The sequence below is a fragment of the Seleniivibrio sp. genome (assembly GCF_021209385.1).
Taxonomy (GTDB): domain Bacteria; phylum Chrysiogenota; class Deferribacteres; order Deferribacterales; family Geovibrionaceae; genus Seleniivibrio.
The window spans coordinates 1-57,034 of the sequence record NZ_JAJOIL010000026.1; the positions used below are offsets into that span (position 1 = coordinate 1).

Consider the following 57,034-nt stretch of genomic DNA (forward strand, 5'->3'; position numbering starts at 1 on the left):
AACAGGCATCAAAGAAGTGGACTATGCCGCTGAGGGACTGGCTGCCTGCCATGAACCGTTTCATCATGGAATACGGCGAAAGGGCTAATGCGTAAAACGGCACTTACACAAAACTATTTACAGGGTCAATTTTCAGTTTCCAGCATGTTATGCATGAAGAGTACATCCTGATAAAAAGTGTCTCCGTTGCCGAAAGAAAGATCTATCCTGTTTTTGCGGCAGAACTTTTCATACCCTTCAGCGTAAGCGCGTCTTCTATTCTCCTTTCCGGGAATTAATGAAAAGAAAGTTTTAGTATGAACACCTGAATCAATGAGATCTGAATTACATCTTGCACTATAAAGATAAACATCATGACCAGACTGTCTGAAAACGCGCATCTGTTCAGCAATAATGCGGGATGCCCCGTTGCGACCAAGTATCTTTCTTTGTGCAAAAGCTATTCTCATATACGCTCCCCGCAAATCAGCCTACTCATAATCTAGCATAAAATAATTTTACACTAAACATCTTTTCCCACTAAACATTGATAAAAATGAACCGATACATTAGTATATAAAAACAGAGGTGAGTAATGAGACCTTCGATGGAATTCATGAGTAATGTTTGTTCTGTGCTGGGACACATTAACAAGAATATTGAAGAAACAAAAATTGCCCTGCTGTTGGAAAAAAAGATGGAATCCGGCGGCGAGACATATAATCTTGTGCTGAAAGGTCAGAACGAAGCGGATGTTTTCACACTCGCAAGCGACCTTACGGATGAACAGCTTAAATGGTATGTTTTCGGTCTTGGTGACGGAATGGGGCTTAAACCAGAAAAGCTTGAAATAGCCTGAAGTCCCCCGACTGCATAACCTTTTCACTTCATATTTTTCTATTCATCTGATATTCTCCTCTTCATCGGAGGCGGAATGAAATTTCTTTTGATACAGCTATATCAGACTGGCGATGTTGCTCTCACCACACATATTCCCAGAGAACTGAAAAAATATTATCCCGACGCAGAGATAGATTTCCTGACGTTTAAGGCGAACAGACCTGTTGTGGAAAACAATCCGAACATAAGAAACATACTGACCACTGAGCGTAAAGGCGGAATAAGAGAGATGGCGCGGATCATTAAAGAGGTGCGCGGCAACAGATACGACGCGATTCTGGACTTTCACAATAACCCCAGAACGGCTTATATTACCTTTTTGAGCGGAGCAAAATATAAGGTATGCTACGGCAATTCGCCCCGCAAATTTTTCTATAACACTCCGGTGAAAGTTTATGACGGATGCCCTGGAGTTATAAAACTCTCCCTTACAGCACCCTTCATAAAAAACTTCGACCCTTCAAAGCTCAATGCAAAACCGGAAGTTTTTCCATCTGCATCGGCTTCGGCAAGTGCGGAAGAGATACTGAAATCTTTCGGCATATCACATTCCGACTTTCTGGTGACAATGTCGCCAACACATAAAAGGGACACAAGACGCTGGAAGTTTGAGCATTTCATGGATACTGCCGAATATCTTGTAAAAGAGCACAGCGCAAAGGTTCTCATCACATACGGTCCCGGCGAAAAAGAATACATCACAGACAGAATTACTCAAATGCCTAAAAACGTTTTTCTTATGCCCCAGACAAATCTTTCGGAATTTATAGCAGTGATAGGCAAAGCGAAACTGCACATCGGCAACGATTCCGCACCGCATCATATCGCCACCGGACAGAATGTCCCCACGTTCATAGTGATAGGTTCCACATCCCCGCACTGGGTATTCCCGTCACCGGAACACACATACGCCAACGCGGGACTGGAATGTCAGCCATGTCTGAAAAGCACATGCAGAATATCGCCGGAAATCCCATGTATGTCTCAATTCGGTTTTAAAGATATCAAAGAAAAGCTGAACACATTCATAAAGAAACAAAAAAGCCGGTCATAAGACCGGCTTTGCCATTTGCAATTACATCAAGCTTCCGTCACTTCGCATGTGAGAATTTCGCAGAAGCGTGAAACGAACGTCACGCCCGTATGCTGTGTTTATCTTTGCAACCAACGGTTTAACAGCCTCTTTGAAAGCCGTTCTTTGTGATTTTGGCAATTTCAGGTTGGGCGATGTAAACGTCAGAGGATTGAGGAACTTGCCATATTGCTTGATACGGTAGTCAAGGTGCGGTCCGGTTGATATACCAGTGGAACCGACATAACCGATAACAGAGCCTTGTGAAACCTTGGATCCTTTTCTTATCTTTGCAAATTTTGAAAGATGCAGATAAAGAGTCTCATACCCGTTCAGGTGGCGTATCTTCACATAGTTGCCGTTGAACTGGTTGTATTCTCTGTTCAGAACAACGCCGTCTGATGTTGCATGTATGGGAGTGCCAACAGGAGCTGCGTAATCAACGCCGTGGTGCGGGATGTATCTGTTAAGAACCGGGTGGAGTCTTTTTCCGGTGTATGTTGATGATATTCTTGTGAATTTGAGAGGTGCCTTAAGGAAGCCTTTTTTGAGTGATTTACCATCAACGTCATAGTAGCCTTTTACTCCGTTATACTCATAATAGAGTGCGCGAAGGAAACGTCCCTGATTCACAAAATCTGCCGCAAGAATCTTTCCGTAACCGATGAATCTGTCCTTGGCAAACTTTTTTTCTACCAGAACAGAGAAGGAATCACCCTTACGAAGAGCATGGAAGAAGTCAATCTCCCACTCGTAAATATCTGCAAGCATAAAAGCCAGCTCTATACCCTCGCCGGCTTTCACCATGGCATCGGTAAGGCTGGATTCAACCACTCCGTGGGCAATAGTTGTCACAGTATGCACAGGGTGATTAGTCACCTCAAGATTGAAATCATCATCAAGGAGATTAACTGAAATATCTGTCAGACTGTCGGGGGAGATTGTAACGGAAGCGGGGCTAATTTTGACAATAGTACCTATTCTGAGTGTAAAATCGGGAACAACCCTTTTGATCTCTTTTTCAAGGTTTAAAATTGTTGCGGCTGACAGTTTATCTGAAAATATTGAAAAAAGACTTTCGCCTGTTTGAATCTTATGTATTTTATCTGAAGCATTTGCTGAAAAAACCGTGAACAATAGCATTAAAAAGACAAGTAAAACCCTACGCTGCTGCATTTTTCCTCCTTTTTTTGTGCCAGATAACATAAAGGATAACAATAACCGTTAAGACACATAATGTAATTATAGTAATCGGATGCAAATTTGATTTGATTAGCTCAATATTGTTTCCGACGAAATATCCGAGGATGGCAAGGATAACAACCCATATTCCGGCACCGAGAGAGGTAAAGAAGATGAACTTAGGCATATTCATGCTGGCAAGCCCTGCGGGAAAGGAGATATACTGTCTTACACCAGGAATGAGACGACCGACAAAAGTGGTTATCTCCCCATGCACTTTAAAATAATTCTCCATCTTATCAAGACGTTCAACCGGCATAAAAAGATATCTGCCGTATTTGACCAGAAGCGCTCTGCCCATAAACACCGCAAGATAGTAGTTCACAAGCGCCCCGATGATGGAGCCTGTGACACCGCTTATGACAACAAGATAGATATTCATTTTTCCCTGCGCGGCAAGGTAGCCCGCAGGCGGAACAACGACTTCGCTGGGAAAAGGGACAAAGGAGCTTTCAAGAGCCATCATGATTACTATTCCGGCATAACCCATGTTATGCACTGCGTTCAGAACAAACTGTACGAAAGTGTCAAGCATCCTTCATATCCTCTATCATCTCCCTTGCCTGCTGCACAGCGGACGGTGTGTCGTTTCCGGCTATCATCTGCGCCAGTACTGCAAGGCGTGTATTCCCGTCTATCTCGTTTATCTCTGTTCTGGCAAGTCCGGTGTCGGCTGCCTTGGTGATATGCAGATGTTTTCTCCCCGCACATGCTACAACAGGCAGGTGTGTAATAACAATCACCTGTCTGGCGTTTGCCACTTTTTTCAGCTTAACAGCGACCTGCTTGGCAGTTTTCCCGCTTATTCCGGTGTCGATCTCGTCAAAAACAAGGGTCTGCACCCTGTCTTTTTCGGCAAAAACCTCTTTCATAGCGAGCATCACGCGGGAAATTTCACCGCCTGACGCAACCTTCTGAATAGGTCCCGGTTCAAAACCTCTGTTGGTGCTGATATGGAATTCCGCCTTCAGCCCTGCGGACGCATCCATATCCTCAGTATTTTCAAATACTACTTTAAAGACAGAGTTTTTCAGTTCCAGTTCATTTAAATTTTCAACTATTGATATTTCAATCATGTCTGCCGCTTTGCGGCGCGCTTTGTTCAATATTTCAGCTTTTGCCTCAAGCGTTTTTCTCAAAGCTCCAAGCTCTTTTTCAAGCTTGCCCAGACTGTCTTCGGAAAATTCCATCTCCGTAAGTCTGCTTCTGACCTTATCAGCAAACGCGCATACATCCGAAAGCTCAGGACCGTACTTTTTCATAAGGTTCTGGAGCTTGTATTTTCTGTCCACAAGCCTGTCCAGTTCGTCGGGGTCAGTGTCGGAAGCGTCCGCAACTGATTCGATATTCGCCATGATATCATTGAGCAGATATGTCATCTCTGACAACTGATCAGCCGCCTTACTAATTGTTTCGCTGTATTTGGAGATGCCGTTCAAAGCCGCCGCCGCCGAGGTAACAAGCTCGTAAGCGTTCACCTCACCGTCGCGGAGAAGCTGTAAAGACTTCGTTGAGTTCTCAAGTATTTTTGAAAGGTTTGAAAGAACGTTTATCCTGTCGTCTATTCTGGAATCATCGTCCGGGTTTATCTTAAGTTCGTCTATTTCGCCTATCTGAAACTCAAGCATATCCTTTTCGCGGAGGAAAAGCTGTCTGTCCGCCTTTATCTTCGCTATTCGGGAAACAAGTTCCCTGTAGCCGCCGTAACACTCGGCATATGCATCTTTCGGCTCCTGCGGAACAAGGCTGTCGATGAAGCCCATATGAGTTGCGCTGTCCAGAAGCTGCTGATGTTCGTGCTGTCCGTGTATATCGCAGAAGGAAGCTGTAATCTCCCTCAGCTGTTCAACGGTTGCCATGCGCCCGTTGATGAATATTCTGTTCTTGCCTGCTTTGTCTATCTCGCGGCGGATTATTATGCCGTCCTCTGTTTCAAACTGTTCAGCAAGCTCCTGCGGAACATCCTGAGCACCTAAGAATTCCGCCTCGACGGTTATCTTCTTTTCGGGGTCGCGGAAGAGCGTCCTGCTGAATCTCGCTCCCAGAACAAGGCTCAAAGCGCCTATGAATACAGATTTGCCTGCTCCGGTCTCACCTGTGATGATATTCAGCCCGTCGGTGAACTCCACTGAAACGGATTCTATCACTGAAAGGTTTTCAACCCGAAGCATACTCAGCACTGAACACCGCCCCAGCCGAGCTTTTCGCGGATAAGAGCGTAATAGTTCTTATCCTTCGGCACTATAAGCTGTGTGCATGTGCTGGCTTTCTTCACGGTTATGGTCTTTTCCGTATCAAGCTGGCGGTATATCTGACCGTCAAAAGTAATTGAAACCTTTTCGTTTCCGGTTTTTATGCGGATCTCGACTTCGCTGTCGTCTGAAATCACGATCGGTCTGTTTGAAAGCCCCTGCGGACAGATGGGTGTTATCACCATGGTCTCAAGACTGGGATGAACAATGGGACCGCCCGCGGCAAGGCTGTATGCAGTGGAACCTGTCGGGGTCGCCACTATAAGCCCGTCGGCTCTGTATTCGTTAACAAGAACTTTATTGATGTATAAAGACATTTCAATGATACGCGCCACGTCTGACTTGTTTATCACAAGGTCATTCAGCACGTCTATCTCAAGGACTTTTTCGTCCTCTTCCAGAAGGTGTGAATGGAGCTTCATCCGTCTTTCCAGCCTGTAATCGCCGTCCAGAACGGATTTCAGAGTGGCAAGAGCATCCGATGCCCTAGTTTCGGTAAGGAAACCGAGCCTGCCGAGGTTTACACCGAGTATGGGCGTTTCTTTCATACCGAGTATGCGGACTGCTGAGATGAGCGTTCCGTCACCGCCAAGCACCACAACAAGGTCGGATTTTTCCCTTATCTCATTGTCGGTGTTATATACTTTCTCGCCCAGCACTTCCGCTGTGCGTTTCTCTTTCAAAATCGTAACGCCGCGCTCTGTCAGAAAGGAGATCATCTCCTCCAGAAGCGGGCGAACCCTGTCACCGTGGGGTTTGGCGACTATAGCTATGGTTTTCATACACCACCCTGCTGACGATGCTTTGGATATCCGGTTCATCTAATTGAACATTGTACCGAAAATATACGAGATATTCAATATTTCCTTTGGCACCTTTTATGGGCGAAGTGCAAAGCCCGAAAAACGTGAATCCGCTCTCCGCGCCCCATGTGATTACCTGACTAATCACTCTTTCATGCACAGACCTGTCAAATACTATACCGCCTCTGCCGACCTCGTTCCTCTCCGCCTCAAACTGCGGTTTGATGAGAAACACCGCCTCGGAATCTTCTTTGCAGAACTGTACGCAGGCGGGAATTATCATTGAAAGCGAAATGAATGAAACGTCGCATACGAAAATATCCGCCTTTGCGCCTATGGTCTCATATGGAATTATTCTGAAGTTTGTGGCGTCAAGAACCGTCACTCGTTCGTCGCGTGCCAGACGCGGGTCAAGCTGTCCTTTTCCGGTATCCACGGCAAATATTTTCGCCGCTCCCGCATTAAGAGCCACGTCGGTGAAACCGCCTGTGGATGCGCCTATATCTATTACTGTTTTGTCTTTGAAATCTATCAGGAATTCGTCCGCCGCCTTCTCAAGCTTGAGCCCGCCGCGGCTGGCGAATTTATTGTGAGCTTTCAGTCTTACAACGCTGTCGACAGGAAACATCTGTCCCGGTTTATCTGCCCTGTGGTCGTCAACAACCACAAGACCTGCCATAACAAATCTCGCCGCCTCGTCCGTTGTCTCCGCCAGATCAAGCTGAATCAGAAGATTGTCAATGCGATCCTTTTTGGGTTTCTGCATTGTCAGATATGTTTAACGATATTGTCCAGAATGCTTTCAGCATCAAGCTGTATAAGCTTTCTGAGGCTGTTGTGATCGCCGTGTTCGACAAACAGATCGGGGATTCCGTGTTTGAGTATTTTAACGAGTACGCCCTTTTCCATCAGTATGTCGGCTATCTCGTCACCCGCTCCGCCTTTAACGCTTCCTTCCTCAACAGTGACAACCAATTTGGCACCGAGTGCAGCATCGGCTATTTTGTCCTTATTGAGAGGTTTCAGGAAACGGATGTTTACCAGAGTTGCCGAAATACCTTTTTCGGCAAGCGAGTTATAGACTTTATAAGCTTCGTCGAAGATATGCCCCGCCGAATAGATCACAACGTCTTTGCCGCTGCCGATTATTTCCGGCTCGCCGAGTTCAACAGGCGTAACGGGTATTTCGTCATAACTGCCAGCCTCGCCCCTTGCATAGCGGATGGACACGGGCGTATCCGTTTTTTCCGCCATTCTGAGCATGGCTTCAAGTTCATGACCGTCTTTGGGAAGCATAACTGTGAAATTAGGCACCGTACGCAGGTATGAAATATCATACGCGCCGTGGTGTGTGGGTCCGTCTGCACCCACAAGTCCGCCCCTGTCCAGACAAAGGACAACGGGAAGGTTTTGCAGTGCGACATCGTGTATTATCTGGTCGTAAGCCCTCTGGGCAAACGTGGAGTATATTGCGACAAAAGGCTTTATGCCTGAGATAGCCATTCCCGCGGCAAACGTCACAGCATGCTGTTCCGCGATACCGACATCAAAGACCCTGTCGGGGAATTTTGCCTCCATGAGGTTAAGCCCCGTTCCGTCCTTCATAGCGGCACTTACGGCAACAATCCGCGGGTTCTTTTCCGCCAGTTCCAGAAGTGTTTCGCCGAAAATATCAGTGAAAGATTTCTTTCCGCCGAGTTTTACGGATTTGCCTGTGGAGATGTCAAACGAAGCGACGCCATGGAATTTTGACGGGTTCGCCTCCGCCGGAGCATAGCCGTTTCCCTTGCGGGTCATGACATGCACAAGTACAGGTCCGTCAACGTTCTGCGCGTTTTCCAGAGCGCGCACGACCTCTTTTATCTTATGTCCCTGAACGGGACCGACATAGCGAAGTCCGAGTTCTTCAAACAGTATCCCGGGGGTGAAGAAGCCCACCATCCCCTCTTCCATCTTTTTGGCAAGATGGAGAATTCTGTTTCCGAGGGGTTTTGTGGCAAGGTATTCCTGAACGTCCTTGCGCACCCTTGTATAGAATTTACCCGTCATCATGTTCGACAGATAATGTGAAAATCCGCCTACGTTGGGGCTGATGGACATCTCGTTGTCGTTCAGCACCACTATCATGTTCTTATCCAGATGTCCGAGGTTGTTCAGCGCCTCGAAAGCCATCCCTGCGGTCATAGCACCGTCGCCTATAACTGAGACGACCTTGCGTTTTCTGCCTGTCAGCTCGTCGGCAACGTGCATACCCAGTCCGGCAGATATGGATGTACTGGTGTGTCCCACTCCGAACGCGTCATATTTGGATTCGGATGGTTTTATGAAGCCTGATATGCCTTTATACTGCCGAAGAGAACAGAATCTGTCTTTTCTGTCGGTAAGTATTTTGTAGGCATAGGACTGGTGTCCCACATCCCACACTATGCGGTCGTTTTCCGGATCAAACACTTTCATAAGCCCGATTGTGAGTTCCACAACACCGAGGCTCGGCGCAAGGTGCCCGCCGGAAACCGAGCAGGTTTTTATTATTTTGTCCCGCACATCCTGAGCAAGTTCGTCAAGCTGTTCATAGCTCAACGTTTTAAGCTCAGACGGGAGATTCAGTCTGTCAAGCAGTGCCATATATTAATTTTTTCTCTCAATTATAAATTTGGCAATCTCACGGCATGGGTCTGCCGTGCTTCCATAAACGGAGATTATCTGCAAAGCCTCTTCAATGAGCAGTTCTGCTTTGCGGTGGGAATCCTCGATACCGTGAACAGCTGGGTATGTCGCCTTTCCGTTCTCAACGTCGCTTCCTGCGTCCTTTCCAAGTTCCTCCGTTGTGGAGGTAATGTCAAGGATATCGTCAACTATCTGAAACGCCAGTCCGATACGCATTCCATATTCATAGAGACGCTTTTTATCGTCTTCGGTGCCGAAACCGAGTATAGCACCCAGTTCACAGCAGTATGCAAGCAGTCTGGACGTTTTGTGGCTATGAATGAAATCCACCGCCGCTCCGTCAAATATGCCGTTTTCCGCTTCCATATCGGCTATCTGTCCGCCGACCATCCCCTTGTCGCCTGTTGCGTCGGCAAGCTTAAAAGCCGCCTCAAGCATCTGTTCTGGCGTAACGTCCGGGTTCAGCTTTTTGTCGCACATAACCTCAAAAGCCTTCGTAAGCAGTCCGTCACCAGCGAGGATAGCGGTGGCTTCGCCGAACACTTTATGGTTAGTTGGTTTCCCCCTGCGGAAATCGTCGTCGTCCATGGCGGGAAGGTCGTCGTGTATCAGCGAATAAGTATGGAGCATCTCAACCGCCGACGCAAACGGGGTTACTTTATCAAAATACCCCTCGAATATGCCGTATGCCGAATAAACCAGAGCCGGACGGATCCGCTTTCCGCCTGCGAAAAGGCTGTAGCGCATTGCCTGCATAAGATTTTTCGTATGTGGGTCGTGCGGCTGCATATAGCTTTCAAAGAATTCCTCAACTTTGCCGCCCCAGAAACCGAGGTAGCCTTTCATATCAAAGCGGCTCATCAAACTGCTCCGTTTTAACTTCGTCGCCCTCTGCCGAAAGCACCCTGCTGACCTTGGACTCGATATCGTCAAGCATTTTGCGGCATTCCTTGCCCAGCCTCATGCCCTCCTGAAAGAGTTTAAGGTTCTCTTCAATCTCGACTTCGCCGCTTTCCAGCCGCTCAACTATCTCTTCCAGTTTTTTCAGTTTATCTTCAAATTTTTCGTTACTCATCAAAGTACACACATCACTTTTTCCGCGTGTCCGTCAACTTTTACATTGCGGAACGCTTTTTCCAGTTTACCGTTTTCGCCAATCACAAACGTAGAACGTATTATACCCATAACGGCTTTACCGTACATCTTCTTCTCGCCGTATGCGCCGTATGCCGCGGCAACGGAGCGATCGGGGTCGCTTAAAAGAAGGAAGTTCAGAGAATGTTTCGTTTTGAAATTCTGGTGACTCTTTATGCTGTCGGGGCTGACGCCTACGATAACGGCATTTTTACCGCCGAATTCATCCTTAACCTGAGTAAAGGCTATCGCTTCCTTCGTACAGCCGGAGGTGTTGTCTTTCGGATAGAAATACAGAACCAGCTTTTTACCTTTGAATGATGCAAGGCTGTATGTGTTCCCGTCGTCGCCTTCAAGGCTGAAATCGGGAGCGGTCATACCCTCTTCAAGGAGTTTTTCCGCCATCTTTCCCACCTTTTTTCGTGTAGTTCGCCCGCAGCTGACCGCAGGCTCCGTCAATATCACTTCCGAGGCTCTTCCTGATGAAAACGCCTATCCTGTTATTTATCAGATATTGCTGAAACTTTAAAGCATCTTTTTGGTCAGGCGCTTTAAACTCTTTATCAGCACCGGCGTTGTACAATATAAGATTTACCTTGAGCCTATCAAGACCTTTGAGGAGTTTCGCAAGGTTTTGCGCGTCCTCAATACTGTCGTTGACGCCTTTAAGAAGCACATATTCGATGGTCACGCTTTTGCGTTTCTGAATAGGCAGTTCTTTCAGTGTCTTCACAAGCTCGGCAAGTGGGAATTTATTGGATATGGGCATGATGCCCTTTCTTTTTTCCTGTGTGGATGCGTTGATGGAAACAGCAAGGTTCACCGGCGTGTCTATGGAAAACAGTTTTTTTATGCTGTCGGTCACTCCGCAGGTGGAAACTGTTATCTTTCTGTGTGAAAATCCGTATCCATTGTCGTCAAGAAGCACAGTGAGCGCTTCCAGAACGTTATCTGTATTATCCAGCGGCTCGCCCATCCCCATAAAAACAAGATTGGTAAGCTTTTCATCCTGCTCCGCCAGTATCTCGTTAAGGCGTTTAACCTGTTTCAGAATCTCACCAACTGTCAGGTTGCGCTTAAGTCCCATTGAGGCGGTTGAACAGAATGCACACCCCATCCGGCAGCCTACCTGTGACGAAATACACGCGGTATAGCGTTTTCCGTCGTTAAGGATCACCGATTCGATGTGTTCGCCGTCTTCCAGTCTGAAAAGCACTTTTACTGAGCCGTCCTGCTCCGAACGCTGTGCCGCCACTACTTCCATAACGGTAAACACGGCAATGTCCGCAAGTTTCTGTCGGATAGCAGCGGAAAGGTCTGTCATTTCAGCGATATTCTCACTGCCGCGGTTATGCGCCCATTTATATATCTGTTCGCCGCGGAATTTTTCAAAGCCCATGGACACGGCGAAATCTTTAAGTCCTTGAAGACAGTGGGAATCGATATAGAATTTTTCGGTCAAGATACACTCTGTAATTTTTTAGATGATATAACGCATAGCGTCGTCGTTGTTTTCGTGTATGTTGAAAAGTCTGTTCAGGTTAGTGCTTTTAAAAACCTTCATGATCTCTTCATTCACGGCAGTAAGATAGAGCGGTTTGTTCAGCTCTCTCATATTTTTAAGTATCTGGATAAGCTCGCGCAGACCGCTGCTGTTCAGATATGTCACCCGGGAACAGTTTATGATAACGGCGTCTGACCCGTCCATATTGGAACGGATATGGGTTTTCATCTCATCCCCGTTGTATGAGTCTATTTCGTGCATGGGGTAGAGAACTTCAACATTCTTTTCGCCGAAAATTATCATTTCGCTGTTAAATGCCATAAAACCCCCTCCTAACCTAGCAGCTTTCGCTGCTCCACCTGACGTTTGAAGACGTATTTTATTATTCTGTCTCTGTCCGTCTGGTGCAGATCCACAAACTTAACGCCTATTTCAAATTTGCCTTCAACAGAGCGGCAGCGCATCACCTGCGCCTTGACCTGATCCAGCTTCTCTATGTGTCCCATAAAAAATATTTCTATTGTAGCATCTTTTGCAACGGGAATGTCGGTAAACATCTTAAGCCCGCCGCCGGACATATCTGTAACCTTTGCCTCAACAAGCTTCTCCAGCCATATATCGTCCTTTTTCACAGGAACCGTAGCCTTAATACTTAAACGGGTGTCAACACGGAAAAAAGCTCTGAGTTCCTCTCGGAACACGGCATCAGGATATGCAATTTTCAAAAGCATCATGGTGCCGCTTTTCAGTCTGTCAAGCACTATGCTTTTAAAGGTGAACCTGCCCATGTCCATAACATATGACACATGCAGACGGGTGTTGGGAGCCAAAGGTACCGTTCTGCCCTTGCTTGTGGGCATAGACACCATGATATGCTCCTTGTGAGAGACATCTTCAATACGGGAATCGAATATCCCCGGGTAGTCCCCCACTTTCACCTCGATCAGCAGCTTCTGATTGACAGATATAAATTTATCAAACTTTACAAGTTTTTCCAAAGCCAAAATCCCCGGTGGTTGTGTTTAAACATATACAATCTTACTTAAAAGAGAAAGATTGTATCACAAAATTACGTTCGTAAAAATAAAAAAAAACTTAATAACAGTTATTTTATGTTTCTGCTGCCGGGTTTATAAGCTGGTGTTCCCTCTTTGCACATAGGACACACAGAAGGGTCAAACGTCTGAACGTCAAGTTGCACAAGGGGGATAAAAGGCTGATCAAATTCTGCTTTCCCGCCGCTTCTGTCTATAAGGCAGGTTACAGCTACGACATCTCCGCCGGCGTTTATGCAGGCGTCGATACATTCTTTAGTTGATTTTCCGGTGGTTATAACATCCTCAGCCAGAAGCACCTTTTCGCCTTTTGCTATAGAAAAGCCCCTGCGCAGTGTCATTGTTCCGTCGACTCTCTCTGTAAACAATGTACGTTTTTTCATCTGGCGCGCAAGCTCATATCCGAAACGGATTCCGCCTATGGCGGGGCTTACGACAACGTCGAACTCAACACCGTCCAGCTTTTTTACAAGTTCGGCTATGACAGCTTCAACTTCGTAGGGATGCTGCATGATGAGTTCCGACTGAAGAAATTTATCGGAATGGAGACCGGAGGAAAGAAGAAAATGTCCCTCCAGAAGTGCGTTGTGTTTTCTGTAAAGTTCCAGTACCTGCTCTGCGTTCAATTCATTTCCTCCAATATTTTTAGCGCAGCCTGTGCGGGGTCTTTCGCCTGTGTCACAGGTCTGCCAATAACTATATAATCAGTACCCATATTTTTTGCGTCTTTCGGGGTGACAACCCTTTTCTGGTCGTCAACGGATACATCGGCGGGTCTTATGCCGGGGGTAACAGTGATGAAATTTTTGCCAAGCGCATCTTTTATGAAAGTTGTCTCCTTTGCGGACGACACAACACCGTCAAGCCCGCTCTGTTTCGCAAGAGATGCGAGATGCAGTACATAATCCTTAGGCTGCTGAAAGCCTATTTTCATGGACTGAAGGTATTTTTCGTCGAGACTTGTCAGAAGTGTGACACCTATCAGAAGAGGTTTTTTCACATTAGTTTTTGCGCAATGCTCGGAAACACGCTCCACAACGGACGCCATCATATCTCTGCCGCCCTGTGTGTGCATGTTAACCATCTCCGTTTCATATTGCAGAGAAGCAAACACCGCAGACACAACAGTGTTTTGAATATCGTGAAATTTCAGATCGAGAAATATCTTTTTGTCTTGTTTCTTAAGGTATTCGATAATGTTCTTACCGTCGGCAACGAACAATTCAAGCCCTACCTTATACCATGTGACGGCATCGCCCGTCATATCGACTATCTTTTTCGCAGCATCCGCTCTGTCAAAATCCAGAGCTACTATCATTTCAGGTTTCATGCTATTTTATCCTCTTGAAGACTGTAGCATATTTCTGGTATTTTTCAAGCACCTGTTGACACTTTTATTTGTTTATATAAAATTAGTTAACAGGTTTTTATCAAACGGAGAAAAGCTTAATTGAGAAACGGTTACACCACAGGAGCAACAGCCTGTGCCGCGGCGTGGGCATCATGTGTCTTTAAATTGTCAAACCGCATTATAGAAACCGCCGATATATTTCTGCCCGACGGCACCCTTGTGCATATACCTGTGCATCGGGACATAGGCTTTTTCTATGCTGTAAAGGACGGAGGCGACGATATTGACGTCACTCACGGGATGCGGATATATGCCGACTGCGAACTTAACGACACCGGAACGGTTGAGGTTACAGGCGGAAAAGGTATAGGTCTCGTAACAAAAAAAGGTCTGCAGGTACCTGTTGGCAGATACGCAATTAACCCAGCTCCTGAAAAGATGATAAAAGAGAATCTTGCAAAACTCCTCGGCGGAAAAGGTGCAAAAGTAACCATATGGGCGCCGACGGCGAGCGCATAGCAAAGGAAACTTTTAACGAAAAAGTCGGCGTTGTTGGTGGCATCTCAATAATAGGTACCACAGGAATAGTCACTCCTATGAGCGTCGAGGCGATAATCGAAACGATAAAATGTGAACTGGACGTTGCCTCAGGCGAAAAGAAAGAGGTCATATGCCTCACCCCGGGCAAGATAGGTGAAAAACATTTTCTGAAAAAATATCCGTCCATCCCAGTGATACTGATGAGCAATTTTGCACACGAAGCCTTTGACCATGCGAAACGGAAGGGCTTTGACAGGATATACGTTGCGGGACACCCAGCAAAACTCTGCAAGATTCTGATGGGATATTACAACACTCACTCAAAGAATTCACCAATGGCAACGGACTGGCTGGCGGACAGGCTTGAACTGACAGATAAATTCAATACTGTGGAAGAGATACTGACATCGGTCGATATCGACCTTTCTTTCATAGCAGAGGAACTTGCGCAGAAGATAGAAAAAGACTACGGTTTTGCGCATGTTTCTGTTATCTTCTATGACATGAACGGGAGGATGAAAGGTGAAAGACTCTGAAATAACCGTCATTTCCGTGGGACCCGGCGACCACGACATGATAACCCTGCGCGGGCTTAAAGCCATCGAAGCACAGGAAATGATAATCGGCATGACGGATTCCGTGGAAACCTTCGCCAAACACAAACCGCACTATATACCTAAAAACATGCGAGCCGACAGCATAGAGTTCATAAAGAACTGTCCGGCAAAGAAAATTGGTGTTCTGGTATCCGGCGACGCAGGTTTTTTCAGCCTTTCGCGGTTCATCACCAAAGAGTTTGAAAACGTAAAGATTATCGCCGGAGTAAGCTCCATGTGCGCCGGATTTGCGCTGATTAAAAAGATGTGGTTCTCATACAGATTTATATCTGTACACGGCAGGGAACTTTTAGATGAATGTCCTTCGGAATCAACTGTAATCCTCTGCGATGAAGTGAATTCCCCCGATGCTATAATAAAAAAATTCCCTCAGATAACTGAAAAATTCGATTTTTATATACTTTGTGACGTAAGCCTGCCCACAGAGGCGGTCTATACGGAGCTTAAAGGCAGTTACGGCACGTCCAGAATCATTCTGGTGCTGGAGGAGAAAACAGCGTGAAAGTCTATTTTATCGGCGCAGGTCCCGGAGATGCTGAACTCATAACAGTCAAAGGCGCAAGGCTCATAGGTGAATGTCAGGTCATAATTTATGCAGGAAGCCTTGTTAACCCTGATATTCTGAAATATGCATCAAAAGATGCCGAGATACACGATTCAGCCCCTCTGAATCTGGATGAAATAATAGAAATAATCAAAAAAGCACACAAAGAAGACAAAAACGTTGCCCGCGTTCACACAGGCGACCCGTCACTTTATGGAGCCACAGGTGAACAGATGGCGGAACTCAACCGCCACGGCATAGAATACGAAACAATCCCTGGTGTGACCAGCATGGCGGCATCGGCGGCGGCGGCAAACGTTGAACTGACGATGCCCGAAATATCCCAAACGGTAACAATAACGCGCACCCCCGGCAGAACGCCCATGCCCGAAGAGCTTTCAAATATCGCAAACGTCGGAGGCACAATAGCCTTTTTTCTGTCCGCAGGACAGGGCGAACATATAACCAGAGTTCTCACAGAGAACGGATGGAACGCCGACACTCCGGTAGTTCTGGTATACAGAGCGAGCTGGGAAGACCAGAAGATTGCCAGATGCGTGCTTTACGACCTTGATAAAACATTGAAAAAGAACGGCATGACAAAACAGACAATGATCCTTGTGGGCAAAGCCGTAGGCGGCACACCCGAAAATTATTCAAAGCTTTACGACAGGGCTTTCAGCCATGAATACAGGTAAATTCGCCGTTGTAGCCGTTACCCAAAAGGGTGCCGAGCAGGCGCAGTTTATCGCCGAACGCTTAAAATATGATCTGTTTTTATCTGAAAAAATTTTAGGATATGATGCTGTAACATATTCTTCACTTAAAGAATGTTTTGAAAAATTATTTAAAAATTATGACGGAATAATCGCCGTTATGGCGCAGGGCATAGTCACCAGAATGATAGCCCCGCTCCTTGACAGCAAATACAAAGATCCGGCAGTCGTTGTTTGCGACGAGGTTGGCAGATACGCCATCAGCGCCCTTTCGGGGCATGAGGGTGGTGCAAACAGACTGGCACACGCCGTTGCGTCCGTAACCGGAGCGGTTCCTGTCATAACTACCGCCACAGAAGCGAACAAGCTTTTCATTGCAGGCATCGGCTGCCGGAAAGGTACGTCAAAAGAACAGATAATGAGCGCACTGACAGCGGCTTGCGGCGAAATAAAAATTGATGTTGCGGATATACGGCTGATAGCCTCCGCATGGGTGAAAGAGAGTGAACAGGGGCTTATTGACGCAGCGGACGAACTTGGCATATATCTGCGGTTTCTGCCTGAACATCTTTTCTCACACTGTCCCTACGATGTTGAGGAGACGGCAGCGGCAAAACATATAGGCATCCGCGCTGTTGCGGAGCCGTGCGCACTTATGGCGGGATTTAATACGCAATTGATACTGAAAAAAACTATATACGAAAATGTTACAGTGGCAATTTCTAAGGAAATGACCAGATTTCTTTCGGAGTGATAATGGGCAGACTTTTTCTCACGGGTATTGGACCCGACGGCAAAAACACTATGACGGCACAGGCGGAATACGCCATAAAAAACTGCACCGCCGTATGCGGTTATGATAAATACGTTGAGCAGGTGGCGGATATCATCCCAGCCGGAAAACAGGTTTTCACCAGCGGTATGAAAGGCGAAGTTGAACGGGCGGAAACAGCCATACTGTATGCCAGAGAAGGACATGACGTATGCCTTATCTGCGGTGGCGACCCGTCACTTTATTCCCTTGCGTCATTGGTTTACCAGCTCGCCGACACATCGGTTGAGATTGAGGTTATACCGGGCGTGACAGCGGCAATGGCGGCATCGGCAATCCTAGGCGCACCCATTGCGGACGACCTCGCCATAATTTCCATGTCCGACCTTCTGACCCCTTGGGAGATAATCAAAAAGCGCATAGACGGCGTGAACGTCGGAGATTTCGTGGCGGCGGTCTACAACCCCAAAAGCATGAAACGCACACAGCAGATAGAGTATGCTCTGAAAACTTTTTACGACGTTCGCGGAGACCTCATCACGGGAACGGTGAAAAATGCCTTCCGTGAACAGCAATCCGCAAAAATATCAAAAATTTCCGACTTCGATTTCGACTTCGTTGATATGTCTTCCATAGTAATTGTGGGCTGCAGAAAAACTATAATCAAAGACGGCAAGATGATAACACCCAGAGGGTATCCCGTTTGAAAACGCTTGTTCTGGGCGGGACATCCGACACCCGCGAATACATAAAAAAGCTGGACGGCGATTATATTGTGAGCGTTGCCACACAGTACGGCTATGAATCGTTCGGCAAAGATTTTCCGACTGTTCTCATACGTTTTGAAGAGGACACACTGACAGCTTTTATACGAGAACACGGCATAACCGCAATTGCTGACACAACTCACCCTTTCGCAAAAAACATCACCGCGCTTGCGGTCAGCACAGCAGAAAAGCTCGGAATCCCATACATTAACGCCATGCGGATACCGAAACTGGAGTCTGACTACGAAAAGATAATCATCGTTGAGTCATACGAAGATGCGGCGGAGAGGACAAAAGAATTTTCATCAGTTCTGCTCACCATCGGCTCAAACAGGATTGATATATTTAAAGACGTTATACATAAATGTTTTATACGCGTATTGCCCTATGAAAAGTCAATTGAAAAATGCAGGCTGGCGGGTGCCGAATACAAACAGATAATCGCCATGCAGGGTCCTTTTTCGGAAGAATTCAATATAGCTCTAATGCGGGAAATAAAGGCGGATGCCCTCGTTACGAAGTTATCGGGTGATGCGGGTGGTCTGAAAGAAAAGATAAGTGCATGTGAAAAAACAAAAACCGCCTGTATTATTATTACAGGCGGCTGATATCTATTTCATTAAATTTAAATTAAGATTTTTGCTGATGTTCTTAACAAGCCCTTCGGATTTCAGCGGCTTTGACATCTTTTCGATAATATCCGTGAGAAGATACTCTGCACTTGCCGCTTCATTTTTGTCGTCCGCCTTTGAACGCTCAGATATCTCCGAAGACCAGAGAACAGCACCCGTTTCAATGCTTATCAGTTTCGCCACAAGCTGAACCTCTGACATGTATATGTCACGCCCCTTTTCCATCTGGTTATATGCGACGAGTTTTCCTGTGAGGATGCTGTCTGCGCCCATAGCTTTCAGTTTGTTTTTGGTCTTGTCATCAAGCAGTCCGGCATAAGATGATTTCTGCTGAAAACCGACCTCGGTAAAAACCTTGTCTATGTCATTTCTGTCCATGATGCTGAACAGCTTGCCGTCAACAAGCTCTGCGGTGAATTTGTCCGCGATTATGTCAGTGTTATACCCTATGCCAAAATTCTTATCGAAACCTATTATCGCAACGCGCTTGACACTTTCTCTGTTAAACTGAGGTGAAAGATTTGCTTTGTGAATATCCGTAGTAACGGCGGGACCGCATGAGACAAGAAAAATACACAAAAAACCGAACATAAAAAACTTTTTCATCAATCCCTCCATAGGTCACTGTCCGTCGCCGAGGTTCTGTGTCAGCCTCAGAAGTTTCTGACGAAGCAGATTCTTTTTGCGCACGATATTGCCGTTGTCTGTGCTGACAACGTCGAGAAGTTTCAGCTTTTCGCATATCTCTTTAATCTTGTCCGCCGCCAGTCCGGTATTTTCCGGTTTTTTATCCAGAGACACAACGGTAATGTCATGATCGTTTGCGGTTCGCACCGTATCTTTGTTCAGTGCGAAAAAGAACTCGCTCATTCTGTAAAATGCGCTAAGTCTGTTCAGCAGGGCTATCTTATCCTCAACAAACAAACTTTGCATATCGGGCGGATTGGTTACCATAACGCTCCAGGAACATAACTGTATTGTGTGTTTATCTTCGCAGATAAACGCCTCTCTTATGTATCGTCCTTTTTGCGTCGAATTTGAGTAATTATTTGCTATAATCTCCAATAGCTTTTGTGGGGCATACCGCCACGCACTCACCACAGACATTACAGACGGAAGGATCTATCTTCGCTAAGAAACTGTCCACATCTATAGCGCCGACAGGGCATTTCTTCTCGCACATCTTACAGCCTATGCACCCGACACTGCAAGCTTTTTTCACTTCGGGTCCCTTGTCTTTAGACATACAGTTGACAACCACAGGCTTGTCTTCGGGGATAAGCGTTATAAGATTTCTGGGACACGCTTTGACGCAGAGACCGCAGGCACAGCATTTTTCGGCGTTGACCACCGGAATACCGTTCTTGCCCATGTGCATAGCGTCGAAACCGCACGCTTTGACACAGCTCCCCTCGCCCACGCACCCGAAAGTACAAAGCTTGCTTCCGCCGTTTAAGATAACGATACTGTGGCAGTCGCGGGGACCGTAATAATTATATTTCTCTACGGCGTTTTCACATCCGCCGTTGCATCTTACTCTTGCTACTTTTTTAACTGAACTGTCGGCAGTCAGCCCGAGATATTCGGCGATCTGCTGAACCATGTCGCGGCTGCATACAGGGCAGGAATTAACAGGTGCTTTACCTGTTACAATTGCCTCTGCCAGAGCCGCACAGCCCGGATATCCGCATCCGCCGCAGTTTGCCGCCGGAAGCATCTCGTTCACCGCTTCAATACGCTCGTCCTTCACCACATGGAATTTTTTGGACGCGTACATAAGCCCGATTCCCGCAACGAAACCCGTTGCCGCCATTGTTAAAACTGCCGCTATCATATCACTTCACCAGCCCTGAAAAGCCCATGAATGCGAGGGCGAGTATCCCAGCCGTAATGAAAGCGATGGGCAGTCCGCGGAAATAATAAGGGATGTCTGAAAGCTCTATACGTTCCCTGATACCTGCAAAAAGCACCATCGCCAATGTAAAGCCCAGTGCCGAACCAATGGTGAACACCAGCATATGCAGGAAATCGAATCCCGACTGTATATTGATTATAGCCGCACCGAGGATGGCGCAGTTGGTGGTTATCAGCGGAAGGTATATGCCAAGGCTCTGGTACAGGTCGGGAGAGGACTTTTCGATTACCATCTCAACAAACTGCACAAGTGCCGCTATGACCAGAATGAAAACTATCGTCTGCAAAAAGCCGACGTTGAATTTGTCCAGCACAGCATACTGAATTATCCATGTGATAGAACCCGCAACTGTCATTACGAATGTCACCGCAAGTCCCATACCCACAGCAGTTTCAACCTTTTTCGATACGCCGAAGAAGGGGCATATCCCGAGGAATCTGGCAAGAACGAAGTTATTTACGAGTACCGCACCGACAAACAGAAGGAAAAGGCTCATTGTGCGCCCCCTCTGCTGATGCGTCTGCGCTCTTCAACGAAGTTGTTGAATGCCATCATGAAACCAAGCACTATGAACGCACCGGGAGGCAGTATCATGAGTATTGCGGGGCTGAAATGTACTCCGAAAAGGTCAAGCCCGAACCATGAGCCGTTTCCAAGCACTTCGCGTATGCTTCCCAGAACGAACAGCGTCAGTGTGAATCCCATACCGGAACCTATGCCGTCCAGAAGAGAATCAAACACGCCGTTCTTTGATGCGAAACTCTCCGCCCTGCCAAGCACGATACAGTTAACCACTATCAGAGGGATGAACAGTCCAAGTATCTTGTGCAGATCATGAAAATACGCATTCATGGAAAGGTCTATAAGTGTCACAAAGGTTGCGATTATCACAACATATGCAGGTATGCGCACCTTTGCAGGTATTATGTTTTTAACCAGCGCAACGGCAACGTTGGAACCCATAAGCACACCAGTGGTGGCAAGTCCCATAGCTATCCCGTTTATTGCGGAAGTGGTCACGGCAAGTGTCGGACAAAGTCCCAAAACCTGCTTCATTACGGGGTTGTTCTTAAAAATTCCTTCTGTCAGGATGGACAATTTCATTTCGCACCCCCGGCTTTACCGATTATGGCAAGGGCGTTTCTTACTGCTTCACAGACAGCACGCGGCGATATGGTCGCACCGCTGAAACTGTCTATCTCGCCGCCGTCTTTTTTAACGGTTATATTTGATTCTGCGGTCTTGCCTATGAAGCTGTCACGCCATGATTTATCCTGAATTTTGTTGCCAAGCCCCGGCGTTTCCGCGTGGCTTATCACCTCTATGCCAAGCACTTTTCCGTCAACTCCGGCGCCGACAAGTATCTTTATGTTGCCCGAATATCCTTTGGCGGAGACGCTTTCAACGGCGTAACCGAATATCTTGCCGCCCTTCTTGCCAATATAAAGGGTATTCCCGTCAACGGTCATTGTCTCCCTGTCCGGTTCGTTGTCAAACCCCGGAAGCACAGTTGTAAGCCCTTTCAGAAAATCCTGACGCTCCGCATCGGCTATCTTCTGTTTCGTAGCGCCGTAAACTCCCGCAAGCAGAAGCGCCGCCAGAGCGGATATAACCGTAAGCACCACAACCATTTTCAGCGAGTTGTTCATTTCTTCACCTCGCCAAACGACAGTGGACGCATATATTTGTCCAGCAGAGGAACAAAAGCGTTCATAATAAGCACGGCAAAACCCGTACCCTCCGGATAGCTTCCGTATATCCTGATTATCCCAGCGATAAGCCCGCAGCCGATGCCGAACACTATCTGCGCACGCTTTATGACGGGTGACGTAACATAATCAGTCGCCATGAAGAATGCCGCAAGCATCGCGCCGCCGCTGACAATATGCAGGAAAGGGTCGATGGTTCTCTGGGGATTTATAAGCCATATTATCCCTGTGAACGCGAAGAGCGTTCCAAGGAAAGAAATCGGAATATGCCATGAAATGACCTTGCGGTTCATCATGAAAAGTCCGCCAATGAGTACAAATACAGCACCGTCGCCGCCCATACAGCCGCTTACGTTGCCTATTATCTGGTCAGTGTATGTCGCAAGATTCGCAGTAACAACATGCCCGTGGGCGATTATGTCGGATTTCAGCGTTCCAAGCGGTGTCGCGGAACTTACTGTGTCAAAAAGGAATCCGTGGATTATTGGCGAAGGCTTCACCCATGAGGTCATCTCAACAGGCCATGCAATAAGCAGGAAAACACGCGCCACCAGAGCGGGATTGAACGGGTTCTGTCCAAGCCCCCCGTAAACCTGTTTTGAAACGACTATCGCAATGAAAGACCCCACAAGCATCGTCCACCATGGAGCGGCGGCAGGCATGTTCATTGCCAGCAGAAGCCCCGTCACCAGAGCCGAATTATCTTTTATGGCGACCGGTCTGCCTGATATTTTATCGAAAAGATATTCAAAGCCTATACAGAAAAGGGTTGTAAGCACATAGCCCTTAACCGCATAATAGCCGTAATACCATATTGAGTTGGCAATGATAGGCAGCATGGCTATGACCACCGTCATCATCACCTTGTTTGTCGTTTCAGGGTGTCTGTCGTGGGGTGAAAATGTCACCAGAAATTTTCTGTCAGGCATTTTTAGCCCCCCTCTCCTTTATCCTCTGCATAATGTGGCGTTTGGATGTTTTGAAACCGCCCACCAGCGTCCTTCTGGACGGGCAGACGTAGGAACAGCATCCGCACTCTATGCAGTTCATCACATGGTGCTGTTCAAGTTCTTCGTACATTTCTTTTTTTACGAACCTGTCCATTATGGAAGGCACAAGAAGCATCGGGCATGCGTCAACACAACGTCCGCAGCGGATACAGGGATATTTTGTAAGGTCGGGCATATCCTCTTCGCGGTAGACCAGAATTCCGCTGGTTCCTTTCATGACGGGTGTTTCGACGGATGTCACCGCCATTCCCATCATGGGTCCGCCCATGACTATCTTTTTCGGAACGCCGAGGAATCCGCCGCATGCGTCGATAAGCGACAGAATGGGCGTTCCCACCCGCACGCGAAGGTTTTTCGGAGTGACCACAGCGCCCGTAACAGTGACGATCCGCTCAAAAAGCGGTTTTTTATCGTAATATGCTTCGTAAACAGCCGCGGCTGTTCCGACGTTATGAACGATAACGCCGACCTCCACCGGAAGTTTGCCCTCCGGCACAACTCTGTTCAGGCAAGCTTTTATAAGCTGTTTTTCGCCGCCCTGCGGGTACTTAACATAAAGAGGCACAAGCTCGAAACCATACTCTTTTTCATATCTTTTAAATATCTGTATGGCGTCCGGCTTGTTCTTCTCTATACCGATTATGAGGTTCTTAATATTGAGTTTTTCTTTGATAAGCACAGCGCCTTTGATGACCTTTAGCGTCTGTTCAAGCATCATACGGTGGTCGCATGTGAGATAAGGTTCGCACTCTGCACCGTTTATAAGCAGCGAGTCCACCTCTTTCGGAGGTGAAAGTTTGACGTGTGTCGGGAAGGTCGCTCCGCCCATGCCAGTTATGCCTGCGCGCTGGACAATCTGCTGAAAAGTTCCTTCATCAGAGATTGGTTCAAACTCGTCGTTGGTTTCGTCCGCCTCAATGATTATCCCTTCCATACGACCCGCCATGGGGTGGATGACATGGGATATGGACGTAACTTTTCCGTTGACGGGACTGTGGATGGCGGCGCTTATGAACCCGCCTGCTTCAGCCACAAGTTCACCTGTTTTAACCTGCTGGTTCTTCGCAACCACAGGTTTCGCCGGAGCACCTATATGCTGTGAAAGCGGCAGGTAATACTTGTCTCCTGCTTTAACGGGCAGGGTCTCTGTCGGCTTACCGCTGGTGAGTGATTTATTGTAGTCGGGATGTACGCCGCCTTTAAACCCGAAAAAAGGCATCAGATCTTTCCTTTTTCAAATTTTATGAGCTGAACCCGCTTTTCATAAAGCATTTCGTCTGCCAGCGGGTCGCTGTATCCCTGTTCGTAGATAACTTTTTCAATACCTGCGTTGCATATCATCTTCGCACAGATGGAGCAGGGTTTAGTATTGCAGTAAAGTACTGATCCTTTTATGCTTACCCCGTGATATGCCGCCTGAATGATGGCGTTCTGCTCCGCGTGAAGTCCCCTGCAAATCTCGTGACGTTCGCCGGACGGCACTTTCAGCTGTTCGCGCAGGCATCCCGTTTCGGCACAATGGGTTATGCCGCTGGGCACACCGTTGTATCCCGTGGCGAGGATATGATGATCCTTAACGATAACTGCGCCCACCTGCCTTCTCAGGCATGTCGAACGCTGTTTCACCAGATTGGTCATTTCAATAAAATATTCATCCCATGAAGGTCTTTCAGTTTTTGACATTTCAGCACCAGCTGTCTTTTGCGAGTTCGTCTATCTTGTCGATGCGTCTCTGGTGTCGTCCCCCCTCAAATTCAGTATTGAGGAACAGGTCGACCATATCAACCGCTCTTTCGATGGTTGTGATGCGACCGCCGAGCGCCATTATGTTAGCGTCGTTGTGCAGACGGCACATTTTCGCCGTGTAGGTGTCAAAACAGAGCGCACAGCGTATACCTTTGAATTTATTGGCAGAAATGGAGATACCGATGCCAGAGCCGCACATGATAATTGCGCAGTCGGCCTTCTTTTCAAGAACGGCTTTTGCCGCGGCAGCACCGAAATCAGGATAGTCAACAGAAGATTCGGAATCAGTTCCGAGATCAACAACCTCGTAACCTTTTGATGTGAGATAGTTTTTTATTTCCGACTTAAGTCCGAAACCACCGTGGTCGGAAGCTAGAGCAATACGTTTCATATTTTGACCCTCAATCAATTACAACGGCTTAAAAACAATATCAGATTTTTCAATATAATGGAAGCTTATATTTGAAAAGCCTATTCGTTTCTAGGAATGGCAAGCATCCGTTCGATGCAGGTCACCGCCTTTTCAGCAACTTCCTTATCAACAGTGATAACGTTGCTCATGTTTAAAAGGCACTCGTAAACGTCTTTAAGAGTGGTCTTTTTCATGTTCTTGCAGGTGAAGCCTTCATATGCGAACAGGAAGGTCTTTTCAGGATTCTCAAGTTTCAGCCTGTAACCTACACCGGTTTCAGTGGCGATGATGAATTTCTTCGCATCGCTCGCCTTGCAATAGGTATAGATGCCCGACGTTGAGCAGACGTGGTCTGCTATATCCACCACTTTGGGAGGACATTCGGGGTGTGCGACAACTATTGCGTCTGGGTGTTCGCGTCTGAGCTGCTGAATCTCCGGAACCGTCACTCGGTTGTGTATGGGGCAAAAGCCGGGGTAAAGAATGACCTCTTTGTCTGTGAACCGCTGGACGTAGTTGCCGAGGTTCTTGTCGGGAACAAAGAGAATCTTGTCCGACTGTATGCTCTTGATAACATTGACAGCATTGCCCGAAGTACAGCACAGATCGCTCTGAGCCTTAACTTCTGCGGTGGAGTTCACATAACAGACTGTCACGGCGTCTGGGTGCTGAGCTTTGAACTCGGCAAGCTTTTCGCCTGTGATCATATCCGCCATGGGACATCCTGCATCAAGTCTGGGCAAAAGGACAGTCTTTTCCGGTGCGAGCATATGGGCGGTTTCCGCCATGAAATGCACGCCGCAGAAAACAATGACCTTGTTTGATGTTTTCGCCGCCTCGATGGACAAACCGAGAGAGTCGCCTGTTATATCAGCTATTTCCTGAATATCGTCTATCTGATAATTGTGAGCAAGAATTACAGCATCCCGCTCTTTTGCAAGCTTTTTTATCTCCGCTTTGTAGTCCATATCAGTCCCCAGATGTCATACATACTTTAGAGAAGCTTGTGACCTTAAGGTCGCTTCCGTACTCGAAAAACAAGGCATTAAACAATATTTTACCCCGCTTTTCAACCTCAAATTTGCGCGGCATCCCCGTCAGAAATCTTTCTATGGGCGCGTATTTCTCCATTCCTATCACGGAATTCTGAGCGCCGCACATTCCGGTGTCCGTCAGGTAAAGGGTGCCTTTAGGAAGCAGACGTTCATCATTCGTCTGCACATGGGTATGGGTTCCCGTAACAGCTCCGGCTCGCCCGTCGGCATAAAATCCGAAAGCTGCTTTTTCGCTGGTGGCTTCGGCATGAAAGTCCACGAAAACAAATCCTTCAGCCTCTTCCATGATGCTGTCAAACTTGCGGAAAGGACAGTCGGAAAGCCCCATGAAAACACGCCCGATAAGGTTCACGCATGTGAACTTCTCACCGTTCTTCTCAATGGTTATGCTGCCTTTGCCCGGCACGCCTTCCGGCATGTTCGCGGGGCGGATGAGCCTGTCCATTTTATCAATGGACTTTTCAACCTCTTTATTGTCCCAGACATGGTTTCCTGTGGTGAGGATGTCGATGTCGAGACGCAGAAGTTCCTCATATACAGCATAGGAAATGCCGAAACCTCCGGAAGAGTTTTCGGCATTTGCAATGATGATATCAGGTTGTATTCTGCCCGGACAGCGGGCAGAAAGGTTTGAACCGCCTTTCTGCCTGTGCGTCCGATAATATCTCCGATATGGAGGACTTTCACTTTGCGTATCCGACCGCTCTGGATTCCCGGATAACAGTGACTTTTATCTGACCGGGATAGGTCAGTTCGTCCTCTATCTGTTTTGAAATGTCTTTGGACAGCGTAATAAGTCTTTCATCGTTAACCTTTTCGGGTTCAACGATAATTCTGACTTCACGTCCTGCCTGTATAGCGTATGATTTGCTTACGCCGTCAAATCCGCCTGCGATTGTTTCAAGGTTTTCAAGACGTTTGATGTAGCTTTCCAGCACTTCGCGTCTTGCGCCGGGGCGTGATGCAGAGATGGCATCTGCCGACTGAACAAGCACAGCCTCGATACATTTGAATTCCTCTTCGCCGTGGTGAGAAGCTATCGCATTGATAACTCTCCAGTCTTCCTTGTGCTTTTTGGCAACTTCAACACCTATCTCGGTGTGTGAGCCTTCAGCTTCATAGTCTATCGCCTTACCGATATCGTGCAGAAGACCTGCGCGTTTTGCTATCTTTTCGTTAAGTCCGAGCTCTGCCGCCATAAGACCTGTGATCTTGGCAACCTCGATGGAGTGACCAAGAACGTTCTGACCGTAGGAAGTTCTGTATTTCAGCCTTCCAAGCAGTCTTGTGATGTCTTTGCTGACGTTGTGCAGACCGAGGTTGAAAAGGGCTTCCTCGCCCACTTCAAGAACGTGTTTTTCAAGTTCCTCTTTCGCCTTGTTGTAAATTTCCTCAATGCGCGCAGGGTGGATACGTCCGTCGGACACCAGTCTTTCCAGTGTCATTTTGGCGATCTCTCTGCGGAAAGGGTCATAGGACGAAAGAATTACTGCTTCCGGAGTGTCGTCAACGATTATGTCAACGCCTGTAACGCTTTCAAACGTGCGGATGTTACGTCCTTCACGTCCGATGATGCGTCCTTTCATCTCGTCGGAGGGCAGAGCCACAACTGTGACGGTGATCTCCGAGATGTATTCGGGTGCGCAGCGCTGGATAGCGGTGGAGATGATGCTTCTTGCCTTTTTGTCGGCTTCGGTCTTTGTCTCCTCTTCCAGTTCGCGCAGAGTTCTTGCGGCTTCAAGTTTCGCATCGTCAACCATCTGTGCGATAAGCATCTGTTTCGCTTCTTCGCTGGTCATGTTGGCTATTTTCTCTGTTTCAAAGATGATGTTCTGTTTCATCTCATTGATGCGTTCTTTTGTAGCGTCTATCTCTTTCAGACGTCTGTCATATTCGGCATCTTTCTGTACAAAGGATTCCTCTTTCTTTTCAAGAGTTTCCATCTTTTTGTCTACTGCCTCTTCCTTCTGGAAGATGCGTTTTTCCTGAACTTTCAGGTCGTTGCGTTTTTCGCGAACTTCTCTTTCAATTTCAGCTTTGCCTTTGTTGACAATATCTTTGGCTTCGAGTTTGGACTCTTTTACGATGTCGTCGCCCTCTCTTTTTGCTCTGCTGATAATGTCTTCAGCGGTTTTGTTCAGTTTCAGATTTTCAGCGTCATTTCTTTTTTTCTGCCAGAACATTCCGAAGAATGCTCCGATAACAGCTCCGGCTACCACCAGAAGGTAATAAGATATACCCATCAGCTGTTCCTCCTGTATATATCAGTTTCGGTGACGAGCATGTCGCATGGTATGTCGTGCGGTTCTGCTTTGATACTGTCAAAAAGCTGACACTCAAACGCCAGACCCACGGCTTTGCGTATTCTGCCCGCCGCAAGGAGCCTGTCATAATAACCTTTGCCCCAGCCAACCCGCATAAGCCTTCTGTCGAAGGCAACGCCCGGCACCGCGGCAACGTCTATGGATTCGTAATCGGTACATTCGGCAGGCTCGCAGATTCCGTATGCACCGCAGATAAGGCTGTTTTCACCTTTATAAAGCCCAAGCTCTATTCCGTCTCCCCGCACGCAGGGAAGATAAACCGCCTTTTTCATTCCGTATAAGGCATTTATAAGTTCCACCGTGTCAACTTCGCCTTTGAAGCTGACATAAAGCAGAAAACTGTCAAACGCCTGAAACATCGCAAGAAAGCGCTCTGTTATACTAACGGAAGCTCTCTTTGCATATGCCGGATCAAGGTTTTTTCGTCGGGCAAGCGCCTCACTTCTGGCTTTTGCCTTTTCCATATTCCTTGACACCAGCATGAAGTTTTCTCAGCCTTTCGGCTATTTTGCTTTCAAATCCCGCTTCGGATGGGTCATAAAAGACCTTATCCGTCGCGCCGTATTCCTGTTTAACGAACCCGCCGTGGTCGAACGGGTAAACATAACCCTGTCCGTTAGTCCGTAAAGGCTCCGGCACCGCCGGCGTGTTCTCTTCAAGATACTCTTTTACCATGTGCATGGACATATAACTCCGGTTGCTCTTGGGGCATCCGGCAAGGAATGTCACAACATGGGCGAGGATGATATCCCCTTCGGGTCTGCCCACCGCCATGAAGTTTTCATAGCCCGCGTGTGCAAACGTTACAGCATCGGGAAAGGCACTGCCTACGTCCTCCGATGCGCTTATGAGCAGTCTGCGGAAGATTGCCTCCGGTTCCATACCGCTTTTAAGGAGCGAAAACGCCCACAAAAGCGCGGAATCGGGGTCTGTTCCCCTTATGCTCTTGATCATCGCCGAAAGCATATTGTAATGCTCGTCGGTGTTATACCTTCCGGATGCGGTGTGCTGCGCAGCCTCTTTAACATTGAGGTGCAGAACGTCACCGACAAACTTTCCGCCGACAGCGGACAGCTCCAGAAGACTGTAAAAACGCCGTCCGTCACCGTCAGATGCCTGAATTAACCTGTCAAGATCCTCTTCAGACAGAATAACATCGACAGCGTTATACCGCTTTTTAAAATACTCGTACGCCCTTGCGAACATCTGCGCAAATGCACTGCGGTCAAGTCTTTGAAGTTCAAAGACAAAACTGCGCGAACGCAGAGGGTGTATTAAATTGTGATAGGGGTTTTCCGTGGAAGCTCCGATCAGCTTGGCGTGTCCGGAATCTATCAGACCCAAAAGAAGAACCTGTTGGCTTTTGTTGAACCTGTGCAGTTCATCCAGAAAAACCAGCGTCTTGCCTCTGGTACCCGCAGACTCCATAACCTGCTTGATTTCCGCCGCGCCCGCCGTGGCCGCGTGGAGACTGACAAAAGGCATCTGTAAATGGTTTCCGATTATTTCTGCCAAGGTGGTCTTTCCTGTGCCGGGTGGACCGATAAGGATTATCGAGTCGAACCCGCCGTCTTCTGCCATCTTACGAAATACGGAATCTGCACCCAACAGATGATCCTGTCCGGCTATATCGTCAAAGACCTTTGGTCTTAACTCTTCCAGTATTCTCATTTATGTATAAACCCCTAACGGGCGGTAAAAAACTTCCTATCGAAACACATTTTCATGTGTCTTTGATTATTATATTAGCACATCATCAGAATAGAGCAATGATATGTTTAAATTTTTATGACAAAAAAGGTATAAAAGCCCCCGCTCATGCCGTTAACATAATCCAATTGTAGCCCTGTTCATCAGGGCGGAGGAATCACGACGCATCAGGCTTCCTGCTCATGGCGGGCTTGCACACCGCAATCAGTATCATCCCCCTTTTCTGGAGTATTGGCTCCAATTTTCATATGATACACGAACACAGCAGGGGCATCCTTAGATTCTTAATTCAATGAGACTGCTTCGTCAGCATCAGCTTCCTCGCAGAGACTTGTTTTGTCTTCGCGAGGAACGCAGAGACGACGCGATCTCGTATATCTTTATAACATTTTATAAATAAATGACGTCCTGCCATTTATTTATCAGCGCAAAGACTCTTTAAGCCTCCCTTTAAAAAAGGGAGGTTTGGAGGGATTACATTATATTTCATAAAAATCCACCCCGACCCTCCTTTTTCAAAGGAGGGAGAAGAGGCTGCTTCGTCCTTAAAGTCCTCACAGAGACGGTTTTCATATCGTCTTTGCTGGCGAAGCAATCCCGCGCCTATATCATTTTTTCAATTTTCAAACGTCTGCCTTCCTTAAAAGATCATCAAGGATGGCATCGGCGGCATCTGCCGCTTCTTTCAGGTCAAGGTATTGAGCAGACAGTGTAAGTGCCGCCATAACGGCGAGCTTCTGTGTGTCAAGCACGTTGACCTTACTTCTTATTTCGTTCATACGATTCTGCAAAAGATCGGTGGCTCTGTCCACAAAGTCCTTGTCCCTGTCTGTCACCAGAGGGTACTGCAATCCGTTTATATTGACCTTATGTTCATAGACAGGCACTTTTGCACCTCAACTTCTTTTATAGTCTGCCGATCAGATTTTCGATACGCTCGCGAACGGCGTCTTTCTGTTCCGAAAGCTGACGGTTTTCCTCTTTCAGACGGATATTCTCGGCTTCAAAGAGGGAGCATCTGTCCTTTTCTCTCTTAAGCTCGGACACCAGACTGTCTATCTTACTGCTTAAAATATCCAGTTTCTCAAGAAGTTCCATGAAACCTAATTACATCATTTATACACAGTTGTCAATAAATTAGAATAGAACCGAACCCAGCAGATTTTTGTAGACCTACACTTAAACCGATGCTAAAATTCATCCATGAGAAACATATTCACTTTAATCCTTATCATACTTACAGTGGCTCTTGCCGTTTCGTATTCCGTCAATTTTTATACCGGCAAAAAACCCACGGAACTGCCCGTTCAGTTCAACAAAACGGCACAACCTGAAACACCTGCTTTTCAGATGCCAAATTCGGACGTAAACCTTATGCCCGAAGAACCTGACATGGCGAACACAGACGTTTATACAGGCGTTCTCGCGCTTGAAAAATCAATAGGCAAAAAACTTTCAATAATAGCGCGATCTTCAAACAACAAAGAGGTCATCGCGCGTATAGACCAGCTCAGTAAACAGCTTGAAACCGACGTAACTCTGGTTCTTGCCGCAGTCAACAAAAAAGAGCAGTGGTACAGAAACGAATTTTATCAGGTACTTATCGGACTTTTTGCAGTTTTCGTGCTGTTCACCGCAATAATGATAATGGGTTATGTGAGCATTAAAAAATTCGTTGCGCAAAGCCTTATGATATCAGGATTTAAACCTGTTCAGACCTCTTCAGACGAAGCTGAAAACCCCATTCTTACAGCTGTCGGTGCCGTAGCCGCGAAACTCGCCGTCAAAATCGGCGAAAACCGCTATCTGTTCGATGCTGATAAAGCTGTCAGACTTAACACCGTACAGAAAAACGTCCTGTCAGAGATAACAGACGAAATACTGTTTCTGGACAAAGCTGGAAGCAAATTATCTCCGGAAGAACTTTATCTTCTCGGTGTTGAAAGGCTTAACGAAAAGAATTACACAGAGGCAAACGCCCTTTTCGAGCATATCAGAAGGGACGATTCAGATTTTGCCGCCGCATGGTATATGACAGGCTACATAGCCTATCTGAATAAAAAATATGATGTAGCCGCAGAAAATCTTGCGAAAGCATGCATGATAGAACCTGAAAATGATACTTTTCAGTCAACTTACGGCAGCACATGCCTTAAACTGAAAAGATACTCAGAAGCGGCATCCGCACTTGAAAAAGCAGCGGCACTTAAACCAGAAGACGCAGCCGTATGGAACAATCTGGCTCACGCATACATAGTTTCAGGCGAAACGGAAAAAGCGGCTGAAGCATTTCAGAAAGCGACTGACCTGAAACCGGATTTCCACGAAGCCCTTCATAACCTCGGACTGGCGCTGGGCAGGATGAACAAACAGGAAGAGGCACTTGCGGCATTTGAAAAAGCTATCACAGCCAAACCCGACAAACACGAATCCATGTACAACGCCGCCTGTCTTTACGCACTCCTTGGCAAACGTGAAGGCGCGCTGAAAAACCTTAAAAAGGCTATTGAGCTTTCACCGGAATATGCAAAGAAAGCCCGCACTGACAAGGACTTTGAAAGTTTTGCAAACGACGCCGAGTTTAAAGCCATAGTAGGATAAGATAGAACTTCTTCCTTTTTATCTCCCCCTTTAAAAAAGGGGGACTAAGGGGGATTTACATTAAATATCAATCAAATCCACCCCAGCCCTCCTTTTGCAAAGGAGGGAGTAAGACAACAATCTTGAATTTATAAATAACCGGAGAGTAATAGATGCAGTGGGAAAAACTGCTTAACTATAACAGACTGAACGAAAAAGAGAGGGAATTCGACGACGCTCGAAACCCTTTCAGCATAGATTTTGACCGGATAATTTTCTCCGACTCTTTCCGCAGACTTGATCGCAAAACGCAGGTTCACCCCATGCGGAGCAACGACAACGTACACTCCCGCCTCCCACACAGCCTAGAAGTCTCATGCGTCGGCAGAAGCCTCGGAACCCTTGTGGGCGCACAGATAAAAAACCTTCCGCCGCATATGACATCAGACCGCGTTGGACAGATAGTTCAGGCAGCATGTCTGGCACACGACATAGGTAACCCGCCATTCGGTCACATGGGCGAAACCATCATCGGAAAATGGTTTGAAGAACACGGCGGCAAATATTTCGATTCATTATCCGAATCCCAGATAAACGACTTCACTCATTTTGAGGGCAATGCACAGGCATTTCGCATAATGACGCGTACATCAATGTACAGAAACAGCGGAGGACTGCGTCCCACATACGCCGTCATAGCCGCTATGATGAAATACCCGTGGATATATCAGGAAAATATTAAAAAATTCTGCTGTTTCAGCAGTGAAAGAGAGATTCTGGACGATATCGCCGTGAAAACGGGTCTGAACGGCGCTGACGGCATTTATTGCCGCCACCCCCTCGCATATCTTTCCGAAGCGGCAGACGACATCTGCTACAGCATAATTGACCTTGAAGACGCATACGAAATGGGTATTCTGCGGTTCAGTGAAGTCAAAGAACTGCTCAACTGCATATGCAAAATAGCAGACGACAAATTCTCAGGCAAGACAGACAAAGAAGTAATCGCGTATCTCAGAGCTATCGCCATAAATAACTGTGTCAACGCAACGGTTGGCGAATTTATCAAAAACGAAGACGCAATAATAAACGGCACTCTTCCGTATAAACACAACCTTCTTGAAAAGTCGGCTTTCAGCAAAGAAGCAGCAAACATAAAAAAAAATCAGCAGTGAGCTTATCTACAACAACAGGCGCAAACTCATTCTTGAGGTCGGAGCCTACAATATTCTCGGAATACTGCTGGAAACCTTCTGTGAGGCAGCATACGAACACGTCACGGAAGAAAAACCTGATGACAAGACACAGCATATCATAAAGATAATGGGCGATCAGGCACCACAAAAAGCCGAAACAGTCTTTGAGGCTCTGCACAGAGTGACCGATTATATTTCTGGTATGACAGACAATTACGCCACTGAAACAGCACAGCAGATAGCAGGAATTTAAAAAATATGAGACTGCCGCGCCGATTACATCGGCTCGCAGAGACGTGAAAAAGAAATGCACCTCAGATGAGCAGAAAGCAGGCTTAACGCACTCTGACGTTATTAAAATATTTTTCAATAAGCTTTATGGCGCCGCTTTTATCAAATATCTCCGGTTTAAAAGATTTATCCAGCATCCGCGAATCCCTAAGGGTCTGAACATAAAAAGGCGCATCACCGACATATCCGGCAACAGCGGCAATGTCCGCCTCTTCAGGCATTTTCCACATGGTATGGCGCACCTCGAAAGGAACCCCGAATATCTTAAGCGCTTCAATGGTTTTGTAAAACGAATTATGTTTGTGGGGAGTTCTCACGATACTTTTAAGGTCGTCGGGTGAAAAAGACTTAAGGTCAACGGCAACATAGTCCGCAAGTCCCGCATCCAATATCTTTGCCAGCTTTACAGGAAGAAAACCGTTGGTGTCCAGCTTAACGGCAAGTCCTCTGGATTTCAGGTCGTCCAGAAACAGATGCAGATTCTTTGAAAAAAGAGGCTCGCCGCCGGTTACGGCGACGGCCTCGATATCCTTACCGTTCAGGTAGTCAAGGAAATCAGCCAGTCTGTTTGACCCCTTTCTGCCAACCGCAAGATACGGGTTGTGACAATATCTGCATCTTATGTTGCACCCATGGGTGAAGGCTATGGATGAGATCTTTCCAGGGTACTCCATAAGGCTCACATGCTGATAGTCTGCAAGAAAAAAGTCATACGCTGTCATTATTTAACCTGAAAAGTCTCTCTGTGTTCAAATTCTTCTTTTTTGCCCTCGTTCCATTGTTTAACGGGGCTGTGGTAACCCACTACGCGGCTGTATACGTCACAGGGCGTACCCTTAACGCTGTCCAGCTCGGTTTCCAGTTTTTGCAGTTCTTCTTTCTTATCCATTAGATACCTCCTGTTCTATTTGGTTCTTAAGTCTTTCTATCTGAAGACTTATCTCGTGTTTTCTCTCATCTTCGCAAAGGGGGCACTCTTTATGCTCACCCTTGATATAGCCGTGTACGGGGCATACGGAGAAGGTGGGCGTAATGGTTATATAAGGCATTGCATAGCTCTGCGTTATGTTTTCCAGCAGTTTTGAAACGGTCTCCGGTCTGTCCACCGCCTCGCCCAAGAAGACGTGGAACACTGTGCCGCCTGTATAGAGCGGCTGCAGTTTATCCTGATGGGACAGAGCCTTGAAAAGGTCTCTGGTCTGCTCAACGGGAAGCTGTGTGGAGTTAGTATAATAAGGTCTCTGCGCCGAGCCGGATGTAACGATGTCGCCGAAATCTGCAAAATCTTTTTTCGCCAACCTGTATGAAGTCCCTTCCGCTGGTGTCGCTTCAAGGTTGTACAGCATGTCGTCCTCATCCTGAAAGTCCGCCAGCTTGTCCCGCATGAAGTTCAGCACCTTAACGGAGAACTCAAGCCCCTGCGGATTCATGATATCCACACCAAGGAAATTCAGCAGACACTCGTTCATGCCGATTATGCCGATGGTATTGAAGTGGTTCTTCCAGTATTGCCCGTTACGCTCGTAAATATCTGAAAGATAGTATTTGCTGTAAGGATAAAGCCCGTTGGATGTGAGCTTTTCCAGTGATTTTCTCTTTATCTTCAAACCCTCTCTGGCAAGTTCCATAAGGTTTGAAAGTTTGCTGAAAAATTCAGCTTCGTTCCCCGCTGTGTAGCCTATTCTGGGCAGGTTTATCGTAACGACGCCGATTGAACCCGTCAGAGGGTTCGCACCGAACAGACCGCCTCCCCGCTTGCGAAGCTCTCTATTGTCCAGCCTGAGGCGGCAGCACATGCTTCTTGCGTCGTCGGGACTCATGTCGCTGTTCACGAAATTGGCAAAGTATGGAGTGCCGTATTTCGCGGTTATCTTCATGAGGTCGGTTACGATGGGGTTGCTCCAGTCGAAATCCTTGTCAACGTTGTAAGTAGGGATGGGGAATGTGAAGACCCTGCCCTTCGCGTCGCCCTCCTGCATAACCTCTATGAAGGCGCGGTTGAACATGAAAAGCTCTTCCTGAAACTCGCCGTAGGTGCGTTCCTGCGGAACACCGCCGATGACCACCGCTTCGTCGCGGAAAGCCTTGGGAACATACAGATCCATTGTCAGGTTTGTGAAAGGTGTCTGGAACCCGACGCGCGTAGGAACGTTCAGATTGAAAATGAACTCCTGCATAGCCTGTTTCACTTCGTTATAGGACAAATTATCATACGCGATGAACGGCGCCAGAAGTGTGTCGAAGTTTGAAAACGCCTGCGCGCCTGCCGCCTCGCCCTGAAGGGTATAGAAAAAATTAACTATCTGCCCCATGGCGGAACGCAGGTGTTTGGGCGGTTTGCTCTCCACCTTTCCGTGAACGCCGCCGAAACCGCGTGTAAGAAGGTCTTTCAAATCCCATCCGCAGCAGTACACAGCCAGAAGACCCAGGTCGTGGATGTGATATTCGCCGTTAACGTGCGCTTCCTGAACGTTCTGCGGGTATATCTTGTTCAGCCAGTATTTAGCCGTTATCTTTGACGAGATATAGTTATTAAGCCCCTGCAGGGCATAGGTGGTGTTGCTGTTCTCGTTAACGCGCCAGTCGCTGCCGCCCAGATATTCCTCGACGATGGATTCCAGCCCGCCGAATGCCTCTTTGATATCGCGCATCTCGGCTCTCTGCTTCCTGTAAAGGATGTACGCCTTGGCAGTTTTCGCGTGTCCCTGCTCAATAAGCACTTTTTCAACTTCGTCCTGAATCTCTTCAACGGACACGGTGCCGTAATTACCGTATTTGTCGGTAATGTTCCGGCACACCTTTATGGACAGAGCGGACGAGGTGTTCCTGTCGGTTCCTCCGACGGCTTTTGCCGCCTTATAAATGGCGTTGGCTATCCGTTCCGCGTCAAACGAAACGAAACGTCCGTCGCGCTTGCTTACCTTTTCTATCATATTTCCTCCTCTGAACACAGCAGGAGGGTATGATATCAGGGACGTATAAAGTGTGATTTGTGTTAATGGAATGATGTAAGATCATCCATCCCTCCGCTGGTTACTTCGGGGCAGGTATCCTGACTTTCCATCAACCTACTCTCCTCCGTCTTCCCGCTTTCGCAGTGACTTAAAATTGAGGATTTCGTCCGGATTACAGTTGCGGGGGCAGTGCCGGATTTTAACCGGACTTCCCTGAATCCCGATGAATCATTCTGGCATATTCAGACCAAATCTGTCAAATGATTTTACATATAAAAACAGTTCGCTTCGGGCAGAAGCCCTCACGAAGACCTTTTGTGCCGACGCGGCTGTTTCAGATAACTTTTACGGTGTCCGCTATCTCATCGAAAAGTCTTTCGGCGATGCGAGCGGTTCGCCATATAATATATCCGGCGGCGGCAAGAAAAAATATAAGAGTCATGTCGTCACCTCGTTATTTTCTATTAATCTAGAACCGAAGTGACATAAAACTTTCCGCAATTTGTAAGGGTTTCGTCAGATTTTCAGAGGAAAAAAAGTGTTTGCTAAACAGGGCTTATGCCTATATTAATAGAATATCTTTTGTGGGGAAAGGATAATAAGAAATCAAACGTGTCCGTTTTTGCGGACTTACGGAGGAATATTATGCCCCTTGTCACCCCCGAGATGACCCTTTCAGAGGTCATTTCAACCTATCCCGATACCAGATCGGTATTTATCGCCAACGGTCTTTCCGTTGAGCAGAATAACCACATCTTTATGGCGGCGCTCACAGTTGAATCTTTCATGAAACTGCGCAGTCTTAACCCTGAGATATTTCTCAAACTGCTGAACGAAACCGCAGAGAGCTGCTCGCAGGTCAAGATACTCTATACTGACGAAACCCCTGCCGTGCGCACGGATTTCCTCGGCTACGTTGTCTGTCCCTTCAAGCACCTCTTCAAAGAGGCATTTGAAAGCACACTCAACGGGCATTACGAAAAAACAGGCGAAAAGCTCATCAGCTTCGTCCCAATGGGCTGCGGCGGTCCCGACCCCTATGAATACATATGGGATACGGAAAACATCGACGACCTGCCCGACGCGATAGCATCGCTGGGATTCGGCGCATACTGGCGCAAACCTTTCCGCGAACGCTTCCTCGATACGGGTCTTTTCAAAGCCGTTGAAACAAAACCCTACATCGAAGAGTTTAAAGACCTAAAGGATCCGCTGGGACATTACACTGTCTATTCGTTCTCAGCTTATGTCATGCTCATCGACCACAAAAAGCTCGGCGACCTGCCTATACCGGAACGCTGGATTGACCTTGCAAACCCCATATACAAGGAAAATATCATCGTGAGCGGCAGCGAAGACGAAATAAACGAAGTTCTCCTTATGCACATATATAAGGACGGCGGCGAAGAAGCTGTTAAAAGCATGGCAGGCAACATAAAAGACACATGGCACGCATCCCAGATGGCAAAAGCCGCGGGAAGCAGCATGAAAGAAGGCGCTGCGATCTACGTTCTGGCGTGGTTCTTCGCAGACACATGCCCCAACACAGACCACATATCCATCATCTTCCCCGAAGAGGGCGCACTTGTCAGCCCCATGTATATGATGGTGAAAGCCGGCAAAGAGGAAAAAATGAAGGTCGTCACGGACTTCATGACAGGTTCCGTAATGGGAGGCATCTCTTCAAGTGCTAAATTCCCGTCGACATGTCCGGATGTACCCAACGTTCTGCCTCAGGGAACAAAACTGAAATGGTTCGGATGGGACTTTGTGCGCGAACACGACATGAAAGTATTTTCCGACGAATTGAACGCCCGCTTTGCAGAATACCGCAGGGAAGCAGGTTCAATAAGCAAGCACAGCTCCCACGGTAAACGTAAATTTCAGATACTGGTGAACAAATAATATGAAACTTGTAACAGTTGCGGGACCGCCCTCCGCTGGCAAGACCGCCGTAATAATAAAAACCGCCGTCCATCTTAAGAAGATATATTCCAAGATTGGCGTGGTGAAATTCGACTGTCTCTCGACATCCGACCACCTGCTTTACAAAAAAGCAGGAATATCCGTCGTAACAGGTCTGTCGGGCAACCTCTGTCCAGACCACTACTTTGTCAGCAACATCGACGACTGCCTCCAATGGGCAAAGCGCAAAGGCTTCGACATGCTCATAAGTGAAAGCGCAGGTCTGTGCAACAGATGCAGCCCGCACATAAAGGAGATTCCTGCGGTCTGCGTAATCGACTGTCTAGCCGGAGCGGACACCCCGAAAAAGATAGGTCCCATGCTCCGCTATGCCGACACCGTCGCAGTTACGAAAGGCGACATAGTTTCACAGGCGGAACGGGAAGTTTTCTCATTCCGCGTGCGTCAGGCAAACCCCAAGGCATCCGTTATCTTCGTTAACGGCATCACCGGACAGGGAGCCTATGACCTCTCCCATGCCTTTTCAAAAGCGACGGATGTTGAAAGTCTGGAGGATGCGAAACTCCGCTTCTCAATGCCAGCCGCCATCTGCCCCTACTGCGTCGGAGAAATGACAATCGGTGTTGACCACCAGAAGGGGAATGTGAAAAAAATGGTATTCAAAGAGGAAGAAGAGGCAGCGGTATGACAGAACTGATGAACACCCCCATAGCAGTGATAACGGAAGAACACCCTTATGCTATGGACTATTTCCGCTCCGTGGGTGTATCCGTTGCGGACAGCGAACTTACCCCCAGAGAGATAATAGACGCTCTGAATGACGAAGTTCTTGAAGATAAAGGATTCTCTAAAGAACAGATATCGTCTCACTTTATAGAGTTTCTGAAACAGGCGGCAATGCTGAAAAGCACCGCGGAACGCTCAGTTCACAGCGTCACTATCATCGGCGGAAAGGATAAATCCGGTACGCCCGAAAACTTTGAGCTGACGCTTAACCCCGGCGACATACTCTGCATAGTCGGCACAACAGGTTCCGGCAAAAGCCGTCTGCTGGCTGACATAGAATGTTTCGCACAGAAGGACACACCCACTGAAAGAACCGTTATGGTGAACGGAAAGATACTCGCCGGCGAAGACAGATTCCGTCTGGAAAACAAACTGGTGGCACAGCTCTCCCAGAACATGAACTTCGTTGTGGACATGAGCGTGGGCGAGTTCATCGCAATGCACGCATCCAGCCGCATGATACCCGACATCGAGGCTACTGTTGAAGCCGTAATAACCTGCGCAAACGAGCTTGCAGGGGAAACCTTCACATACGAAACTGCTCTGACACAGCTTTCCGGCGGTCAGTCCCGCGCGCTTATGATAGCTGATACGGCAATGCTCAGCTCCTCACCTATTGTGCTTATCGACGAAATTGAGAATGCCGGTGTCGACAGACGAAAAGCTCTGGAACTGCTTGTAAAAAAAGAGAAAATAGTTCTGATGTCAACCCACGACCCCATACTGGCGCTGATGGGCAACAGAAGACTTGCCATACACAACGGCGGCGTTAAAAAAATCATAGAAACTGACAAAGACGAACTTGCCGGACTTGAGGTTCTGCAATCTGTCGATGCAAAACTGATGCAGCTTCGCACGATGCTTCGGGCGGGTGAAAAAATTTCTATAGATATGAAGAAATTTTTCCAACTATAGTTTTAGGAATCTGCTAGAATATAGTTGGATATTTTCATCTATCGGAGTTTTTTTTGGTCAGATCAGTTATTTTAGGGGTATTGCTGTTAATCGTATCCGTCATTCCGGTATGCGCGCAGGAAAAGCAGAAGGTCACTCTTCAGCTAAAATGGACGCACGCATTTCAGTTTGCCGGATATTATGCGGCAAAAGAGAAAGGCTTTTACGACGACGCAGGGCTTGACGTCACCATCAAAGAGGCGCAGCCCGAATCCGACGTTATCGGCGAAGTGCTGAGCGGGAGAGCGCAGTTCGGAGTGGGTACGGATAGTCTTCTGCTCGCAAGACAGAGCAATCAGCCCGTAGTTGTTCTCGCAGTAATATTTCAGCACTCCCCCCTTGTGATACTTGCATTGCAGGAGAATAACAGAGTCAAGACCATACACGATCTTGTCGGCAAAAAAGTCATGTTTGAACGACAGTCCGAAGAGCTTCTTGCCTATCTTCAAAGCGAAAAAATATCGCCTAAGGACATCAGATTCATCCCACACAGCTTTGATGTGCGCGATCTCATCGACGGACGTGTTGACGCCATCTCTGCCTATGTGACCAACGAGACCTATTACCTGGAAAAAGAGAACATACCCTATCAGGTGTTCGACCCCAGAGCCGCAGGAATAGATTTTTACGGGGACAATCTGTTTACATCCGAATATATGATAAAGAATAAGCCTGAAACTGTAGAAGCATTTCGCCGGGCATCCCTTAAAGGCTGGTACTACGCCATGACGCACAAGGAAGAGCTTGTCGATATCATATATAACAAATATTCCTCCAAACATCCGAAAGATTTTTATCTCCACGAAGCTAAAGAAATGGACGAAATGCTCAAGCCGGAACTGATAGAGATAGGATATATGAATTCCGGACGCTGGCAGCATATCGCGAACGTTTACAAAAGCCTCGGCATGCTGGATCAGGATTTCACCTTTGAAGGTTTTCTTTATGAACAGAAGAAAAAGGACGGTCTGCAGCTCTTTAATGTCCTCATTATTGCAGGATTGCTTGTCATTGCCGCAGGTCTTCTCGTCTATATCTACCTTCTGTTCAGAAAAATGAAAAAGACACAAAACGCGGAAGAAAAAATAAAGAATGACCTGACAGAAGCGCAGGAACAATACCTTACACTTGTGGAAAACGCCACAGCCGCTATCTACATGCTTAAAGGTTCAAGGATCATCACGGCAAACAGAGCGATAACCGAGTTTACGGGATATTCCAAAGAAGAACTTTTGCAGATGGACGAATTTGAGTTCATTCACCCGGATTTCAGAGAAATAGCCAAAGAGAGAACCCGCGCAAGGGAAAGAGGCGAAAACGTTCCCGACAGATACGAGATGAAAATACGCAAAAAAAACGGTGAGGTCAGATGGATAGACCACTCCGGCAGAACCATTCAATATAACGGTGAAATGTATGTCATAGGAACTGCCATCGACATAACCGAAAGTAAGGCAACAAGAGAACGGCTGCACATAAGCGAGGAGCGACACAGACTTCTGGCGGACAACATCTCTGATGTCATATGGACAATGGATCTGAACGGTAAATTCACGTATATCAGCCCGTCCGTAAAAAAAGCACGCGGATATACTCCGGAAGAGGTCATGGCACAGCCGCTGGAAAAAGTTCTGATGCCCGAATCACAGATGATAGTTACAGAGGGGCTGAGACAACTGAGGGAATGTATTGCGTATAACCTGCCCTTCCCCGGATTCCGTGCCGACCTGGAACAGCCGTGCAAAGACGGTTCCACAATCTGGTCGGATGTAAATGTAACCGCAATGTATAACAAAAAGAACGAATTTGTCGGACTGATAGGCGTTACAAGAGATATAAGCCAGCGAAAACAGTTTGAATCCAGAATTGCAGAGATGAAGAAATTTGACAATGTCACCGGACTGCCGAAACGCGAATTTTTCACAGCCAGGCTGGAAGACGAGATAGAGGCTGCAAAACTTGTAGATGCATCTGGTGCTCTTCTCATAGCAGGAATGGACAACTTCAAAAGAATAAACTCGTCATTCGGATTCAGCGCAGGGGACATAGTGCTTAAAAACGCCGCAGAAAGAATGAAACAGGCGGCGGAGAACGCCGTCAGCAGGATTGCCGGAGACGAGTTTGCAATACTTCTGCCGAGAATATCCGGCAAAGACGACCTGTTTGAAAAAGCCGAAAAAATAAGGAACCTCTTTGAAGAGCCATTCTATGTGGAAGGATATGACCTGAGCATAACGGTCAGTATCGGTGCCGTTATATTCCCTGAACACGGGAGTAATGAGATAGTCCTTATGAAAAATGCTGAAGAAGCACTTTCAAAGGCAAAAGAAAAAGGGCGCAACACAACTGTTATCTACGATCAGGAGGACGCATCCTGAATCTCTTTAAAATATTCCTCCATAAGCCCTGAAGAATTCTTATACTCTTCGATTATAAGCTTTGCCAGTTCGCTTCCCATGAATCTGTCTGAATTTTTCAGCATATCCTGCGCATCGCCGCAAAGCCTTGACAGTCGGAGACAACCCATTGACGCACTGCTGGATTTAAGCGAATGTACAGACATCAGCATAAGGTTGCTGTCCTTTACCTGAACAGCCGAAATGACATCTTTGATATATTGTTCGCTGGTATGCAGATAGGTCGTAACAAACTCCTGAGTAAGAGCCGGATTACTCCCCAGCATGGAGAAAAGCTTATCGAATGTCGCCCTGTCAAAAGAAGCCGTATCCGCGTGCTTCCTCTTTTCCGGTTCTTTTCGCATCGGAATCAGAGGCGTTATCCACTTTCCGAGTTCTTCAACAGCCTCGTCCTCGTTGAATGGCTTGCTGATATATCCGTCCATTCCCGCGTTGATACACATCTCCCTGTCGCCCTGCATGGCGTTGGCGGTCATGGCTATTATAGGTACGCGGTGGGATTTTTTGGCACGTTCTATGTTACGTATGACTTCAGTAGCCTGATATCCGTCCATTACAGGCATCAGGCAATCCATAATAATAAGGTCGAACCCGCCGTTTGCCGCGGTATCCACAGCCTGTTTTCCATTATCAGTCATAACAAACTCACAACCCCATATCTTGAGATATATTGAGATCACCTGACGGTTTATATCGTTATCCTCCGCCACAAGCACACGGTAGCCATTGAAAATATTATCATATGCGCTGCGTTTTTCCCTGCCTTTACTTTCAGACCTGAACTCCAGCGCTTCAGATATGAGCCGTTCGTCATCCAGCGGCTTTGTCAGCACTGAAAACCGCATATAATCTATGTTCTCAAAAGGCAGAGACGAATCCATTCCCTTCTCCAGAAGGATATAACGCATACTGCCGGTATGAAATCCTCTGTGTTGCCCGTTCAGCTCCGTATTAAAAAACAGATCCGCATCCGCTATTATGACAAATTCCGGCGTTTCGCGATTAACCGGATCTTTGAGATAAGACCCTTTATATAACGCTCCGCAGTCCACAAGACAGCTTATTATCCACTTTTCCAGTTCAATGTTGCCTATCATTGTCTGAAATGAGATTTCAGACAGATCGCGGCGGACGCTGATGATGTTGGAAGCTCTGTCCACAGGCTGGGTAAACCAGAAGGTACATCCGGCACCTTCATTGTTATAAAAACCTATTTCGCCGCCCAGCTCATCAACCACAGATTTGCAGATGGACAGCCCCAGACCTGTACCGCCGTATTTTCCCGTTGAGATTCCCGCCTGTGAGAAAGGCCTGAAAAGCTCCGACGCCTTCTCCTCAGGAATACCGATGCCTGTGTCGCTGATACTGAACACTATTGAAGACGTGTCCGGCGAATAGCTGACCTTAAGAGCAATACTGCCGTTTTCCGTAAACTTAAGAGAGTTGCCTATAAGGTTCACAAGTATCTGCCCGAACCACATTCTGTCGGAGATGATACGTTCAGGCATGTTGTCTTCGTAATCAACTACCAATTCGAGTCCTTTGCCGTATGCACTTACTCCGAGCATGCTGATTATGCCGCTCACCTCGTCGCGTATGCTGACGGGTTCCCTGCTGACATGCATTTTGCCAGCCTCTATCTTTGAAAAATCAAGAATGTTGTTGACTATACCCAGAAGCATTATGCCGGATCTTTTAAGTATCTCCACCTGTCCGCGTATCTTTTCCGGTATATCCTGTTTAGTTATTATGTCGGAAATACCTATTATTCCGTTCATGGGAGTGCGTATCTCGTGGCTCATATTCGCAAGGAATTCGCTCTTTGCCCTGTTGGCAAGTTCCGCCTCGACCTTTGCGGCAATAAGCTCATTCGTCCGCTGGTCTATGATATCCATAAAAATCCGCGACCCGTATCTCCATGCCGCATAACCGCAAAGAACAACTATTACATATGCAGCTACGGCGTAGGTTATTATCATGTTGTTGTTCTTCCTGAATTTAGCATAAAGGGCAGTTATATCCTTCTTTATAACCACATAACCCACAGGTTCTTTCTTTTTATCCCGAAGGGTCACATAATCATAAAAAGGAAACGAACTGAGATAGTAAACCGTCCCGCCATCTTCTATGATGTGCGGACTGCTCTGTTTAAAAATATCAAGATTCTGATTCTTCTCTATTTCGTCCTGAACAACACTTGTTGAGGCATCCTCCGCTATGTACCCGTTTATGGGCGACACTTCATTGAGCTTTTTAATATACTGATACTGCCACATAGTATGTTCCAGCTTTTCCGTTGAAAGATAGACCGCCAGATCGGCGGACAGAGAGTTTTTCAGTGTTTTAAGTATGGTATCGAACGAAGAACATACCTCTATTGCGCCAATATGCACCGGCTCTTTCCCGTCTTCCGTATAAAAGAAAGGAACGACACCGCGTATGCCCGCCTCCACACGCCCAACCTCGAACCCCATTTTTTTGCTTTTTGTGCTGTTCGCATCAACGATTGAAAAACGGACATGGTGCAGATCGTCACCGAAACTGCCCGGTTTGTGCATACGGAGAAAAGAAGTTGCCCCTTCCGGTAGAAAAAAATGTATCTGGGTAATACCGTAAACGCCGTGGAGCTGGTTCCATCCGTCTTTCAGATGGTCGTAAAGCTCTTCGCGTGATTTGCTCTCAAGCTCGGTGTCTCCGGACTGAACAGCTCTCACACCCTTATAAAAAAGTTCCTGGGTTGTACTGTCGGATGCTATGAAGGTGGCTATCTCCTGCATGTATTTTGCAGAAAAGTCCAAACTTGAAGTAAACATTTGTTCAGCAGATATTGTCTCGTTTCCTATCTCTCTCAGCAATCCATCCTTAGAGGTGAAATAACTGAAATAAACAAATATCACGTCAATCAAAAACAGAAGAAAGAGACCTGCAAAAAGCCACTTCCCCGAGAAAGACCTGCGCATCGAATAAACCTATATTTTAATAAATGTTAAATAATAAAACCACCGTATTAGGAAATTGTCAACCGCAAACCACCATAATAATGAGCAATTGTGAAAAAGGCACAATCATGTCCGGAGGTTAATCAGTCAACCATCGGATTGGACTGTTTCTGCGGTTTCACCTTTGTTTCTTTGCCAAAAATAAGGTATATTATTATCGCAAGAAAATTGAACGCTATAACAGCGATTATCCAGACTATTTTTGTGGCGCCGTCTTTGAAATCAGAACGGATGATATCGACAATTGTCCATATAAAAAGTACTGCGGCAGCAAGTCCGAATATCATGAACGCGAGGGTTACGAGACCGAAACCTATCATCGGTTTTCTCCTGTTTTTTAGTCATTATAAATTATTTTTCTTAATTATCAATGCAAATAAGATTCGTTACAAAAATACACAAACTTATGTATTGACTAAATGACCGTTCGGTCATATTGTTGACCAATTATAACCCAAACATTTGTTTAACGGAGAAAACGTGAATACCATTCAAAGAAAAAAAAGATAGATGGACGAGATGATGAAGAGGGAGATAGTCACTGCCGTGCTTTCTCTCATCGACAAAGACGCGCCCATTACTATGGAAGTGGTGGCAAAACACTCCGGAGTGGCAAAGGGAACCCTTTACAATTATTTTGCCAATAAGGAGGAGCTTTTCCATTATGTTCATAATGAGTTCATAGGACCCTTCACAGAGGAAAAAAGACGTATATTCAAAGAGGACAGAGACCCCATGGACAATCTCTGCGATTTTCTGGATTACACCTTTAAATCTTTTGACCGTGTAAGTAAATATTTCATGTTTATGCAGAAATATCGCACGGTGGAGGAAGATATCATTGAGAAGAACGAGATAATAATTACCCCCCTTGCAAATGCCATAAAAAAAGGTATCGAAAACGGGCAGATAGTTGACGCCGATCCGATCGTTCTTGCGGAAATGATATGGGGAACTATTATAGGTACTTTCAGGTCTGTAATGTGTCAGGGTATAGAAAACTATGACATGGAAAAGAAGAAAGAGGACGTTATCAGGCTGCTCAAAAGGCTCCTGATTGTAGAATAAATCTGATTTTTGAGGAAAAAGCGATGAAAAACAAGGTATTATTCGCCGTTGCCGCATTAGCTATCGTTGTTATTGCCGCTGCGTACTGGATGACAAAAAAACCTGCCGTACAGCAGGGTCAGGCAGGAGCAATGCCTCCGACAGAAATAAGCGTTGTAACGGCAACACCCGAAACAGTCGCCGTGAGCAAAGAGCTTCCGGGAAGGACCTCTGCATACCGCGTTGCGCAGATACGCCCGCAGGTATCAGGAATCATAATCAAAAGACTGTTCACAGAAGGGGGCAATGTTAAAGAGGGACAACAGCTTTATCAGATAGACCCCGCACCCTATCAGGCAGCTTATGACAGTGCCGTTGCGGCTCTGCAGAAAGCGGAAGCTAATATCATGTCTGTTCAGGCAAAAGCGGAAAGATATGCGGAACTCGTTAAAGCGGGTGCCGTAAGCAAACAGGACTATGACGACGCCGCAGCGTCTCTGGCTCAGGCAAAGGCTGAAATAGCCGTTGCAAAGGCAGCCGTTACACAGGCGCAGATAGATCTTAAATATACAAAAGTGCTTTCACCCGTTTCAGGACGCATCGGTAAATCGTCCGTTACGGAGGGCGCTCTTGTGACAGCCAATCAGGAAACCGCGCTGGCAACCGTTCAGCAGCTCGACAGAGTGTATGTCGACCTTACGCAGTCTGCGGAAGAAGTCATGAACCTTAAAAACACAATGGGAAGCAAACCTCCCGTTGAGCTGATATTTGAAAACGGACAGTCGTTCAAGCTTCTGGGTCACCTCCAGTTTTCCGACGTTACGGTTGACGAAACCACAGGAATGGTTCAGCTTCGCGCTATATTCGACAACCCCGATATGGAAATTCTCCCCGGGCTTTTCGTACGCGCAAAACTTGCACAGTCAAAGGTTGAGAACGCTATCCTCATACCTCAGCAGGCAGTTGTAAGAAATGCCGACGGCAGCACAATCGTTTTCAAGGTTGACAAGAACGGCGTAGTGAATCCCGCACCTGTTAAGGTTTCATCGGTTGTCGGCGACAAATGGCTTGTCGACAGCGGTGTCGCGGCTGGAGAAGTTGTAATGGTGGAAGGACTGATGAAAGTTCAGGCCGGAGCAACCGTTAAAACCGTTCCCTATGTAAAGAAGTAAGGATTAAATAGATGTCAAGATTCTTCATAGACCGCCCAGTCTTTGCATGGGTGATAGCCATAATAATTATGCTTGGGGGTATTCTGGCTATTGAAACGCTGCCCATTGAGCAGTATCCCCGCATAGCCCCGCCTTCTGTCGAGATACGCGCCTATTATCCCGGTGCATCAGCAGAGGCATTGGAAAACAGTGTCACTCAGGTCATAGAGCAGAAACTCACAGGTATCGACTATCTGCGATATTTCTCCTCTGCCAGCGACTCCTCAGGTAACGTTACCATAACACTTACTTTCGAGCCGGAGGCAGACCCCGACATCGCGCAGGTTCAGGTACAGAATAAACTGCAAAGCGCCATGTCAACCCTTCCGCAGGAAGTTCAGGAACAGGGTGTAACTGTTGCCAAGTCATCAAAAGGCTTCCTTCTGGTGGCAGGCTTCTATTCCAAAGACGGAAAGACTGACCAGAACGCCATCGGTGACTACCTGAACTCTAAGGTTGTGGATCCCATAAGCCGTGTTTCAGGAGTAGGAACCGTTACTGTTTTCGGTCAGCCATACGCAATGCGTATCTGGCTGGATCCGAGCAAGCTGAACAACTATAAACTGTCAGTATCTGAAATATCATCAGCCATTGAGGCGCAGAACGCGGACGTTTCCGCCGGTCAGCTCGGCGGTACTCCCTCTGTTAAAGGTCAGCAGCTTAACGCTACCGTAACCGCTCAGTCCAAACTGAAGACAGTTGAGGATTTTGAAAAAATTCTTGTTAAGGTCAATACCGACGGTTCCCAGGTTCGTCTTAAAGACGTTGCAAGAGTTGAACTCGGCGTACAAAGCTACGACTTTGTGACAAAATATAAGGGCATGCCAGCCACAGGTATGGCGGTGAGCCTTGCCACCGGAGCAAACGCCCTTGAAACAGCCAGACTTGTTAAAGCTAAAATAAACGAGCTTTCAGCCTTCATGCCCGAAGGGCTTGAAGTTGTCTATCCATACGACTCAACACCTTTCGTTGAGCTTTCCATTCACGAGGTTGTAAAGACACTGATAGAAGCCATCATTCTGGTGTTCTTCGTAATGTTCCTGTTCCTTCAGAACTTCAGGGCGACCCTGATACCTACGATCGCGGTTCCCGTCGTTCTTCTGGGTACGTTTGCCGTACTTTCCATATGCGGTTTCACCATAAACACCCTTACTATGTTTGCTATGGTACTTGCCATCGGTCTGCTGGTGGACGACGCCATTGTCGTTGTTGAGAACGTTGAACGTATCATGAGTGAAGAAGGGCTGAGTCCAAGGGATGCCACACGCAAATCAATGGATCAGATCACTTCCGCACTTATCGGTATCGCTCTGGTTCTTTCAGCAGTGTTCGTTCCTATGGCATTCTTTGCAGGTTCTACAGGAGCGATCTACCGCCAGTTTTCAATCACCATTGTTTCAGCGATGGCTCTGTCGGTGCTGATAGCGCTTATACTGACTCCGGCACTCTGTGCGACAATGCTGAAACCTGTTGAAAAAGGACACAAGGAACACATGACGGGCTTCTTCGGCTGGTTCAACAGAATGTTCAACGCAAGCCGTGATATGTACGAAACAAGCGTAGGCTACGTTGCCGGAAAGGTCGGACGTTTCCTTATCCTTTACGGTCTCATCATAGGCGGTCTGGTCTATCTGTTCATGCATATTCCCACATCTTTCCTCCCCGACGAGGATCAGGGTGTCGTATTCATACAGATTTCAACACCTCCCGGATCGACACAGGAAAGAACAAGGGAAACAATGAAAAAAGTCGAAGACTACTTCATGACTGCGGAAAAAGATAACGTTGAAGCCGTTTTTACAATTGTAGGTTTCAGCTTTGCCGGAAGCGGACAGAACTCAGGATTTGGTTTTGTGAGGTTAAAAGACTGGTCTGAAAGAAAAAGACCCGACCAGAAAGCTGCAGCAATAGCTCAACGTGCAATGGGAGCGCTTTATCCCATAAAAGATGCGATGGTATTCGCATTCTTCCCACCCCCAATCATCGAGCTTGGAAACGCAACCGGTTTCGATATGCAGCTTGTTGACAGAGCAAACCTCGGACACGAAACACTTATGAACGCCAGAAACCAGATGCTTGGAATGGCTTCACAGGAGAAAAGACTTGTGGGCGTGCGTCCCAACGGTCTGTCCGACGTTCCTATGTATAAAGTGGACATAGACCATGAAAAAGCGTCAGCACTCGGTCTTTCCATAGCAGACATCAACAGTACGCTCCAGTCGGCATGGGGTTCGTCATACATAAACGACTTCCTCCATGAAGGGCGTATCAAAAAGGTATACATACAGGGTAACGCAGACTCCCGTATGGTACCGGACGACATAAGCAAATGGTTCATCAAGAACAACAAGGGACAGATGGTTCCTTTCTCATCCTTTGCCACAGCGCACTGGACATACGGCTCGCCCAAGCTGGAAAGGTACAACGGTATCTCATCACAGCAGATAATGGGTCAGGCTGCTCCCGGCGTAAGCTCCGGCGAGGCAATGAAGATTATGGAGGAATTTGCGCAGAAACTCCCCAAAGGCATAGGTTTCGAATGGTCGGGTCTCTCATATGAAGAAATTCAGGCGGGTTCACAGACCATGCTTCTCTACTCTCTGTCGCTCCTGATAGTTTTCCTCTGTCTTGCGGCGCTTTATGAGAGCTGGGCGGTGCCTTTCGCGGTAATTCTTATCGTTCCTATGGGTATTTTCGGTACGGTTGCTGCGACAAAATTCTTCGGAATGTCAAACGACGTATACTTTCAGGTGGGTATGCTTACGACTATCGGTCTTGCGGCGAAGAACGCAATTCTTATCGTTGAATTCGCAAGTGAACTTTACGACCACGGAATGGAGCTTATTGAGGCGGCAATGCACGCATCAAAAATGAGGCTGCGTCCCATCGTAATGACGTCACTGGCGTTTATCCTCGGTGTTACACCCCTTGCCATTTCAAACGGCGCCGGCTCAGCGAGCCAGAACGCCATCGGTATCGGTGTTATCGGCGGTATGATAGCGGCGACATTCCTCGCAATGATATTCGTGCCCATGTTCTTCATTATGATCAGAGGAAAATTCGGCAGAAAGATCATACGCAGGGAGATTGACAATGTTAAATAAAATCGTAATAACTGCGGCGGCGGTCACCCTCATGGCAGGGTGCGCCACCATGGCTCCGGATTACAAACGCCCCGACATGCCTGTAACAAACCAGTGGGGCGACACAAAGACAGAGGTTTCTGAGAAAAAAACTTCTGACATAGCATGGAAGGAGTATTTCCGCTCAGAAAACATGCAGAAGGTAATACAGACAGCTCTGGACAACAACAGAGACCTTCGCATTGCCGCTTTGAATATTGAGAAGGCAAGAGCAACATACAGAATACAGAAAGCCGACCTTCTTCCGTCTGTAAACCTTACGGGCGAAGGTTCGAGAACCGCTGTACCTGAAAACGCAAGCTCTACCGGACGGTCTGTCACAAGCTCGTCGTTCTCTGCGAATGTGAACACCTCTTACGAGATAGACTTCTTCGGCAAAGTCAGAAGCCTTAACGAAGCGGCTCTGCGTCAGTACATGGCGACAGAAGAAGCAAGAACTGCTGCGCAGACATCGCTCATTGCTGAAACAGCCAACGCTTACATAACCTATCTGGCAGATTCCAGAATGCTGGAGATATCCAAAGACACTCTTAAAGCTACTCAGGATTCATATTCACTTGTAAAAAGAGGATATGACGCGGGTGTGCGCACAGAGCTTGACCTTGTACAGGCTGTATCTTCCGTTGAGGCGGCAAAAGCTTCCATCCAGCAATACACAAGGGCAAAAGAGCAGGATAAGAACGCTCTGGTACTCCTTACTGGTGCGGACATAGATGATTCTCTTCTGCAGGAGGATATCGACAACGTTGAGCTAATCAAAGAACTTCCTGTGGGGATGCCTTCCGAAGTTCTGCTGAGCAGACCTGACGTGCGCCAGAGCGAACAGAACCTCATATCGTATAACGCCAACATAGGAGCGGCAAGAGCGGCATTCTTCCCCTCTGTCTCCCTTACTGGCTATTTCGGTGTGGCAAGCGGCGAGCTTGGCGACCTGTTCTCTTCCGGTTCAACCTTTGCATGGAGCTTCGCTCCGAAAATAGACCTGCCCATCTTTGATGCAGGCAGAAACAAGGTGAATCTGGAAAACGCCAACAACAACCAAAAAATTGCAGCGGCAGAATACGAACAGGCAATCCAGACGGCTTTCAGAGAAGTAATGGATGGACTTTCCGCCAAAGCAACATACGGAAAGCAGTTCGATGCGCAAAAAGCTCAGACGGCAGCATCAAAACGTTCATACGAACTTTCGCTTCTGCGCTATGAAAAGGGCGTGGACAGCTACCTGGCTGTACTTGAAGCACAACAGTCACTGTTCAATGCACAGATAGCGCTTGTATCTGTGAAGGAGGCTGACATCACCAGCCAGATAAACCTTTACAAAGCGCTTGGCGGCGGACAGAAATAATACTCAATAAAATCCACCCTTATCCCCCTTTAATAAAGGGGGATTCAGGGGGATTTACATTTTCATTGCCTGATTTGTAAAAAGAATCTTCCATTTTCACCACCCACTTTGCTATCATCTTTAAAAACCTTGAAGGAAAAATATGAACCTCGTATCTGTAGATTCAGTATCTAAAACAATGGGGGATAAAACCCTTTTCACAAATATCTCCTTCGGAATTGAGGAAGGACAGAAGACCGCGCTGATAGGCATAAACGGATGCGGCAAATCCACCCTTCTGAAAATGATGGCAAAGGACGAACAGCCTGACAGCGGAACCATCTCATGGAACAGGCAGTGCAGAATAAACTACCTGCCACAGCTGCCGCAGTTTGAACAGGGCGACACTATCCTCGACCACATATTCAGAAGCGACAGTACCCTGGTCAACCTGATGAAAGAGTATGAAAGTCTCTGCACAAATCCGCAGGACAGCGACGACTACAGAAAGCGCCTTGACGACGCTATAGGCGAGCTGAACAGGCTGAACGCATGGGCGTATGAATCGGAGATAAAATCCATCCTCGGTGAACTGGGTATAAACGATCTTGCCATGCAGATGGCAAACCTTTCCGGCGGTATGCTGAAGAAGGTTGCACTGGCACAGGCACTTATTGACGAAGGCAACCTGCTGGTTCTGGACGAACCGACCAACCACCTTGACATCGAAACGGTTCAATGGCTCCAGACGTTTCTCAAACGCACGACAAAATCCATACTGATGGTCACTCACGACAGATACTTCCTTGACGAAATATGTAATAATATAATTGAGATAGACAGAGGAACCATATATACATTTTCCGGCAATTACTCCTATTACCTTGAAAAAAAGACCGAGATGGAACACTCAGCCGCGCGCGAAGAGGACAGGATACAGAACATCCTGCGCAACGAGCTAAAATGGCTGCGCAGAGGAGCAAAGGCTCGCTCCACAAAGCAGAAGGCACGCATTGACCGCATAAGCGACATGCAGAACCGCGAGGTCGTGAAACGCCCCGAAGCTCTTGAACTTGAAATAAGCGGGCGCAGACTTGGCGGAGTTATCCTTGAGATAAAGGACATCGAAAAGAGCTACGACGGCAGACGCATAATCAACCCCGTCTCATATGTTTTCGGTCATAAAGAAAAACTCGGCATTGTAGGTCCCAACGGAGCGGGAAAAAGTACCTTTCTGCGCATCATCACCGGACAGGAAGAACCGGACAAAGGCGAGATAACTGTCGGGGTGAACACGGTCTTTGCTGTATTCGACCAGCACAGCCGGGAGCTTGACCCGGAAAAACGTATAATAGACATTGTGCGCGACGTTAAGGAGAATATTCTGCTGCCAAACGGAAAAAGCATAAGTGCGGGACAGATGCTTGAAAAATTCATTTTTCCCTCGCAGATGCACAGTACGCCTGTAAAAAAACTGTCAGGCGGCGAAAAACGCCGTCTGCATCTTGTCATAATCCTGATGCAGAACCCCAATTTCCTGATTCTGGACGAACCCACAAACGATCTGGACATCAAAACCCTTTCCGTTCTTGAAGATTTTCTGGCGGAATTTGACGGCTGTATAGCTGTGGTCTCCCACGACAGATGCTTCATGGACAGAGTGACCGATAAACTGATGGTCTTCGACGGTCAGGGCAATATCGACATGTTTTACGGCAGTTTCACCGAATTCATGGAAGCAAAAGCACAGGAAAAACAGGAAAAAGAACCGAAAAAGCAGGCAGAAGCTCCGCAAAAGCAAAAATCGCCAAAAAAAACTCACCTATGCAGAGAAAAAAGAATTCGAGACCATCGAATCGGACATTGAAGAGCTTGAAAAACGCAGAGATTCTGCCGCAGAAGAGCTTAACGGTGGAAAAGCTGATTATTCCAGACTTGCAGAACTGCAAAAAGTTGTAGATGAACTTGATATCCAGATTCTTGAAAAGTATGAACGCTGGGAATACCTTACTGCACAAAACGAAGGCTAGAACAGCGTATATTACTTATATAAAATAAAAAATCTCTATTGCACATTATATTTTCGAGTGTATAAATATCTCATAATCTCAATTGAGGTCATTTAAAGATGGAACCTTCAACTATTATCGGTCTCATCGTTGCTGCCATAACACTCGGCGTTGGTATGGTAATGAAGGGCGTTGCCATGCACGCGCTTCTTGTTCCGGCGGCATATCTCATAATCATAGGCGGAACAGCCGCCGCAATTTTCAACGCATTTCCCCTCCGCGACCTGAAAGCCTTCCCGAAACTTCTGAAAAAGATATTCTTTGGACAGAAACTAATGAAAGAGGAAGAGGTGATGGAGATGTTTCTTCATTATGCATCCATTGCCAGACGCGACGGGCTGCTTGCCCTTGAATCCCACGCGGCGGAAATGAAAGACCCCTTCATAAAAAAGGGGCTAATGATGATCATCGACGGACGCGAACCTGATTTTGTCGAAACAGTTCTGGACCAGGACATAGCACTTATGGAGGAGCGCCATCACGGTTTTGCATCCATATTTTCACAGGCTGGCGGCTATGCCCCGACACTGGGCGTTCTCGGTGCTGTTGTCGGTCTGATTGCGGCTCTGGGCAACCTGAACGACATTGAAAAACTCGGTCACTCAATTGCAGCGGCTTTCATAGCAACTCTGCTGGGTATCTTTGTCGGCTACGTTATCTGTCACCCATTCTGCAACAAGCTGAAAAGGATGTCCCATCACGAGGCGGAGCTCAAAAAGATAGTCTTCGCCGGCATAATGTCCCTTCAGGCAGGCGATTCGGTATCCACAATGCAGGACAAACTTTCAGTGTTCCTTCAGGCGCACGAAAGAAAAATACCGGAAATATGATATGGCAAGAAAAAAACGCTGCCCCAAACATGAGGAACACGCCGACGAAACGTGGCTTATACCCTATGCCGATCTTCTGACCCTACTTCTGGCGCTGTTCATAGTCCTTTTTGCCACAAGTCAGGTGGACAAGGTTAAACTTGCTGAAATGCAGAAGGTTTTCAGCATCATCTTTACCTCTCAGAAAGGGGTGATGGGCGACGCGTCCATACAGCCTTCCAATCAGAAACATTCCACCGACAACAATGAAAAGACGAGCGATCAGGGCGAAGTATCGAAACAGCTTATCCCAAACAAAAACGGGGAGCTTTCGTCCGTACAGCATAAGCTTAACCAGTACATAACAATGGAAAACCTGCCCGGCTACATGGTCACATCCATGACCGACGAAGGGCTTATGCTTACCATAAAAGACGTGGCACTGTTCCAGTCCGGCAGTGCAGAACTCATACCGCAGGCGCAGAAGATAGCCTATGACCTGTCCATAATACTCGAAAAAACACAGGAAAAGGTACAGGTTGCCGGTCACACTGATGATAACCCGTCGGAAGGCAGCGGATTCACATCAAACTGGGAGCTGTCCTCCGAACGTGCCATAAACTTTATGAAAGAGATACTGAAAAATCCCGCGTTAAATCCTGAACGGTTCAGCGCCGTGGCATACGGTCAGTATCAGCCTGTGGTACCGAACATAACCGACAGCGACCGCGAACAGAACAGACGTGTGGAAATACTCATCCGCAAACCTGCGGAATAACAGAATCAGTTGCAAAATTAAACCGATTACGCCATAATCCTGAAACTTTTACAAAGAGGTTGTGATGGAAGGTTCAGCCGAGGTCGCCGCACCATTATTTCTGTCAATTGGCGTGCTTCTGC

At 47.1% G+C, this 57,034-nt stretch carries 60 protein-coding genes, 1 other RNA gene, 1 pseudogene and 1 riboswitch (1 of these 63 cut by a window edge); of the genes and pseudogenes, 24 read left to right on the top strand and 38 right to left on the bottom strand.

Going from position 1 to position 57,034, the window contains the following annotated elements; translation table 11 throughout:
• Positions 1-125: 125 nt before the first annotated feature.
• Positions 126-449, bottom strand: a complete 324-nt coding sequence (locus LRY47_RS07780) for a hypothetical protein (RefSeq protein WP_295223921.1) — start codon at positions 447-449, stop codon at positions 126-128.
• Between the two features lie 125 nt (positions 450-574).
• Here LRY47_RS07780 and LRY47_RS07785 point away from each other — a divergent pair, with 125 nt between their 5' ends.
• Together LRY47_RS07785 and LRY47_RS07790 are read left to right on the top strand one after the other, a co-directional pair.
• Positions 575-838: a hypothetical protein gene (locus tag LRY47_RS07785; RefSeq protein WP_295223922.1), complete on the top strand. Its 264-nt coding sequence runs from the start codon at positions 575-577 to the stop codon at positions 836-838.
• A 75-nt stretch (positions 839-913) separates the two neighbouring features.
• Positions 914-1,933, top strand: a complete 1,020-nt coding sequence (locus tag LRY47_RS07790; RefSeq protein WP_295223923.1) for a glycosyltransferase family 9 protein — start codon at positions 914-916, stop codon at positions 1,931-1,933.
• 21 nt (positions 1,934-1,954) lie between these two features.
• Here LRY47_RS07790 and LRY47_RS07795 read toward each other — a convergent pair whose 3' ends face one another.
• From LRY47_RS07795 to pyrF, 14 genes are all read right to left on the bottom strand, one after another.
• Positions 1,955-3,127: a peptidoglycan DD-metalloendopeptidase family protein gene (locus tag LRY47_RS07795; RefSeq protein ID WP_295223925.1), complete on the bottom strand. Its 1,173-nt coding sequence runs from the start codon at positions 3,125-3,127 to the stop codon at positions 1,955-1,957.
• Positions 3,114-3,728 carry a DedA family protein gene (locus LRY47_RS07800; RefSeq protein WP_295223928.1) on the bottom strand — a complete coding sequence of 205 codons (615 nt, stop codon included), beginning with the start codon at positions 3,726-3,728 and terminating at the stop codon, positions 3,114-3,116. The genes LRY47_RS07795 and LRY47_RS07800 overlap by 14 nt, the downstream gene beginning before the upstream one ends.
• On the bottom strand, positions 3,721-5,364 hold the full coding sequence (gene recN, locus LRY47_RS07805) for a DNA repair protein RecN (protein ID WP_295224073.1): 1,644 nt from the start codon (positions 5,362-5,364) through the stop codon (positions 3,721-3,723). Before recN ends, LRY47_RS07800 begins: the two co-directional genes overlap by 8 nt.
• Positions 5,365-5,366: 2 nt before the next feature.
• On the bottom strand, positions 5,367-6,227 hold the full coding sequence (locus tag LRY47_RS07810; RefSeq protein ID WP_295223931.1) for an NAD(+)/NADH kinase: 861 nt from the start codon (positions 6,225-6,227) through the stop codon (positions 5,367-5,369).
• Complete coding sequence (locus LRY47_RS07815; protein ID WP_295223933.1) at positions 6,190-7,014, bottom strand: TlyA family RNA methyltransferase; 825 nt, start codon at positions 7,012-7,014, stop codon at positions 6,190-6,192. Before LRY47_RS07815 ends, LRY47_RS07810 begins: the two co-directional genes overlap by 38 nt.
• 2 nt (positions 7,015-7,016) lie before the next feature.
• Complete coding sequence (gene dxs / locus LRY47_RS07820) at positions 7,017-8,873, bottom strand: 1-deoxy-D-xylulose-5-phosphate synthase (RefSeq protein WP_295223936.1); 1,857 nt, start codon at positions 8,871-8,873, stop codon at positions 7,017-7,019.
• A gap of 3 nt (positions 8,874-8,876) precedes the next feature.
• Positions 8,877-9,776 carry a polyprenyl synthetase family protein gene (locus tag LRY47_RS07825; protein WP_295223938.1) on the bottom strand — a complete coding sequence of 300 codons (900 nt, stop codon included), beginning with the start codon at positions 9,774-9,776 and terminating at the stop codon, positions 8,877-8,879.
• On the bottom strand, positions 9,763-9,990 hold the full coding sequence (gene xseB / locus LRY47_RS07830; protein WP_295223940.1) for an exodeoxyribonuclease VII small subunit: 228 nt from the start codon (positions 9,988-9,990) through the stop codon (positions 9,763-9,765). Before xseB ends, LRY47_RS07825 begins: the two co-directional genes overlap by 14 nt.
• On the bottom strand, positions 9,990-10,454 hold the full coding sequence (locus tag LRY47_RS07835; protein WP_295223942.1) for a peroxiredoxin: 465 nt from the start codon (positions 10,452-10,454) through the stop codon (positions 9,990-9,992). Before LRY47_RS07835 ends, xseB begins: the two co-directional genes overlap by 1 nt.
• The gene (rlmN, locus tag LRY47_RS07840) at positions 10,435-11,511 is read right to left on the bottom strand and encodes a 23S rRNA (adenine(2503)-C(2))-methyltransferase RlmN (RefSeq protein ID WP_295223944.1); all 1,077 of its coding nucleotides are present in this window, start codon (positions 11,509-11,511) and stop codon (positions 10,435-10,437) included. The genes LRY47_RS07835 and rlmN overlap by 20 nt, the downstream gene beginning before the upstream one ends.
• 18 nt (positions 11,512-11,529) lie before the next feature.
• A complete protein-coding gene (locus LRY47_RS07845) occupies positions 11,530-11,874 on the bottom strand; it encodes an STAS domain-containing protein (RefSeq protein ID WP_295223947.1) in 345 nt (114 codons plus the stop codon).
• Between the two features lie 11 nt (positions 11,875-11,885).
• Entirely contained in the window at positions 11,886-12,551 is a 666-nt protein-coding gene (locus LRY47_RS07850) for a flagellar brake protein (protein WP_295223950.1), read from the bottom strand.
• Positions 12,552-12,658: 107 nt separating this feature from the next.
• The gene (pyrE, locus tag LRY47_RS07855; RefSeq protein ID WP_295223953.1) at positions 12,659-13,234 is read right to left on the bottom strand and encodes an orotate phosphoribosyltransferase; all 576 of its coding nucleotides are present in this window, start codon (positions 13,232-13,234) and stop codon (positions 12,659-12,661) included.
• On the bottom strand, positions 13,231-13,938 hold the full coding sequence (pyrF, locus tag LRY47_RS07860; protein WP_295223955.1) for an orotidine-5'-phosphate decarboxylase: 708 nt from the start codon (positions 13,936-13,938) through the stop codon (positions 13,231-13,233). Before pyrF ends, pyrE begins: the two co-directional genes overlap by 4 nt.
• A gap of 120 nt (positions 13,939-14,058) precedes the next feature.
• Here pyrF and cbiD point away from each other — a divergent pair.
• From cbiD to cobK, 6 genes and pseudogenes are all read left to right on the top strand, one after another.
• Positions 14,059-15,035 (top strand): annotated as a pseudogene (gene cbiD / locus LRY47_RS07865) (cobalt-precorrin-5B (C(1))-methyltransferase CbiD).
• Entirely contained in the window at positions 15,022-15,618 is a 597-nt protein-coding gene (locus LRY47_RS07870) for a cobalt-precorrin-7 (C(5))-methyltransferase (protein WP_295223958.1), read from the top strand. Before cbiD ends, LRY47_RS07870 begins: the two are co-directional and overlap by 14 nt.
• Entirely contained in the window at positions 15,615-16,358 is a 744-nt protein-coding gene (gene cobM, locus LRY47_RS07875; RefSeq protein ID WP_295223961.1) for a precorrin-4 C(11)-methyltransferase, read from the top strand. Before LRY47_RS07870 ends, cobM begins: the two co-directional genes overlap by 4 nt.
• Entirely contained in the window at positions 16,345-17,130 is a 786-nt protein-coding gene (locus LRY47_RS07880) for a cobalamin biosynthesis protein (protein WP_295223964.1), read from the top strand. The genes cobM and LRY47_RS07880 overlap by 14 nt, the downstream gene beginning before the upstream one ends.
• Before the next feature lie 2 nt (positions 17,131-17,132).
• Positions 17,133-17,855 carry a precorrin-3B C(17)-methyltransferase gene (cobJ, locus tag LRY47_RS07885; protein WP_295223968.1) on the top strand — a complete coding sequence of 241 codons (723 nt, stop codon included), beginning with the start codon at positions 17,133-17,135 and terminating at the stop codon, positions 17,853-17,855.
• Positions 17,852-18,523 (top strand): precorrin-6A reductase, encoded by a 672-nt coding sequence (cobK, locus tag LRY47_RS07890; protein WP_295223970.1) that lies wholly within the window; start codon positions 17,852-17,854, stop codon positions 18,521-18,523. The genes cobJ and cobK overlap by 4 nt, the downstream gene beginning before the upstream one ends.
• A gap of 3 nt (positions 18,524-18,526) precedes the next feature.
• On the opposite strand, the gene LRY47_RS07895 is transcribed toward cobK, so the two are convergent.
• The 18 genes from LRY47_RS07895 to LRY47_RS07980 form a co-directional block, all read right to left on the bottom strand.
• Complete coding sequence (locus LRY47_RS07895; protein ID WP_295223972.1) at positions 18,527-19,153, bottom strand: CsgG/HfaB family protein; 627 nt, start codon at positions 19,151-19,153, stop codon at positions 18,527-18,529.
• A gap of 15 nt (positions 19,154-19,168) precedes the next feature.
• Positions 19,169-19,501, bottom strand: coding sequence for a hypothetical protein (locus LRY47_RS07900; protein WP_295223973.1), 333 nt, complete (start codon positions 19,499-19,501; stop codon positions 19,169-19,171).
• 91 nt (positions 19,502-19,592) lie between these two features.
• Positions 19,593-20,381, bottom strand: a complete 789-nt coding sequence (locus tag LRY47_RS07905) for an RnfABCDGE type electron transport complex subunit B (protein WP_295223975.1) — start codon at positions 20,379-20,381, stop codon at positions 19,593-19,595.
• Between the two features lies 1 nt (position 20,382).
• Positions 20,383-20,958, bottom strand: coding sequence for an electron transport complex subunit RsxA (gene rsxA / locus LRY47_RS07910; RefSeq protein WP_295223978.1), 576 nt, complete (start codon positions 20,956-20,958; stop codon positions 20,383-20,385).
• On the bottom strand, positions 20,955-21,566 hold the full coding sequence (locus LRY47_RS07915; protein ID WP_295223980.1) for an electron transport complex subunit E: 612 nt from the start codon (positions 21,564-21,566) through the stop codon (positions 20,955-20,957). Before LRY47_RS07915 ends, rsxA begins: the two co-directional genes overlap by 4 nt.
• A complete protein-coding gene (locus tag LRY47_RS07920; RefSeq protein WP_295223982.1) occupies positions 21,563-22,111 on the bottom strand; it encodes an RnfABCDGE type electron transport complex subunit G in 549 nt (182 codons plus the stop codon). The genes LRY47_RS07915 and LRY47_RS07920 overlap by 4 nt, the downstream gene beginning before the upstream one ends.
• Positions 22,108-23,100 (bottom strand): RnfABCDGE type electron transport complex subunit D, encoded by a 993-nt coding sequence (locus LRY47_RS07925; RefSeq protein ID WP_295223984.1) that lies wholly within the window; start codon positions 23,098-23,100, stop codon positions 22,108-22,110. Before LRY47_RS07925 ends, LRY47_RS07920 begins: the two co-directional genes overlap by 4 nt.
• Entirely contained in the window at positions 23,093-24,400 is a 1,308-nt protein-coding gene (gene rsxC / locus LRY47_RS07930; RefSeq protein ID WP_295223986.1) for an electron transport complex subunit RsxC, read from the bottom strand. Before rsxC ends, LRY47_RS07925 begins: the two co-directional genes overlap by 8 nt.
• Complete coding sequence (locus LRY47_RS07935) at positions 24,400-24,864, bottom strand: cytidine/deoxycytidylate deaminase family protein (RefSeq protein WP_295223988.1); 465 nt, start codon at positions 24,862-24,864, stop codon at positions 24,400-24,402. Before LRY47_RS07935 ends, rsxC begins: the two co-directional genes overlap by 1 nt.
• A 1-nt stretch (position 24,865) precedes the next feature.
• Positions 24,866-25,318, bottom strand: coding sequence for a ribose 5-phosphate isomerase B (gene rpiB / locus LRY47_RS07940; protein WP_295223990.1), 453 nt, complete (start codon positions 25,316-25,318; stop codon positions 24,866-24,868).
• Between the two features lie 80 nt (positions 25,319-25,398).
• Positions 25,399-26,307, bottom strand: a complete 909-nt coding sequence (nadA, locus tag LRY47_RS07945) for a quinolinate synthase NadA (RefSeq protein ID WP_295223992.1) — start codon at positions 26,305-26,307, stop codon at positions 25,399-25,401.
• Between the two features lies 1 nt (position 26,308).
• Positions 26,309-27,118, bottom strand: a complete 810-nt coding sequence (locus LRY47_RS07950; protein ID WP_366043482.1) for a TIGR00282 family metallophosphoesterase — start codon at positions 27,116-27,118, stop codon at positions 26,309-26,311.
• The gene (rny, locus tag LRY47_RS07955; protein WP_295223995.1) at positions 27,078-28,637 is read right to left on the bottom strand and encodes a ribonuclease Y; all 1,560 of its coding nucleotides are present in this window, start codon (positions 28,635-28,637) and stop codon (positions 27,078-27,080) included. The genes LRY47_RS07950 and rny overlap by 41 nt, the downstream gene beginning before the upstream one ends.
• Positions 28,637-29,182, bottom strand: coding sequence for a 5-formyltetrahydrofolate cyclo-ligase (locus tag LRY47_RS07960; protein ID WP_295223998.1), 546 nt, complete (start codon positions 29,180-29,182; stop codon positions 28,637-28,639). The genes rny and LRY47_RS07960 overlap by 1 nt, the downstream gene beginning before the upstream one ends.
• A complete protein-coding gene (locus LRY47_RS07965; RefSeq protein WP_295224000.1) occupies positions 29,157-30,389 on the bottom strand; it encodes an AAA family ATPase in 1,233 nt (410 codons plus the stop codon). The genes LRY47_RS07960 and LRY47_RS07965 overlap by 26 nt, the downstream gene beginning before the upstream one ends.
• A 134-nt stretch (positions 30,390-30,523) precedes the next feature.
• Positions 30,524-30,702: non-coding RNA, 6S RNA (gene ssrS / locus LRY47_RS07970), on the bottom strand.
• A gap of 349 nt (positions 30,703-31,051) precedes the next feature.
• A complete protein-coding gene (locus LRY47_RS07975; protein WP_295224002.1) occupies positions 31,052-31,315 on the bottom strand; it encodes a cell division protein ZapA in 264 nt (87 codons plus the stop codon).
• Positions 31,316-31,334: 19 nt separating this feature from the next.
• Positions 31,335-31,526, bottom strand: coding sequence for a hypothetical protein (locus LRY47_RS07980; RefSeq protein WP_295224004.1), 192 nt, complete (start codon positions 31,524-31,526; stop codon positions 31,335-31,337).
• A 105-nt stretch (positions 31,527-31,631) separates the two neighbouring features.
• Between LRY47_RS07980 and LRY47_RS07985 the strand changes: the two genes are divergently transcribed.
• The 3 genes from LRY47_RS07985 to LRY47_RS14160 all read left to right on the top strand — a co-directional run bounded on the left by LRY47_RS07985 (position 31,632) and on the right by LRY47_RS14160 (position 34,457).
• Positions 31,632-33,029 (top strand): tetratricopeptide repeat protein, encoded by a 1,398-nt coding sequence (locus LRY47_RS07985; RefSeq protein WP_295224007.1) that lies wholly within the window; start codon positions 31,632-31,634, stop codon positions 33,027-33,029.
• A gap of 152 nt (positions 33,030-33,181) precedes the next feature.
• The gene (gene dgt, locus LRY47_RS07990) at positions 33,182-34,183 is read left to right on the top strand and encodes a dGTP triphosphohydrolase (protein ID WP_295224009.1); all 1,002 of its coding nucleotides are present in this window, start codon (positions 33,182-33,184) and stop codon (positions 34,181-34,183) included.
• Between the two features lie 148 nt (positions 34,184-34,331).
• Positions 34,332-34,457: a hypothetical protein gene (locus tag LRY47_RS14160; RefSeq protein WP_366043472.1), complete on the top strand. Its 126-nt coding sequence runs from the start codon at positions 34,332-34,334 to the stop codon at positions 34,455-34,457.
• 82 nt (positions 34,458-34,539) lie between these two features.
• Here the strand turns inward: LRY47_RS14160 and LRY47_RS08000 are convergent, their stop codons facing one another.
• From LRY47_RS08000 to LRY47_RS08010, 3 genes are read right to left on the bottom strand one after another with little or no spacing between them, the layout of a single operon-like run.
• Entirely contained in the window at positions 34,540-35,217 is a 678-nt protein-coding gene (locus LRY47_RS08000) for an anaerobic ribonucleoside-triphosphate reductase activating protein (protein ID WP_295224012.1), read from the bottom strand.
• Positions 35,217-35,384 (bottom strand): anaerobic ribonucleoside-triphosphate reductase, encoded by a 168-nt coding sequence (gene nrdD, locus LRY47_RS08005; RefSeq protein WP_295224015.1) that lies wholly within the window; start codon positions 35,382-35,384, stop codon positions 35,217-35,219. Before nrdD ends, LRY47_RS08000 begins: the two co-directional genes overlap by 1 nt.
• Positions 35,377-37,428 (bottom strand): ribonucleoside triphosphate reductase, encoded by a 2,052-nt coding sequence (locus LRY47_RS08010; protein WP_295224018.1) that lies wholly within the window; start codon positions 37,426-37,428, stop codon positions 35,377-35,379. Before LRY47_RS08010 ends, nrdD begins: the two co-directional genes overlap by 8 nt.
• A 91-nt stretch (positions 37,429-37,519) precedes the next feature.
• Positions 37,520-37,716: riboswitch (cobalamin riboswitch) on the bottom strand.
• A gap of 378 nt (positions 37,717-38,094) precedes the next feature.
• Between LRY47_RS08010 and LRY47_RS08015 the strand changes: the two genes are divergently transcribed.
• From LRY47_RS08015 to LRY47_RS08030, 4 genes are all read left to right on the top strand, one after another.
• Positions 38,095-39,354, top strand: coding sequence for an ABC transporter substrate-binding protein (locus tag LRY47_RS08015; protein ID WP_295224021.1), 1,260 nt, complete (start codon positions 38,095-38,097; stop codon positions 39,352-39,354).
• A 1-nt stretch (position 39,355) separates the two neighbouring features.
• Positions 39,356-40,063, top strand: coding sequence for a GTP-binding protein (locus tag LRY47_RS08020; RefSeq protein ID WP_295224024.1), 708 nt, complete (start codon positions 39,356-39,358; stop codon positions 40,061-40,063).
• On the top strand, positions 40,060-41,076 hold the full coding sequence (locus LRY47_RS08025; protein ID WP_295224026.1) for an ATP-binding cassette domain-containing protein: 1,017 nt from the start codon (positions 40,060-40,062) through the stop codon (positions 41,074-41,076). Before LRY47_RS08020 ends, LRY47_RS08025 begins: the two co-directional genes overlap by 4 nt.
• Positions 41,077-41,156: 80 nt before the next feature.
• Positions 41,157-43,493 (top strand): ABC transporter substrate-binding protein, encoded by a 2,337-nt coding sequence (locus LRY47_RS08030; RefSeq protein ID WP_295224028.1) that lies wholly within the window; start codon positions 41,157-41,159, stop codon positions 43,491-43,493.
• Here LRY47_RS08030 and LRY47_RS08035 read toward each other — a convergent pair.
• The gene (locus tag LRY47_RS08035; RefSeq protein WP_295224030.1) at positions 43,475-46,330 is read right to left on the bottom strand and encodes an ATP-binding protein; all 2,856 of its coding nucleotides are present in this window, start codon (positions 46,328-46,330) and stop codon (positions 43,475-43,477) included. The two genes, LRY47_RS08030 and LRY47_RS08035, sit on opposite strands and share 19 nt — an antisense overlap.
• Positions 46,331-46,614: 284 nt before the next feature.
• A complete protein-coding gene (locus LRY47_RS08040; protein WP_295224032.1) occupies positions 46,615-46,851 on the bottom strand; it encodes a PLD nuclease N-terminal domain-containing protein in 237 nt (78 codons plus the stop codon).
• A gap of 190 nt (positions 46,852-47,041) precedes the next feature.
• On the opposite strand from LRY47_RS08040, the gene LRY47_RS08045 reads away from it, so the two are divergent.
• The 9 genes from LRY47_RS08045 to LRY47_RS08080 form a co-directional block, all read left to right on the top strand.
• A complete protein-coding gene (locus LRY47_RS08045) occupies positions 47,042-47,599 on the top strand; it encodes a TetR/AcrR family transcriptional regulator (RefSeq protein ID WP_295224034.1) in 558 nt (185 codons plus the stop codon).
• 23 nt (positions 47,600-47,622) lie between these two features.
• Complete coding sequence (locus LRY47_RS08050) at positions 47,623-48,750, top strand: efflux RND transporter periplasmic adaptor subunit (RefSeq protein ID WP_295224036.1); 1,128 nt, start codon at positions 47,623-47,625, stop codon at positions 48,748-48,750.
• Between the two features lie 11 nt (positions 48,751-48,761).
• Positions 48,762-51,893 (top strand): efflux RND transporter permease subunit, encoded by a 3,132-nt coding sequence (locus LRY47_RS08055; protein WP_295224039.1) that lies wholly within the window; start codon positions 48,762-48,764, stop codon positions 51,891-51,893.
• Positions 51,883-53,277 carry an efflux transporter outer membrane subunit gene (locus tag LRY47_RS08060; RefSeq protein ID WP_295224041.1) on the top strand — a complete coding sequence of 465 codons (1,395 nt, stop codon included), beginning with the start codon at positions 51,883-51,885 and terminating at the stop codon, positions 53,275-53,277. Before LRY47_RS08055 ends, LRY47_RS08060 begins: the two co-directional genes overlap by 11 nt.
• Positions 53,278-53,419: 142 nt before the next feature.
• Entirely contained in the window at positions 53,420-55,123 is a 1,704-nt protein-coding gene (locus LRY47_RS08065) for an ABC-F family ATP-binding cassette domain-containing protein (RefSeq protein ID WP_295224042.1), read from the top strand.
• Positions 55,119-55,286, top strand: a complete 168-nt coding sequence (locus LRY47_RS14165; RefSeq protein WP_366043484.1) for a hypothetical protein — start codon at positions 55,119-55,121, stop codon at positions 55,284-55,286. The genes LRY47_RS08065 and LRY47_RS14165 overlap by 5 nt, the downstream gene beginning before the upstream one ends.
• Positions 55,287-55,384: 98 nt before the next feature.
• Positions 55,385-56,155 (top strand): flagellar motor stator protein MotA, encoded by a 771-nt coding sequence (motA, locus tag LRY47_RS08070; RefSeq protein ID WP_295224044.1) that lies wholly within the window; start codon positions 55,385-55,387, stop codon positions 56,153-56,155.
• A gap of 1 nt (position 56,156) precedes the next feature.
• Positions 56,157-56,912: a flagellar motor protein MotB gene (locus tag LRY47_RS08075; protein WP_295224046.1), complete on the top strand. Its 756-nt coding sequence runs from the start codon at positions 56,157-56,159 to the stop codon at positions 56,910-56,912.
• A gap of 64 nt (positions 56,913-56,976) precedes the next feature.
• Positions 56,977-57,034 carry the start of a cation:proton antiporter gene (locus LRY47_RS08080; protein ID WP_295224049.1) on the top strand. It continues 1,643 nt past the right edge of the window, so 58 of the gene's 1,701 nt are visible here — the first part of the coding sequence; its start codon is at positions 56,977-56,979; its stop codon lies off the right edge, out of view.

What these genes read in the sequence shown, in the direction of transcription:
- LRY47_RS07780 (WP_295223921.1), bottom strand. Translation starts at nt 449, where the DNA reads ATGAGAATAGCTTTTGCACAAAGAAAGATACTTGGTCGCAACGGGGCA.
- LRY47_RS07785 (WP_295223922.1), top strand. Translation starts at nt 575, where the DNA reads ATGAGACCTTCGATGGAATTCATGAGTAATGTTTGTTCTGTGCTGGGA.
- LRY47_RS07790 (WP_295223923.1), top strand. Translation starts at nt 914, where the DNA reads ATGAAATTTCTTTTGATACAGCTATATCAGACTGGCGATGTTGCTCTC.
- LRY47_RS07795 (WP_295223925.1), bottom strand. Translation starts at nt 3,127, where the DNA reads ATGCAGCAGCGTAGGGTTTTACTTGTCTTTTTAATGCTATTGTTCACG.
- LRY47_RS07800 (WP_295223928.1), bottom strand. Translation starts at nt 3,728, where the DNA reads ATGCTTGACACTTTCGTACAGTTTGTTCTGAACGCAGTGCATAACATG.
- recN (WP_295224073.1), bottom strand. Translation starts at nt 5,364, where the DNA reads ATGCTTCGGGTTGAAAACCTTTCAGTGATAGAATCCGTTTCAGTGGAG.
- LRY47_RS07810 (WP_295223931.1), bottom strand. Translation starts at nt 6,227, where the DNA reads ATGAAAACCATAGCTATAGTCGCCAAACCCCACGGTGACAGGGTTCGC.
- LRY47_RS07815 (WP_295223933.1), bottom strand. Translation starts at nt 7,014, where the DNA reads ATGCAGAAACCCAAAAAGGATCGCATTGACAATCTTCTGATTCAGCTT.
- dxs (WP_295223936.1), bottom strand. Translation starts at nt 8,873, where the DNA reads ATGGCACTGCTTGACAGACTGAATCTCCCGTCTGAGCTTAAAACGTTG.
- LRY47_RS07825 (WP_295223938.1), bottom strand. Translation starts at nt 9,776, where the DNA reads ATGAGCCGCTTTGATATGAAAGGCTACCTCGGTTTCTGGGGCGGCAAA.
- xseB (WP_295223940.1), bottom strand. Translation starts at nt 9,990, where the DNA reads ATGAGTAACGAAAAATTTGAAGATAAACTGAAAAAACTGGAAGAGATA.
- LRY47_RS07835 (WP_295223942.1), bottom strand. Translation starts at nt 10,454, where the DNA reads ATGGCGGAAAAACTCCTTGAAGAGGGTATGACCGCTCCCGATTTCAGC.
- LRY47_RS07845 (WP_295223947.1), bottom strand. Translation starts at nt 11,874, where the DNA reads ATGGCATTTAACAGCGAAATGATAATTTTCGGCGAAAAGAATGTTGAA.
- pyrF (WP_295223955.1), bottom strand. Translation starts at nt 13,938, where the DNA reads ATGAAACCTGAAATGATAGTAGCTCTGGATTTTGACAGAGCGGATGCT.
- LRY47_RS07880 (WP_295223964.1), top strand. Translation starts at nt 16,345, where the DNA reads ATGAATACAGGTAAATTCGCCGTTGTAGCCGTTACCCAAAAGGGTGCC.
- cobJ (WP_295223968.1), top strand. Translation starts at nt 17,133, where the DNA reads ATGGGCAGACTTTTTCTCACGGGTATTGGACCCGACGGCAAAAACACT.
- LRY47_RS07895 (WP_295223972.1), bottom strand. Translation starts at nt 19,153, where the DNA reads ATGAAAAAGTTTTTTATGTTCGGTTTTTTGTGTATTTTTCTTGTCTCA.
- LRY47_RS07900 (WP_295223973.1), bottom strand. Translation starts at nt 19,501, where the DNA reads ATGGTAACCAATCCGCCCGATATGCAAAGTTTGTTTGTTGAGGATAAG.
- LRY47_RS07905 (WP_295223975.1), bottom strand. Translation starts at nt 20,381, where the DNA reads ATGATAGCGGCAGTTTTAACAATGGCGGCAACGGGTTTCGTTGCGGGA.
- rsxA (WP_295223978.1), bottom strand. Translation starts at nt 20,958, where the DNA reads ATGAGCCTTTTCCTTCTGTTTGTCGGTGCGGTACTCGTAAATAACTTC.
- LRY47_RS07915 (WP_295223980.1), bottom strand. Translation starts at nt 21,566, where the DNA reads ATGAAATTGTCCATCCTGACAGAAGGAATTTTTAAGAACAACCCCGTA.
- LRY47_RS07920 (WP_295223982.1), bottom strand. Translation starts at nt 22,111, where the DNA reads ATGAACAACTCGCTGAAAATGGTTGTGGTGCTTACGGTTATATCCGCT.
- LRY47_RS07925 (WP_295223984.1), bottom strand. Translation starts at nt 23,100, where the DNA reads ATGCCTGACAGAAAATTTCTGGTGACATTTTCACCCCACGACAGACAC.
- rsxC (WP_295223986.1), bottom strand. Translation starts at nt 24,400, where the DNA reads ATGCCTTTTTTCGGGTTTAAAGGCGGCGTACATCCCGACTACAATAAA.
- LRY47_RS07935 (WP_295223988.1), bottom strand. Translation starts at nt 24,864, where the DNA reads ATGTCAAAAACTGAAAGACCTTCATGGGATGAATATTTTATTGAAATG.
- rpiB (WP_295223990.1), bottom strand. Translation starts at nt 25,318, where the DNA reads ATGAAACGTATTGCTCTAGCTTCCGACCACGGTGGTTTCGGACTTAAG.
- nadA (WP_295223992.1), bottom strand. Translation starts at nt 26,307, where the DNA reads ATGGACTACAAAGCGGAGATAAAAAAGCTTGCAAAAGAGCGGGATGCT.
- rny (WP_295223995.1), bottom strand. Translation starts at nt 28,637, where the DNA reads ATGGGTATATCTTATTACCTTCTGGTGGTAGCCGGAGCTGTTATCGGA.
- LRY47_RS07960 (WP_295223998.1), bottom strand. Translation starts at nt 29,182, where the DNA reads ATGGAAAAGGCAAAAGCCAGAAGTGAGGCGCTTGCCCGACGAAAAAAC.
- LRY47_RS07965 (WP_295224000.1), bottom strand. Translation starts at nt 30,389, where the DNA reads ATGAGAATACTGGAAGAGTTAAGACCAAAGGTCTTTGACGATATAGCC.
- LRY47_RS07980 (WP_295224004.1), bottom strand. Translation starts at nt 31,526, where the DNA reads ATGGAACTTCTTGAGAAACTGGATATTTTAAGCAGTAAGATAGACAGT.
- LRY47_RS07985 (WP_295224007.1), top strand. Translation starts at nt 31,632, where the DNA reads ATGAGAAACATATTCACTTTAATCCTTATCATACTTACAGTGGCTCTT.
- dgt (WP_295224009.1), top strand. Translation starts at nt 33,182, where the DNA reads ATGCAGTGGGAAAAACTGCTTAACTATAACAGACTGAACGAAAAAGAG.
- LRY47_RS14160 (WP_366043472.1), top strand. Translation starts at nt 34,332, where the DNA reads ATGGGCGATCAGGCACCACAAAAAGCCGAAACAGTCTTTGAGGCTCTG.
- LRY47_RS08000 (WP_295224012.1), bottom strand. Translation starts at nt 35,217, where the DNA reads ATGACAGCGTATGACTTTTTTCTTGCAGACTATCAGCATGTGAGCCTT.
- nrdD (WP_295224015.1), bottom strand. Translation starts at nt 35,384, where the DNA reads ATGGATAAGAAAGAAGAACTGCAAAAACTGGAAACCGAGCTGGACAGC.
- LRY47_RS08010 (WP_295224018.1), bottom strand. Translation starts at nt 37,428, where the DNA reads ATGATAGAAAAGGTAAGCAAGCGCGACGGACGTTTCGTTTCGTTTGAC.
- LRY47_RS08015 (WP_295224021.1), top strand. Translation starts at nt 38,095, where the DNA reads ATGCCCCTTGTCACCCCCGAGATGACCCTTTCAGAGGTCATTTCAACC.
- LRY47_RS08020 (WP_295224024.1), top strand. Translation starts at nt 39,356, where the DNA reads ATGAAACTTGTAACAGTTGCGGGACCGCCCTCCGCTGGCAAGACCGCC.
- LRY47_RS08025 (WP_295224026.1), top strand. Translation starts at nt 40,060, where the DNA reads ATGACAGAACTGATGAACACCCCCATAGCAGTGATAACGGAAGAACAC.
- LRY47_RS08040 (WP_295224032.1), bottom strand. Translation starts at nt 46,851, where the DNA reads ATGATAGGTTTCGGTCTCGTAACCCTCGCGTTCATGATATTCGGACTT.
- LRY47_RS08045 (WP_295224034.1), top strand. Translation starts at nt 47,042, where the DNA reads ATGGACGAGATGATGAAGAGGGAGATAGTCACTGCCGTGCTTTCTCTC.
- LRY47_RS08050 (WP_295224036.1), top strand. Translation starts at nt 47,623, where the DNA reads ATGAAAAACAAGGTATTATTCGCCGTTGCCGCATTAGCTATCGTTGTT.
- LRY47_RS08055 (WP_295224039.1), top strand. Translation starts at nt 48,762, where the DNA reads ATGTCAAGATTCTTCATAGACCGCCCAGTCTTTGCATGGGTGATAGCC.
- LRY47_RS08060 (WP_295224041.1), top strand. Translation starts at nt 51,883, where the DNA reads ATGTTAAATAAAATCGTAATAACTGCGGCGGCGGTCACCCTCATGGCA.
- LRY47_RS08065 (WP_295224042.1), top strand. Translation starts at nt 53,420, where the DNA reads ATGAACCTCGTATCTGTAGATTCAGTATCTAAAACAATGGGGGATAAA.
- motA (WP_295224044.1), top strand. Translation starts at nt 55,385, where the DNA reads ATGGAACCTTCAACTATTATCGGTCTCATCGTTGCTGCCATAACACTC.
- LRY47_RS08075 (WP_295224046.1), top strand. Translation starts at nt 56,157, where the DNA reads ATGGCAAGAAAAAAACGCTGCCCCAAACATGAGGAACACGCCGACGAA.